Raw genomic sequence first — 47,988 nt, forward strand, 5'->3', positions numbered from 1 at the left:
CGTCACCATGACGACCAAACCCACCAATCCCATCGGCATCCAAGGCGACGCCGCCATCGTCAAATAACGCGACGGTCAACACCTCGGCGGCGACGAACGCGTGGGTACCGCACTCGGCCATCGCCACCACCCGCGCCTTGGGAAACGCCGACCGGTTCGCCCCGGACCCGGCATACCCGAACTCGGCCGCGTTGGCCGGCGTGTCGGGCACCTCCACCTCGAACCCGTCGATCGCCAACAGCCGCCACCGGCGCAGGAACGATCCCCGCGCCGCGCCCAAGGCCGCCAGCTCCGCGACCGGCGACGCGTCCCCGGCCACCGGCCCGCAGATGCGTTCGAACAGCTCGGGAAACACGTCTGGCCCCAGCCGTTTCCGGGCCTGCGTGATCGCGCTCGAGGTCGGCACGCTCCAGGTCGCGTCCCAGCAGCCGAACCGGTCCAGCGACCCGGTCACCTTCGCCGCGACCTCCTCGTAGTCGTCCTCGGCGAACAAGCACAACCCCAACGTCAGGTACGTGATCACATGCGCCGGCAGCTTGCCATCTGGAGCGTACCCGGTTTGGTGGACACGGTTGGGGTTGGTCCGGGTTCCCGACTGTAGGAGACTACTTTTATGGGTTCCACTCGCAGGAGCTTCACCGATGAGTACAAGCGCGACGCGGTGGCGTTGATTACCGACGGCGGTTATACCGTGGCGGCCGTTGCGAAGAAGCTTGAGATTAGCGAAACAACGATGAGGAAGTGGATGAAGAAGGTCCAACCGGATCCGGCCAAGACTCTTGAAAAGCCGTTGACCGAGTCCGAGAGGACGGAGCTGCAGCGTTTGCGCCAGGAAAACGCGAAACTTGCAATGCAGCTTGACTTTGCAAAAAAAGTATCGACCTGGTTCGCGAAAGGCCAGCAGTGATCTTTGCTGCCATCGCGGGCTGGGCTGATTCCGATGAGTACGACGTCTCCTTCATGTGCGCGGAGCTGGGCGTGTCGACCTCCGGCTACCATGCCTGGCGGGGCCGGGGGCCCAGTGCCCGCCAGGTCGAGGACGAGCAGATCCTCGCCGAGATCCGCACCGCGCACGAGGAGCTGGACGGCAACCCCGGGGTGCGGCGCACCTGGGCCCACCTGACGGCCGCCGGCCGGCGCATCTCGCCCAAGCGCGTGCACCGGCTGATGCGTGCCGCCGGGCTGGAGGGCCGGCACCCGAAGGCGTGGAAGGCCACCACGGTGGCCGGCGAGGACCCGGTGAACGCCCCGGACCTGATCGGGCGCCACTTCACCGCCGCCGAGCCCAACACGGCCTGGTGCGGGGACATCACCTACATCAAGACGTGGGAGGGGTGGGCCTACCTGGCCACCGTCATCGACCTGCACTCCCGGGCCCTGGTGGGCTGGGCCCTGGATACGCACATGCGCACCTCGCTGGTCACCGACGCCCTGGACCTGGCCCTGGCCCGGCGGGCGCCGACCGCGCCGGTCATCTTCCATTCCGACCGCGGCACGCAATACACCTCGGGAGAATTCGCCGACTATTGCGTGAACAACAAGATCATCCGCTCCCTCGGAAAGACGGGAATCTGTTACGACAACGCGGTGTCCGAGTCATTCTTCGCGACCTACAAGAAAGAACTCATCCACACCAAGCCCTGGCCCGACATGAAACGCCTCCGCCGAGAGACATTCCTCTGGATCGAAGGCTACTACAACACAAAACGACGTCATTCAACGCTCGGCTATTTGACACCCGCGGAATATGAGCTAGGCTATAAAACAATACACGAACTCGCGGCCTAACCCCGAGTCCACAAAAGCGGGAACACTCCAATCCGACCTGCGCTCCTTACGCCCACACACCGAGACGGCCTCATCCACTACGTCCCGCGGCACCGCGTCGACCAACACACCCAACGTCACCTGATCCGGACACACCACTGTTGAACCCATGACCGACCATCCCAGCACACCCGCCAGCCCCACCCCTCACGACACGCCGGACACCCCACCGATTACGCTACGTGGCATTGGGCCTGCGCCCAGCCCGGAACACGGCCGGCATGTCCTGCGCCCAGCGGGCGATCGCGGCTAGCGACCGTGCACCGGCGGCCATCGGAAGCCACCGCCACCGTCAGCACGGTCGCCAGCGGGTGCCGCGCACCCCGCCGATCCCGCGGATCCGAAAGCGTACGAGAGCACCTGCCAGAGATCGATCCGGCCCAGCAGGCCGGTCCCCAGGTCGGACGAGACGGATTGGCCATCGGGGGCAGAAATGACGGATGATACGGGTGCTGGCACGGCAGACTCCAGGACGCGTGAACAGCTTGGAACACCTCCCACGATCCGACCGGATGCCGTGCCCGTGCCGCTTTACACCCCCACCCGGAGTGTCGTCACCCCGCCACACCGACAGACCGATTTTGAACAGGCCTTGAAGCCCTGGCCCTGATGAAACCCCGCTTCATGAAAGATCGAGGTTAATACGTCAGCTCCTCGCCGAAGACTTTGCAGACGTCCCGGGGTCGGGTTGGCGACGGTCTCAACAAGTCGACCTACTTACGTAGTCCTTAGCACGTAATCCAAGTGGTTTTCAAATCAAATCGGCACTGTATTGAATAACACCGAAGGTTCAATTGAAGCACCACTAATCTGCACCAGAAGCGTCGAGGCCATCGGCACCATGCTCGTCCAGGCGGGAGACGTACCAGTGCCATTCCATCCAGTGTAATCTAGCGTGTAAGTCGCAATCAAATCGCAACAACCTTGGTTATTCGGCTTTATCTGATAGATTTTGAATACATACTCCAGAGCCCCAATATATCCATTTCCACCCCGATACCAGACTGCTTGACACGCCCGAGAGTATCGAACATCGCCGCCAGCATAGTATCCAATGGTAACGCCATCAGCAGAGCACCCTGACGCCTGAGGGTCCACCCCCCTGCAGGCATTCCCCGAGCACGTAGCTGCCTGCGCTGGAGATATTTGCATGGAGAGCGCCATCCACGCAACCACACCAATCGATAAAACAGCACGAATAAGCTTCCCAAAACGCAATCTATTCATTATTCGATTCCCTATTCTTTAATTTAGTGATTGAGGTTTATTCAAAAACCGTCGAAATCAATCAAGGCGACGAGCGCGTTCTAAGTGTCAAATGATGACTTTCTTGAAAGAATGGATTTAGCGGAACCTACCTCCAAGAAGTCCGCCACAAATGTATCATACAACAGAGTTCAGCAAGGCCGCCATCACCGAGATTTGCGCACGGGTCACGGAATTGTTTCCGGTAAAGGTAACGCGTGACCGGCCGGAAACCCGTCTTCGGTCTGTTCCGGTCCGTGACCGCCACCCTGAGGTACTTGCGCCGCAATCATGTGCAACAAGAACTGGCCAAATTCCACGACGCCTCGCAATCGAAGATCTCGCGCACCATTGCAGCCTTCGTGCCGATGCTCAAGGCCGTGTTCGCGGACTGGGTCCCGACCGCTGACGACCTCGGCCCGCAGGCGCAGTACATCATCGGCGGCACGCTCCTGCCCTGCTGGTCCTGGCATGGCCATGCCCGAGCTCCACTCGGACAAGCACCACACCACCGGCGTCAGCGTCCAACTCGCCTGCACCCTGGCCGGCCACCTAGCCCGGGTCTCGAATCCGCTGCCCGGCTCAGTCCACGATGTGAAGGCCCTCCGAGAGTCCGGACTGCTAGACGTGCCGCCGACGGAAACGCGCCACAGCACCTGGGCGATAAGGGCTATATCGGCGTGGGCATGATCACCCCGACACGCAAACCCGTCTACCGGTCGCTCGCGGACGAGGAAAAATACTTCAACCGCCAGGTCAATCAAGTTCTTTACCAGATAGAGCGGACGATCGCGAATCTCAAGACCTGGCGGATCCTCCACACCGGCTACCGCCGCCGTTACGAAACATTCACCGACACCATCGCCGCAATCATCGGCCTAGAATTCCATCGCCAGGCGTTTTGAATAAGCCTCATAGGGTCAGTGGTGTCCGAGTAGTCCGTCTGGCCTTGACCATTGTCGACTCGGATCGTATCCCAAGTCGACTATTTCCCATGAAGCCAAGGACCAGGGTCCATCGAGTCAACAGGCAATCCCTGTTTGCGACGCTTACGCTCTTCGCCAACAGCTCGGAAGAATGGAATCGCGAACAAAATGGCCAGGACCACAAAGCAGATCACCGATGCGCCGAGTACGCTAATCGGAATGATGAAGAAGAGACTGGAAGGTTGAGGCCTGGTCGTAAGGACGATTGATATGATAGCGACGGCTTCTATAATTCCAATGCCCCAACTAAGGAGCATGAAATTCTGGTAACGGTTGAAGTAGTACCGACTCTTATTCCCCAGTTTATTAGGTCCCAGGGGGCCCGCTGGTCTCATCTCTTACCGCACCCTTCGGAAGTCTCTTGCCCACCGCTCTGCCCCTCAGCAGAACGAGTTGTCGCCCCTGCACCCAATCCTCCACCGAAGACATCAATGCCAGGGCCCATGTCGTCTATAATTTTAGCCGCTGTGTCGAAGGTTTCTACAAATTTCGGAATCTTTGCGACAAATCCGATGCCTCCAGTTGCAACCCCGAGTCCGTCCAACGCCAGCGAGGTCGCATCCCATTGACCGGAAATGCTTTCTGCTGCGATGTCTGAGCCCAAAGTTACCAACGAGGCGGTCTCTGCCACACCCTCGGCAACGACAGCGCAGGCACCTCCGACCACTGTTTCGAAGGCGGCGGCACAACCGACCGCCACTAGCGACGCAGCCACAGCGACTATTCCAGCGCCGATGGCCACATTTGACCAAAAGTTCGAGTCGTTCCACCAGTCGAGTCCTGTGGGGTCGCTACGGTTGATCGGGTTGTTGCCGGTGTAGGCGTAGCGTTGGCCGGTTCGTTGGTAGGCGGGGTCGGTGCTGGTGAAGGCGGCGGTGGCGGGGTCGTAGTAGCGGGCGCGGAGGTAGTCGAATCCGGTGATGAGGTCGTGGTAGGCGCCGGTGAATCCGAGGGGTGTGGTGGTGGTTCCGGTGTGTCCGGTGAGGATGCCGTAGGCGTCGTAGGTGAAGGCGGCGACCAGGGCGCCGGTGGCGTTGGTGATGGCGCGGATGGTGTCCAGGGCGTCGGTGAGCAGGAAGTTCACCGTGCTGCCGGTGATTTGTTCGAGGGGTTTGCCGCCGGGTCCGTAGATCCATTGGTTGGTGCCGTCGCCGAGCAGGTTCGGGGTGGGGTTGTCGTCCCAGGTGAATTGGGTGGTGGTCCCGCTGGTCTCGGAGGTGCGGAGCCCGGTCGCGTCGTAGGTGTAGCTGGCGGTCCCGGTGCTGGTGGTAGCGGCGGTAAGTTCGTCGGCGCCGTTGTAGGTGTAGGTGGATGCGGTCCCGGTGGCGGGGGTGGTTTTGGTGCGGTTGCCGTCGGCGTCGTAGCCGTAGGTGGTCGCCCCGGAGGGTGTGCCGGCGCAGGTGGGGCTGCCGACGGTCGTGGTCGTGGACCAGCAGGGCTGGTTCGCGGGGTCGTAGGCCAGGGTTCCGCTGCGCAGGGTGGTCGCGTCGGCGGCCCCGTCGTAGGCGTAGGTGCTGGTTGCCCCGCCGGCGACGGAGGTCGCGAGTTGCTCATTGGCCGTGTACGCGTAGGCTTGCACGCCGCCGGGGAGCCCGGCCGGGGTTTGCGCGGTGACCTGGTTGGCGTTGTCCCGGGCGTAGGCCAGGGAGGCGAGGGTCGTGGTGGCGGTGGCGAGGGTTTGGGTGGTGAGGGTGTCGGCGGTGCTGAACGTGTTGGTCACGGTGGTGCCGTTGGGGTAGGTGATGGTGCCCAGTTGCCCGTCGGGGGTGTAGCCGAGGCTGGTTTTGTTGCCGGCGAAGTCGGTGACCGTGGCCAGCCGGCCGTCGGTGTCGAAGGTTTGTGCCACGGGGGTGGGTTGCCCCGGGTAGGTGATGGAGGTTTGGTGGCCGTCGGCGTCGTAGCCGTAGGCGACGGTTGCCCCGGCCCCGTTGGTGTGGGAGAGGATGTCGCCGAAGTCGTCATAGGTCATGGTGCTGGTGCCGGAGGCGTCGGTCATGGTCAGTTGGCGCCCGTCGGGATCGTAGCTGATGTTGCTGATCGCCGGGGTGGTGTCGGAGTAGGTGGCCGAGGTTTTCTGCCCGTCCGGGGTGTAGGTGAAGGTCGTGGTGACGCCCTTGGCGGTTTGCAGGCTGGTTTCCAGCCCGGCCGGATCGTAGGTGATGGTGGTGGTGCGGTTGTTCGGGTCGGTCGAGGTGATGCGGCGGCCCTGCCCGTCGTAGGTGGACGAAGTCGTGTGGCCGGTCCCGTCGATGGTGTCGGCCACGTGCCCGTCCGGGGTGTAGTCGGTTGTCGTGGTGGACCCGTCCGGGGCCTTGGCGGTGGTTGGCTGGTCGGCGGCGTTGTAACCGGTTGTCGTGGTGTTGTTGTTCGCGTCGGTGCTGCTGGTCTGGTTCCCGTCCGCGTCGAAGACGGCCCGGGTGGTGTGCCCGAGCGGGTCGGTGCTGGCGGTGACGTGGCCGTGAACATCGCGGGTGTAGCTGATGGTCCCGGGCGCCGGCGGGGTGAGGGTGTTGCGAATCGAGGAGCCTTGGGTCAGCCACAGGCTGCCGTCGCTGCGCACGTCAAGGATGTCGGGGACCTTGTCCCCGTCGAAGTCCCCGAGGCCGAGCAGGGTGTCCGTGGCCGTGTAGGCCAGGGCCGGGATCGCGACGGCGGTCTTGACCATCGGGGAGGTGCCCCCGTTCCCGGCGTAGAACAGGGTGGATCCGTCGGCCTTGACACCGATCAGGTCCGGGTGGCCGTCGCCGGTGATGTCGCCGGCGGCGATGATCTTACTGAAGATGTTCCAACCGGTCCCTACCTGGACCGGGGCGGAGAACGTGGGCGTGGCGCCGGAGTGGATGGGATACAGCCAGAGTTTGCCGGTTGAATCGACGGCCAGGAGGTCCGGGACGCCGTCGCCGTTCATGTCCCCGGCGGCGATGATCTTGGTGAAGCCTCCCCAGCCGGTCCCCACCTGGACCCGGGCGGAGAACGTGGGCGTGGCGCCGGCGTGGGCGGCGTAAAACCACAGCTTGCCCGTGGAGTCCAGGGCGAGCAGATCGGAAACCTTGTCGCCGTTGATGTCCCCGACGCCGAACACCTGCGGGTAGATGCTCCACCCGCCACCGACGGTGACCGGGGCCTTGAACGCCGATTGCGGGGTCAGTGTTCCGGTGCCGACGTTGAGCAGCAGGTTGCTGTTGGATGTCTTGTCCACCGTGAGCAGGTCCGGGTGGCCGCCGCCGGTGAGGTCCCCGGCGGCCAGGACCTGCGCATAGTTCTGCCACCCGGTGGCGCCCACTTGGACGGAGGTTGGGGTCAGCGGCCCTGTCGCCGCTGGTGAGGATGTGCAGGGCGGGGTGACGCCCTTGGCCGTGCTGGCCGGCGGGACCGTGCAGTTGAGCTGCCCGCGCCCGGTGTCGTACCCCATCAGGGTCTTGTCCCCGGTCGGGGTGGTGGTGGAGATTTTGTCACCGAAGGCGTCGTAGGTGTAGGTGGTCGTGTTCCCGTTCGGGTCCTTCACCGCGGTCAGCTCGCCCGGGTGGGCCGGATCCGCGTAACTGTAGGAGGTTTGGCGGACCACGGTCGCCGGCGGTGGGGTGCCGGCCTGGTTCCCGTCGGCGTTCTGGCTGACGTGGAACTGCTGCGTCACCGACGGCGTCCCGGCGCCCGTGTAGGTGGTGGTGGTTTCCAGCCCGGTCGGGGAGACGCTTTGAAGGAGGTGCCCGGCCGTGTCGTAGAGGGCGCTGGTCGTGTTCCCCTCCGGGTCCGAGGAGGCGATCTTGTTCCCGTACTGGTCGTAGGAGCTGGTGGAGGTGTTCCCGTCGGGATCGGTCACCGTGGCGATACCCAGGGTGACCGGGTCGTAGCTGTACGTCCAGGTGCCGGCCTGCGCCGTCCCGGCGCCCCGGGTTTCGGAGGTCAGCAGCGCATTCGCATCATAAGTGTCGATGGTCTTGTGCCCGGCCGGGTCGGTGGTCAGTGTTTGCCCGGCCGCCAAGCCCGCCGCGGCGTTGGGACCGTAGGTGAACGTGGTGGTTTGGCCTGTCGGGGTGGTCTGGGAGGTGACCCGGTCGGCGCTGTCATAGACCATGGACGTCACCGGCGCCGGCGTGAGCGTTTTGCCGTAGTTGTCCGGGCTGCGCATCGAGGACATCAAGTGCGCGGCGGTGTAGCCGTACTGGGTCCGGTCGCTGTTGTCCGGGCTGCCGGCGGTGCGGATGCTGCCAACCCCGTACACGTCGGTCAAGTTGCCGTTGCCGTCGTAGCCGTAATCGACCTCACGGCCGCTCTGGTCCTTCACACCGGTGATGTGGGTGCCCGTCCAGGCGAAGGTGTAGGTGCGTCCGCCCGGGTCGCTCACGGTGGTCAGGTGCCCGTTCGCATCGTAGGCAAGGGTCGTCCAGTACGGGGGTGACGCTTTGACCCCGGCCAGATCGGTTTCCGCGCTCAGCCGGCCCGTGCCCGTATCAAAGGTGAAGAATTGGGTGCCGCGACGCACATACGAATACGTCGACCCGGTCTTCGTCAGCGTCGCGTCGTAGCGTGGCGCCGACGGGGTGTACGTGGTTCCGGTGAGGGTGAAGGGCACCACGGAGCCGTCTTCTTGATGGATGGCCACGTTCCCGGCGCCGTCGGTGACCGCGGAGAGCGCATAATTATCCGTCCACCCCCACCCGAACGGCCCGTTGACCGCATTCGCCCCGTTGGGGCCGGCCGCGTCGGCCTGCGCGGAGGCGTAGGAACGGGTGACGGCCAACGGGTCGCCCAGGCCGGGGGTGGACAGGTCGGTGAAGGAATCACCGAAATAGCCGGTCGCGGTGTTCACCGGGTCTCCCGCGGTGCGTTGCACACAGCCACAGTTCACCCACGCGGGGTTGGACCCCTTCGGTTCGTCTTGGACACCGACGGGCCCGCCGATCGGTGCGCCGGGCGTGCCGCCCATGGGAATGAACGCGATCGCGTCATAGGCGACATCGTACCCGCCCGGCGTCATGTTGCTGGCATTGCTCAGCGTGACATTCCCGCCCGGGGACATCGCGATCGTCGCGATCGTCGCCCACTGCTCGGATCCCCAGTCCTGGTTCACCCGGAACTTCCACGGCGCCGCGCCGCCGCCCGGGTTGACCGTGTAGACGACGTCGGTCGCCGACGCACCGGTGGCCGGGAAGTGGATCTTGATCGTGTAGTACTGCAGGCTGGGCAGGTTCGGCGTCCACACGCCGGTGTCGATGACCTGCGGCTGGCTGGCCGGTTGGGTGTGCGTGAAGAGAATACGGCCGCCGAATCCGACCCCCAACTGGTGTGTGTCGATCTGGCCCACCGTGACCCCGGTGGGGTCCTTCCCATAGGTCATGGCGAAGGAGCCGTTGCTGGCCCAATTCCCGGACCCGCAGCCGGCAAGATTCAGCGGCGGGGAGGACTCGTCGTCCACGATGATCGGGGGCCCGCCCGGGCCGCTCGGGACGGTGGCATCAAGGGTGCACGTCGGCGGGTGCGGATCCGGGTAAGACGGCTCGGTGGATCCCGCCCCGTATTCGTACGCCGAGGTCGCACACGTGCTCGAACAGGTGCCAATCCAGGTCACGGGCTGGTGCCACCAGCACTCATAATCACCCAGGGCGCAGTACGCCCCGGACGAATCACTCGGATTGCAATGGTTCGTGCTGTCACACATCGAGTTCACGCCCGGGATTTGCGGCCAACTTGCCCCGTGGTAGTCCGGCGTCGCGTAGCCGTAGTAGCCGTAGCGGATGATCGGGCTCGCCATCCACCCGAGCACCCGTTCCTGGTACGGCCAATCACCCGGGTGCGCGGCGTCCGCGTACGTGCTCTGCAAGAACGGCGCCCGGTTCGGCGGATAGGACGGGTTGCGCGGGTTGTTCGACCAACCCAGCCCCCACGTCCCGTCCGGCCCCGTGCACGTGGGCCCCGGGGTGCACCCGGTCGTGTTCCCGAACGCCGCCGTCGGCTGGATGCCGCTGTTGTACGCCCACAGGGCGAAGTACCAGTTCTCCAACTTCGCCGGGTCCGCGTTGTTCGCCGTGACCCCGGCCTCGTAGAGCTGATTCCACGTCGCCTCAAGGATCTGCAACCCGGCGGCAATGTTCTCCTGGTAGTCGGCGGCGATCTTCATCTGCCCATGGGCGGAAATCGTGGTATCCCCGGCATGCATGCCACTGGTGACCTGGGCCAGGCCGTACCCGCAATCCGCGTTCGGGTAATCGATCCGGTCAATGCTGCCCGGGACGCCATAATAGTCGGCGATCAACGGGTCCGCCGCGATGCCCGGCAGGGCATGCCACGACGCCTGGTCGAAATTGGACTCCTGCGCCAGGACGCCCAGCATCACCGACCGCGGAACCGTGGACGCCGCTGTCGTGGAGGGATGCTCCAAAGGAATCGGTGCGAAGTCATCACTGGGCGAGTAACTCGCCAGGCCCATGTTCGCGAAATTGGCCGGCCGCGCATACGGGGCCCCGGACAGCAGACCCTGCTCGGCCATCTGCACCGCCCAATTGACCTGCGCGTTCGAAGGCTGCATGACCTGCATGGTCGGATCCAACCGCCCGACCGCACACGTCGGCGTATCAGTCGTACCGGCCAGACGAACCGACGAACCCTTCCCCAAAGCCCCCGACGTGGTCAGTTCCACCGATGTCTTGATGACCGGCTTCCCGCCCGAGCCCCCGGCCGCCTTCTCCCGGGGTGCGATCGTGTTGTGTTCACTGGCCGCACCGCCGGTCCCGGCGGCACCCGCCGGAACGAACGACGCCACCGCCGTGCTCACCGACCCGACCGTGGGATCGAAGGGCCGATCAACACGGGATCCCGTTGCCGTGGCAACCGCCTCACCCGCCGTGACGGCACCCGTCTGGCCGGTACCCGCCTTCTGCGCCGCCGTGGTGCTGGGTGGGGGCGCCTGCTGGGAACCGAAGATCGCATCCCCGTTCAACGACGCCCCGTCGGCCGCCCCACTCAACCCGGAGGAATCGACACTCTTCACCAAAGCGGATGAGGGAGCCGCGCCCAGGCCCGTGACCGTGTTCGTCCCGGCCCGGCCGCCGAAAAGCGCCACCTTGCCCACCGGGCCCTGGCCCAGAACGCCCAGATGCCGGCCGTCAAAATGCAACAGCTGGGAGGCGCCCCTGCCGGCCGTGACGCTGAGGAGATCAACGCCACCGTCACCGGAAGGCCGGAGATTGAACGGCGTCCCCGCCACCCGTGCCAGCGTTATCGGTTTGACCGGCCGAGAACCCGCTCCCCGTCCCGGGATCTTGACAAGGGCCGACCCCAGCACGCCCACCACACCATTATCGGTCGGCACCGCCGAGGTCACCTGACCGGCCACCACGGTCGAGGACGCGACCTTGCCCGCCGCCAGGTCAACGGAAACCAGCCCCGTCGTCTGCTCGTCAGCGCCCAGGCTCAACGAGAACACGGCCGTATCCGCCGCCCCGCACCCCGGGGAGTAGTATTTCAGCCCCACCCCGCTCACCACCGGCGTGACCTTGCCCGTGGCCAGCGCCACCACATAGCCGAACGCACCATGGTCACGCGCCGCCGATAGATTCACGGCCGGGGCCGCGAGAACCGCCACCGCCGCGTACTTCCCATCCCCCGACAGGCACTGATAGCCCGTCCACGACGACGCATCAACACCCTGAGGCTTGATGACCGCCAACGACCTCCACGCAAAACCCCCAGATTCCCGGCCGACCTGCACATGGTAGCCGGCCGAATCACCAAACCCCGAGACCGCCACGTCCGGGGACGACGCGGCCCCCGCACCGAAATCCCGGGCCACAACCGAGGCCGCCGCCACGGTCCCCTGACTCTGCCGGGCCGGGGACGGCTGGGTCGGCACCGCGGCCTGCACCATGGAGGCACTCAGCAAGGTGCTCAGAACCGAGCAACCAAGGACCAACGCAAGAACGGCAGTAACCCGTGGCATCCGGGACAGAAACCTGAACATGGCAGACTTTCGGTACGTGGTAAAGATAGGGAATGGCTACGTCCAGCCCCGAAGAACAAGCCAACGAAGGCGGATGTGTATAGCGCCTCCCACATGGGATCACGCCAACACCACGGATCCGCGCAACCGGACCCAAATAATTCAGCGTGTCCACGCCCGCGACGAATCACGTGAACGTTAAGACACCCGCCCCTGGCCCCTCCCAACTGGTGGACAGTAGATGCTCGTTTCGAGTGGATTTCGAGCATCTACTGTCCATCCCTTCGCCCTCCCAACGCTCGCAAGCTCGCGTCGGGACCCTCGGGCGAGTGGGCCCAAGTTGGGTGGTGGCGGGCACGCAACGGACCCCGAACGTGGAATAGTGTCGTGGGGTAACAAAGTGAGGCGGCATGGCGAATACTTCCAACACGACATTCCTTGACTCGATCCGCAGGGTGGCGCCACACGTGCGCCCCATTCTCCCCCGGCTGCTGCTGGGCATGTTCTCGGCACTCGCCGCCAGCATCGTGGCCCTGGCCATCCCGCAGGTGTACCGGATCCTGATCAACACGGCCCTGCAGCCGGGAACCGGCAGCGAGGGCCTGTGGGCGGCAGCCGCCGTCGTCCTTGTCCTGGGCATGCTGGAGGCGGCGTTCATCGCCATGCGCCGCCAGTTCGTCATCGTGCCGGCCACCACGGTCGAGAAGACCATGCGCACCGCGTTCTACCGGCACCTGCAGGACTTGGCCGTCGAATTCCACGACCGGTGGGCGTCCGGGCAACTGCTCAGCCGCGCCATGAGCGACCTGAACTTCATGCGCCGCTGGATGGCGTTCGGGGCGATCATGCTCGTGGCCACCACATTGACCGTCACGATCGGCGTGGTGCTGATGTTCACGCTGAGCTGGCAGCTGGGGCTGATCTTCCTGGCCGCGGCCGTGCCGATCATGGTCGTCGGGTTCCGCTTCCGCCGCACCTACGGGCTGGTCAGCCGGCGCAGCCAGGACCAGGCCGGCGACCTGGCCACGGCCGTCGAGGAGTCCGTGCACGGCATCCGCGTGCTCAAGGCGTTCGGGCGCGGCCGCGAGGCCCTGGACGCGTTCGCCGGGCAGGCCGCCGAACTGCGCGAGACCGAGATCCACAAGGCGAAGTCCCTCGCGGTCTTCTCCCTGGTCGTGACGCTGCTGCCGGAGCTGGCACTGGGCACCGGGCTGGTCGTGGGCGTCCTGCTCGTGGCGCACGACGGGCTGAGCGTCGGCGCGCTGGTCGCGTTCTTCGCCACGGCCGCCGTCGTCGCCGGTCCCGTGGAGGCGATGGGCCCGCTGATGGCCATGACCCTCACGGCCAAGACCGCCATCGACCGGCACTACGAGGTCATGGACGCGCCCAACACCATCACCGATCCGGCCGTTCCGCTTGAGCCCACGGGCGTGCGCGGGGAGCTGCGCTTCAACGGCGTGCGCTTCCGCTACCCGGGCACGCCGGCGGACCGGCCGGACGTGCTCGACGGCGTCGACCTGGCCCTGCGCGCGGGTGAGACGATGGCGCTGGTCGGGGTCACCGGCTGCGGCAAAACGACCCTGCTGTCCCTGGTGCCGCGCCTGTACGACGTCACCGCCGGCTCCATCACGCTGGACGGCACGGACCTGCGCGACCTCCCGCTGGACGCGCTGCGCACGCACGTGTCCGTCGCGTTCGAGGACACGACGCTGTTCTCCGACTCGGTGCGCGAGAATGTGCTGCTCGGCGCCGCCACGCAGCCCGGCATGTCCGACGACGACGTGCTGGCCCGGGCATTGGAGGTCGCCCAGGCGGGGTTCGCGTATACGCTGCCGGACGGGGTGGACACGCTGATCGGCGAGGAGGGACTGAGCCTGTCCGGTGGGCAGCGCCAGCGCATCGCCCTGGCCCGGGCCATCGCGGCCGCGCCGCGGGTGCTGGTGCTCGACGACCCGCTCTCGGCCCTGGACGTGAACACCGAGGAGCGCGTGGAGGCGCGGTTGCGCGCGGTGTTGGAGGGCACGACGACGTTGATCGTCGCCCACCGCCCGTCGACGGTGGCGCTGGCCGACCGGGTGGCGTTGCTGCGCGACGGCCGGATCGACGCCGTCGGCACGCACTCCGAGCTGCTCGCCTCCAACGCGCACTACCGGTATGTGCTGGCCAGCCTGAGCGAGGAGCCGCGCGACCTGGACACCGAGCTGGAGGACAAGGACGACGAGTTGATCCGGGACTGGGAAGCGGACGAGGAACAGGAGGCCCGCGCGTGAGCCCGGGTACAGCCGATGAGGACAACGTCCACCTGTCCAGGGAGGACAGCAAGGCCGTGCGGCGGCGCTCCGTGCAGTTGCTTGGCTCGCTGCTGCGCCCGGTCCGGGGCAGGTTCCTCGTCACGGTCGCCCTGGTGGTGCTGTCCCAGGCGGCGCGCGCGGCCGGGCCGCTGCTGATCGCGTACGGGATCGACCATGGCCTGCCGGCGCTGACGGGGTCCCGGGATCCGTGGCCCCTCGCCCTCACCGGCGGCGGCTACATCGTGGCGGCGATCGCGGCGGGCTGGCTGACGGCCGGCTACCTGACGGCCACGGCCCGGCTGAGCCAGGCCATGCTGTTGGACCTGCGCATCCGGGTGTTCCGGCACACGCAGCGGCTGAGCCTGGAGTTCCACGAGAACTACACGTCGGGGCGCATCATCTCCCGGCAGACCTCGGACCTGGAGGCGTTACGCGAGCTGCTGGACTCCGGCGTCTCGTCGCTGGCCTCCGGGGCCATGTTCATGCTGTTCACGGCCGTGAGCATCTTCACGCTTGACTGGCGCACCGGCATCATCGTGCTGTTGGCCGGGATCCCCATGTACTTCCTGGCCCGCTGGTACCAGATCCGCTCACAGATCGCCTACCGGGCCTCCCGGGTCGTCTCGGCGCGCCTGATCGTGCACTTCATCGAGACCATGACGGGCATCCGGGCCGTGAAGGCGTTCCGCCGCGAGCAGGCGAACGCGGCCACGTACGACGACCTGGCCGAGGACTACCGCAAGGTGACGGTTCGTTCGATCAACCTCAACGGCGTGTTCCAGCCCGGCCTGGTGCTGATCGGCAACCTGACGGTGACGGCCGTGCTGCTCGAGGGCGGGTTCCGCGTGCTCGGCGGCGGCATGGCCGTCGGCACGCTGCTGGCGCTGTTGCTGGCCACGAAGCGGTTCTTCCAGCCGGTGGCGGACATGGCCATGTTCTACAACTCGTTCCAGTCGGCGCAGGCGGCGCTGGAGAAGGTGTCCGGCCTGCTGGCCGAGACGCCCACGGTCCGCCCACCGAAGACACCGGTCCCGCTCCCCCACCCGCGCGGGGAAATCGACTTCACGGACGTCGAGTTCGGCTACGGCGACGGCCCCGTGATCCTGCCCCGAATGTCCCTGCACATCCCCGCGGGCCAGACGGTCGCCGTCGTCGGCCAAACCGGTGCGGGCAAGTCGACGCTGGCGAAGCTGATCGCCAGGTTCTACGACGTCAGCGCGGGCTCGCTCACGCTGGACGGGGTGGCGCTACGCGACCTGTCCCCGACGGACCTGCGCCGCGCCATCGTCATGGTCACGCAGGAGGCGTTCCTGTTCTCCGGCTCCGTGGCGGACAACATCGCCCTGGGCAACCCGCGGGCCGGCAGGGCGCAGATCGAGGCGGCGGCGCGGGCAGTCGGCGCGCACGAGTTCATCGCGTCGCTGCCGGAGGGGTACGACACCGATGTGAACAAGCGCGGCGGCCGTGTCTCCGCCGGGCAGCGGCAGCTGATCTCGTTCGCCCGGGCGTTCCTGGCGAACCCGGCCGTGCTGATCCTGGACGAGGCGACGTCATCGCTGGACATCCCATCGGAGCGCGCGGTGCAGCACGGTTTGCGGCAGCTGCTGGGAGCCGGGAATGGCGCCCCCTCCGCGGGCCGGACAGCGTTGATCATCGCGCACCGCTTGTCCACGGTCGAAATCGCGGACCGCGTCCTGGTGGTGCACGACGGCCGGATCGTGGAGGACGGCACCCCGGCGGAACTGATCTCCGGCGGTGGCCGGTTCGCGGCCCTGCACGGTGCCTGGCGGGATTCGCTGGTGTGAGGGCACCTGCAGTCGGCACGATTTCGCGTTCCGGGGGGTCGTCCGTTATCCTTGAGAGGTTGCTTTTGCGGTCCTTGACGGGACGGCGGAGTGGCGAATCGGGGTGTGGCGCAGCTTGGTAGCGCGCGTCGTTCGGGACGACGAGGCCGCAGGTTCAAATCCTGTCACCCCGACCCACACGGAAAAGGGTCCTCCTTCGGGAGGGCCCTTTTCCGTTGTTCGAGCCCCGACGGCGGAGCGGGTTTCGCCGTCGGGTCAGCGTGCGCGGGGAACGGGGTGGGGCGGAAGTGTCTCTCCTCGGTGACTTCGATAACCACGTCAAGTGCGTTGACTTCGATACTGTAGTCAAATAGCCTGAAGTCATTATTGACGTCGAAAGGGCGTGTGTGTCGTGATTGTCCGTGGCGAGGTCCGCAACGCGGAAGCGCTTGGCCGCATGCTTGCGCAAGGCCGGATGTTGGAGGGGCTCACACAGCGGCAACTGGCAGAGCAGCTTGGCATCACACAGAAGTATGTGTGGGAGGTAGAACAGGGGAAGCCCGGAATCTTCACTGACCGCCTGTTTCAGATCCTGCGTACAACCGGCGTAAAGCTGTACGCGGAGCTGGAGGCGGACCGCGCGCGGCAACCCGCCGAGAACGAGTCGGAAGAATCAGCCAATGGTTAGGTTGCGGGTCGAGCTCTACGGGCACTTGATCGGGTGGTTGACCGGCACGGGCTCGCGGACCTTTGACTTCGAAACGGACCGTGCGGCGTTTGAGCACTATGAACTGGGCAGTACCGTCCTGTCCGAATCCGTTCCCTTGGAATTGCGGCCGGTCAGGGCCAAGGCGGGCCGACGTCGCAACTACTTCGCTGAGCTCCTGCCGGAGGGTCGCAATCTGGCCAATCTGGCCCGGCAAGCCGGCACACGCGAGGGCGATGTATTGGGACTTCTCACCCACTACGGTCGTGACGTTGCCGGCGCGGTGCAGATCCATGACCCGGAACAGCCAGGCGAACCTCGAACACCGCGGGCAACTCCGATTTCGGATGCCGGAATCGCCGAGCTGTTACGCGATACGGCCGCGTCCCCGTTGGGCAATGAACGTTTGTTCGGAAAGACGTCCCTGGCCGGGGTCCAGGAAAAGATCGTCCTGGCCAGGATCGACGGCGCTTGGCACCGCGCCTTGGACGGCTTCCCCTCAACTCACATATTGAAGCCTGTTTCCCGGGATTATCCGACCATCATTTTCGACGAGGAATACGGGGCACGTGCTGCCCGGCGACTTGGCCTGGTCGAGACGCGGAGCTGGTTGGAGGATTTTTCCGGACGGCCGGCGCTGGTCATCGAACGGTACGACAGGTCCCCGGCCGCACCGCTCGGTCGGATCCACCAAGAGGACATGAGCCAAGCCTTGGGGGCAGGAGGGGATGAGAAGTACCAGGAGTATGGCGGCAAGGTCAGCTTTCAGCGGGTCGCCGGGCTACTCCGGAAGAACGGCATGGCGGAGTCCACAGATCGACTGTTCCGCCAAATGGTTTTGTCGGTCGCCCTGGGGAACCTCGACATGCATACCAAGAACCTGGGACTCCTGCATTTCCCCGACACGACGACCACGCTGGCGCCGGCCTATGACATGGTTCCCATGCGGCACTTCCGCAACGATGGCCGGATGGCGCTTGCGGTCAACAGCGTCTACGCACACCAGATGATAACTCGCGACGACCTCATCGCCGAAGGCCAATCGTGGGGGCTGAACCATGTGGCGGCGAAAGTCGACGAGGCGTTGAACCTCATTGCGATGGTCGTATCCGACGAGGCGCCCGACCCACGCGCTCACGACGGGCTACAAGCCGACATCCTTGGTTTCGCGCGGAATCTGCTGGCTGGAAAGCCGACCGGCGACCTGAGCTCCCAGTGATCGGATCGGCTCAGCGGCACGGCCAGCGGTCGAGCGGCCCCGTCGGGGTCCAAGATCTCGACAAGCTCGATCACCGGCGACAGCACAAGCTCGATCACCGACAGCCCGTCCACCCGAGCCGGTAGAGTTGGACAGACCCGCCCGCCCCCTCTCAGGACAAAAGTGTGACCTCTTGGCTTGACGCGCTGCCGGCATTCCTGGCGGCCCTGCTGATGCTCGGTGCGCCCGGCGCGGTGGTCCTGGCCGTGCTGCGCGTGCGGGGGCTGGTGGCGGTGTGCGCCGCCCCGGCCGTCTCGGTGTCCATCATCGGCGTCAGCGCCATCGTGGCGCCCTGGATCCACCTGCGGTGGGGTGCGCCCGTCGTCGTGCTTGGCACGGCGATCACGGCGGCAGCGGCGTTCACCGTGAAACGCCTCGTCCCGGCCCTGCGCCCCGCCCAGCCGCGCGACCGGCGCTGGACGGTGCCCACCGCCGTCGTCGGCACGCTGGTGGCGCTGGGAATCACGACGGCAGTGCTCGCCAATGTGACGACGTCGCCGGAGTCGTTCACGCAGGGCTATGACACCGTGTTCCACCTCAATGCGACGGAAAACGTGCTGCGCACCGGCAACGCGTCCTCGTTCGCGATCTCGTCGTTCATCCTGCCCAGCGGCAGCAGCGTGTTCTACCCGGCGGCGTGGCATGGGCTCGCCAGCCTGCTCATCATCCTGACCGGCATCAGCGTTCCGGCCGCCACGAACATCCTGTGGCTGGCGGTGGCCGGGGTGGTGTGGCCGCTGGCCTGCGTGTTCCTGGTGCGCGTGCTGGCCGGACCGAACCGGACCGTGCTGGCCGCAACGGCCGTGCTGGCGGCCGTCTTCCCGGCGTTCCCCTACCTCTTGCTGTTCTACGGCAGCGCGTACCCGAACGCACTGTCCAACGCCGTGCTGCCGGTCGGGATCGGGCTCGTGCTGCTGACCCTGCGCCCGGACAGGCACGCACCCATCTCCCCGGCCATGGCCATGACGCTCGTGGTGCTGTTCCTGCCCGGCGCCGGGCTGGCCCAGCCGAACGGCGTGTTCAGCATCCTATTGGTGCTCACCCCGCTGCTGGCGGCCATGCTCGTCGGCTGGCTGCGGCGCGGATTTGGCCTCTCGCGCCGGCTCGGCTGGCTGCGCCTGGGCATCGCCGTTGCCGTCGCCGGCGGCGGAATCGGCGGGCTTTTCCTGCTCCCCCAGTTCCGCGGCCTGTTCATCTACACGAGCCCGGCGTTCCTGCCGTTCCCGCTCGCCGCGCTGCGCAACCTGACCCAGGCGCCGGATCCCGTCTGGTTCCCGTCGATCGTCCTGACGCTGCTGGTGCTGCTCGGCCTGTGGGTGTGCGTGAAGACGCACAAGCGGCGCTGGCTGGTGGCCACGCTTGCGCTGTTGGTGCTCACGTACCCGCTGACCACCGCCACCAACCTGCCGCTGGCCAACATGCTCATGGCGCCCTGGTGGGACAACCCGGAACGGGTCGCCGCCGTCATGCCGTTGGTCGCGGTGCCGCTGGCCGGCATGGGCCTGGGCGCCGTGGTCGCCTGGCTGGGCGGCAAGGTGCGTGGACGACGACGGGCACTCGCGTTGCGCTTCGGTGAGCCGGCGACGGCGGCCGTGCTCGCCGTCGTGCTCGGATTGGCGAACCCCGGTCTCGGGCAGATGCGTGACGCCCTGGCCACCATGTTCGACGTGCCGCCGGGACCGAACAACCTGGCCCAGGTGGACGCCGACGAGTTGGCGCTCATCCACCGGCTGGACTCGTTGACGACGCCCGACGATGTGCTCGCGAACAACCCGTACAACGGATCGGCGCTGGCCATGGCGCTGGCCGGGCGCACCATGCTGTTCCCGTACAGCTCGCAGAACGACCTGGACCAGGACCTGTACAACCTGCGGTTCTGGCTGAACCTGGTGGGCACCGACCCGGCGATCTGCGCGGCCGCCAAGCGCAAGGGCGTCACGTATCTGCTGGATTTCGGCACCAGCTACATCCCGGCGTTCGACAATCCCCGTTCGCTGTACCCGGGGGTGACGCTGGCGCCGGATTCGGACGCGTTCACGCTGGTCGCCCGGGAAGGGCACGCGAAACTGTACAAGTTGACCAGGTGCGGCGGCGAACCGCTGCACTGACGGCCCTTAAGCACGACCAGCCGTTAAGCACGACGCTGCCCGGTCGCCTTGTTGCGACCGGGCAGCGTTGTGAGACCTGGCTGTGGTGCGACGGCACGTAAGCCGCCGCCCGCACTATAGAAGATTACGCATCGCGTCCGGCCAGATCCACACGGCAGCCTGCACGGAGTCGGGCCAAATCCAGACCTTGGCGAACATGCCAACGAGGAGTACGCCGGCCACGAGACCAAACAGACACAGGGACAGGGCGAGCTTTTTCATGCAACCACCTTAGATGAGTGAGGAGTCCACAAGCGCTTGTTGGCCTGTTGACAACAATTGTAAAGTTATACTTGGCGGAAGTGTCAAGGGGATCCGACCTTCGACCGATCATGACGGTGTTCGACAAAGGACGTGGCACAGTGGGAAACAGCTTCGGCGACAGGCTTCGGCACGAGCGGCTGGCCCGCAGCCTGACGCAGGCGGAACTGGGCGGCCAGCTGTACTCGGCCAGCTATATCTCGCTGCTCGAGAACGGCCGCAGGGAGCCGACCGTGGATGTCATCAAGCAGCTGGCCAAGCAGTTGCAGCTCGCCCCGCACTCGATCGAGGAATGGGCCCTGCCGATCTCGCCGGAGGAGACCCAATACCTGCTCGCGTCGCTCTACGCACGCCAGGCCTGGGACACGCGCGACTACCTGGCCGCCCAGCGGTACGCCGCCGACGCCGCCCGGAAGGCCTCCGACAACCGCGACCCGGTGTCCTGGTGGAACATGGTGTACCTGCAGGCCAATGCCCTGGTGAAGAGCGGCGCCTACGCCGAATGCATCGAGGTGCTCGGGGCCCTGCTGGCGCACCCCCTCTCCACCGAGAGCGCGGGCCTGTCGGTCCGGGCGCGCCAGGTCCTTTCCACGGCCTTGATGGGCGAGGGCCGGCTGCCCGACGCCATCCGCGAGGCCACAATCGCCGTCGAGATGGGCGCCGGGAACCCGGACGAGTTCGACGCGTACACGACGGCGCTGCGCACCCTGATCGGCGCCCTGGCCGAGTCGGGGAAACTGGAGGAGGCCTGGCAGCACTGCCTGCGGCTGGCCGACGCCGTGACAAAGTCGACGCCGGCGCAGCTGGCCGGTGAAATCCACTGGGTGATCGGCAACGTGGCGTTCATGCGCCACGACGTGGCCGCCGGGCTGACGCACCATGCCCAGGCCGGCAACCTGCTCTCGCCCGCCACCGACCTGGCCCAGTGGGCGCATTTCAACAAGGCGACGGCCTGGGTGCGGCTGACCGCCGGCATCGTCGAGCCGGCCACGCTCGAGGCCATCGAACGGTGCGAGCTGGCGCAATCCGTGATCGGCGCCACCATCGCCGACCAGCTGGAGGTGAAGCTGCTGCGCGCCCGCTGGTACTACCTCAACGGCGCCCTGGACGACGCCCTCGCGCTATTGGAGGAAATCGGCGGGCAGCAGGAGCACCTGGCCAGCAACATCGCCGGCGACGCGGCGCTGCTGCTGGGCAAGACGTACAAGGCCCGCGGCCGGCTGGAGGAGGCCATGGACGCGTTCACCGCGGCGAGGGAGCACTTCACGACGGCGGGCGCCACGGACCGTGTGGCACTGGCCCTGGACAACATCCTGGAACTGCGCGCCTCCGGCCTCTCGCGAAGCCACGGCAGCGCACCCGGCACGCCCGCCTAGGGCGTACCGGCTTCGGCGGACGGGCGTCAGCGCAGGGGCGTGGGGTGCGCCGGCGGGCTACACGAAGTGGCGCCCGGTCAACCGCTCGTACGCCTCGACATAGCGGGCCCGGGTCCGCGCGACGACATCCGCGGGCAGCGCCGGGGCCGGTGCGTTGGATGCCCGGTCCCACCCGGAGGCGGGACCGGCCAGCCAGTCCCGTACGTACTGCTTGTCGAAGCTGGCCTGGGCGTGCCCCGGCGCCCACAGCGTCGCGTCCCAGAACCGGGACGAATCGGGCGTGAGGACCTCGTCGCCGAGCGTGATCACGCCCTCGGGGTCCACGCCGAACTCCACCTTCGTGTCGGCCAGGATGATGCCGCGCTCACGGGCGATCTGCTCGGCCCGCGCGTACACCTCGAGCGTCAACGCGCGCAGCTGCTCCGCCGGCGTCTGGCCGATCGTGTCGGCCATCGCCGCGAACGTGATGTTCTCGTCATGCTCGCCCACCTCAGCCTTCGCCGACGGGGTGAAGATGGCCTCGCCGAGCCGGGAGCCGTCCTCCAGCCCGTCCGGCAACGGCAGGCCGCACACCGTCCTGGACTGCCGGTACTCGGCGAGCCCGGACCCGGTCAGGTAGCCGCGGGCGATGCACTCGATGGGGAACATGTCGAGCCGCCGGCACACCATGGCGCGGCCGGCGACGGCGGCCGGGACACCGTCCTCGACCGTCGTGGCGACCACGTGGTTGGCCACGTGCAGCTGGTCGAACCACCACAGGCTCAGCTGGGTCAGGATGCGGCCCTTGTCCGGGATCTCGCTGGCGAGGATCTGGTCGAAGGCGCTGATACGGTCGCTGGCCACGACCAGCACCACGTCCTCGCGCCCGGCGAACGGGGTCACCGAGGTCTCCGGGGTCTCGACAGGCTCGACCACCGAACCGCTGATCGAGCCCGTCGAGACCACCGAACCGCTGGTCGAGCCCGTCGAGACCACCGAACCGCTGGTCGAGACCACCGGAACATACAAATCCCGGACCTTGCCGGAGTAGACGTGCTGCCAGCCGGGCAGTTCCTGGGCGGTGGGGGCCACGGTCAGTTCCCCTTCGCCTCGGCGCGCACGCCCGGCACGGTGATCTCCCCGCGCGCGGCCTTCGCGGCAATGTCGGTGCGGTACTGCCCGCCGTCCAGCGCGATCTCCTCGATCCCGGCGTAGGCGCGCTCGCGCGCGTCCTCCAGGTCGTCGCCCAGGGCCACCACGGCGAGCACGCGACCACCGGCACTGACGACGTAGCCGTCGTCGTCCATGGCCGTGCCGGCGTGCAGGACGTGCACGCCGTCAAGCCGGTTGGCCTTCTTCAGCCCGCGGATGCGGTCGCCGGTGCGCGGGGTGCCGGGGTAGTTCTCGCTGGCAAGCACGACGGCGACGGCCGGCTCGGGTGCCCAGCGCAGCTCCTCGACGGTGTCGAGCTGGCCGCGCGCGGCGGCCAGCAGCACGCCGCCGAGCGGTGTCTTCAGCCGGGCGAGCACGGCCTGCGTCTCCGGGTCGCCGAAGCGGGCGTTGAACTCGATGACGCGGGTGCCACGGCTGGTCAGTGCCAGGCCGCAGTACAGGACGCCGACGAACGGGGTGCCGCGGCGGGCCATCTCGTCGATGGTCGGCTGGGCGACCCGGTCGATGACCTCCTGGACCAGGCCGGCCGGGGCCCAGTCGAGCGGCGAGTACGCGCCCATGCCGCCGGTGTTGGGGCCCTCATCGGCGTCGAAGATGCGCTTGAAGTCCTGGGCCGGGGCCAGCGGGACCACCGTGCGGCCGTCGGCCAGCACAAACAGGGAGACCTCGGGTCCGTCGAGGAATTCCTCGATGACCACGGAGCCGCCCGCGTCGAAGCAGGACTGCGCGTGGGCCAGGGCCTCGCCGCGGTCGGCCGTGACGACGACGCCCTTGCCGGCGGCCAGGCCGTCGTCCTTGACGACGTAGGGGGCGCCGAAGACGTCCAGGGCGTCGGCGGCCTCGGCGGCGTTGCCGGCCACCCGGGCCATGGCGGTGGGCACCTGGGCCTCCGCCATGACGGCCTTCGCGAACGCCTTGGACGCCTCGAGCCGCGCGGCCGCCTTGTCCGGGCCGAAGACCGGGATGCCGGCCGCGCGGACGGCGTCGGCCACCCCGGCGGCCAGCGGCGCCTCGGGCCCGACGACGACCAAGTCGGAATCGAGTTTCACGGCCAGCGCCGCCACGGCCGCCGGATCGTTGGCGTCGATCGGGTGCGTGGGGACGATCTCGGCGATCCCGGCATTGCCCGGTGCCGCATGCACCTCGGTCACGTTCGGGTCGCGAAGCAGGGATCGGACAAGGGCATGTTCGCGGCCGCCGGGGCCAATCACGAGTACCTTCACGCTTTAAAGGGTACTTGGCCCGGCCGAACGGCGCCGACGTGCCGGATCCGCCCCGCATAGAATGAGCGCATGCACCAGACCTTCCGGGCGGCCGACGCCGTCGAACTTGCCGTCGTCGAACGCAGCGGGTTCGTCGAATCACGCCACCTGGGCGCCGCAGTCGTGCTGGCCGCGGACGGTTCCGTGGTGACCCGGCTGGGCGCCGTCGACGCCCCCGTGTTCGCCCGCTCGGCACTCAAGCCCTTCCAGGCCATGGCCGCCATGGCCGCCGGCGTCCCACTGCGCGGCGTGCAGGTGGCACTGGCGGCCGGCAGCCACGGCGGGTCGCTCGAGCAGATGGACGGTGTGACCGGCATGCTGCGCGCCGCCGGGCTGGCCGAACAGGACCTGCGATGCCCGCCAGCCTGGCCGTCCGACCCGGAGGCGCCAGCCTGGCCGTCCGACCCGGAGGCCCGTGCCTGGCTGGTGCGCACCGACCGGGGCAAGAGCCGGCTGGCCATGAATTGCTCCGGCAAGCATGCCGCGTTCCTGTGGGCGTGCGTGGAGAACGGCTGGGACCGGGACAGCTACCTGGACCCGCAACACCCCATGCAGCGGGCCGTGCGCGCGGTCGTGGAGGAGTACACGGGGGCGCAGGTGTTCCACACGGGTGTGGACGGCTGCGGCGCCCCGGTGTTCGCCGTCACGCTCGAGGGCCTGGCCCGGGCGTACACGAGGCTGGCACTGGCGCCGTCGGACCGGAACGCGAACGCCCGCGCCGCCACGGTTGCCACGTCCATGCTCGACTACCCGACGGCCGTGGAAGGCCGCGGGCGGCCCAATACCGTGGTGATGGAGGACCTGGGCGTGATCGCCAAGCACGGCGCCGAGGGCGTGCTGGCCATGGCCACGGCGACCGGCGCCAGTGTGGCGTTGAAAATGCTCGACGGCAACGGCCGCGCCGGCACGCTCGTGGGGCTGACCATGCTGGCGGCCGCGGGCGCGTTGGACGTCCCCGCGGTGGCGGCGGTCCTGGCGAAGGTCGTCCCGGCCGTGAACGGCGGCGGGCGCAGCGCCGGCAGCCTGCGCCTGGGTGCCGCCGTGAGCGCCCTGCTGGACTGAGGGCAGGCCGGTGATGGAGCGGATGGGGAGCGAAATCACCGGGTCTTGACAAGCTCGACCACCGGTTCGGTGATTGAGCCCGTCGAAATCACCCCGGGTCTCGACAAGCTCGACCACCGGTTCGGTGATTGAGCCTGTCGAAATCACCCCGGGTCTCGACAAGCTCGACCACCGAATAGGTTCGACCACCGAATAGCGAGGACGGAACACATGGTTGCACGCCGCCGCGTCGACATCGAGGAGGGCCGGGCCGCGGTTGCCGCATGGGTGGCCGGCGAACGCGCCAGGCCGGTCGTGGCCACGGCCGTGCGGTACACGCTGGAGGAGGCCGCGGCCCGGGCGCCGGGCAATTCCGTGGAGGTCCGCGTGCCGCCGTTCGGCGTCGCCCAGTGCATCCCGGGCCCCCGGCACACGCGCGGGACGCCGCCCAACGTGGTCGAGTGCAACGCGGACACATGGCTGGAACTGGTGACGGGCGCGCTCGGCTGGGCCGACGCCGTCGGACAATCCCGCGTCGCCGCCTCCGGCCTGCGCGCCGACCTGTCCGCCATCCTGCCGCTGTAGGCGCCGAACCGGATCCTGCGCCGTGGGAACCCTCGGGGCGGTGGCGTCCGGAGCAGGCACTGCCTGGTCAAGTGTCCCTGGTCAAGGCTCTCTGGCCACGGGCAGCACCGGACTCCTACACTTTAAATACGTCGCCGCGGCCCACTGGGGTCCCCCGGCGGCGGGCGCGAACGGAAGTGCTGCGATGACCGTGGACTTGGATATGCCCGGCTTCTTCAAGGACGCGGACACGGCATCCTTGAATGGCCAGCGGTCGTACCTCAGGTTGAACCGCATCAGGCTGACCAGCGCGGTCGTGGGCACCGCCGGTGGCGTAGTCACGCTCTCCGACGGCCGGGTGGACTACTCGGCGATCGTGGCGCTTGCCGGATTTCTCGTGGCTTTGGTGGCGGAACTGGTTCTGTCCTACCTGCAGCCAGAGAGGGACTGGTACGCGGGGCGCGCCATGGCCGAGTCAATGAAGACCATGGCCTGGCGTTACGCCGTCCACGGCGAGCCCTTCACGGACGGGCTGAGCGAAACGGAGCTACGGGGGCTCCTGCGATCCCGGGTGCGACAGCTCACGATCAAGGGAGCCGATCGGGTGGCGATCGGCACCGACACCCCCCTCGTGACCGCGTCCATGCTGGCGCTCAGACGCAGCGACTTTGAGATGCGCCGGTCCAGCTACATCGAGCACAGGACCGCGGCCCAGCGCCACTGGTACGCGGGAAAGGCGGTATTCAACAAACGCCGCGCCCAGTTCTGGCGGATCGTGCTTGTGTCGGCGGAAATTCTTGCCGTGGCCCTGGCAACACTGCGGATCACCGGACGTCTTCAGGTGGATCTTGCCGGCGTCTGCGGGTCGGTGATTGCGGCCAGTGCGGCTTGGCTGGTGCTCAAACAGCACGCTCAGCTGGCCTCCGCATACAACACGACCAGCCGCGAGCTGGCGCTCCAGGAAGACATCCTGATTGGTACAGCCGAGGCGGACTGGCCCCGCGCTGTCGCTGATGCAGAAAAGGCCATCAGCCGGGAGCACACAATGTGGCTGGCCGGCCATGGAGGATGACGACATGCCCTCCGCGCGGGACCCGGGTACCTCCGGCGATTTACGCAACTTCGACCTCACAGGGACATGAAATGACCACGCCAACTGAATTTCCCCCGCCACCGACTGCCAACCGCAAGGTATTCATCTCCTATGCCCGCGAAGACAGGGGATCACTCGAGGAGATCCGGGAAGGCATCTCCGCGTTGCACCACGAGTCATGGATCGACAGCAACCTCGACGGCGGGCAGGCGTGGTGGGATGTCATCCTTGAGCAGATCCGGCGGTGCGACGCGATGGTATTGGTGGTGTCCCCAAGCCTGCTGGAGTCGGAGGCGGCTGCGCGGGAGCGGGACTACGCCCGCCAGTTGGGCAAGCCGCTCATTCCGCTGGTCGTGGCCGCCGTCCGAAGTGACCTCCTGCCACCAGACATCGCCACACTCCAGTTAATCGACTACACCCGACACACTCCCCTCACCGGCGTGCAGTTCGCCAATGCCCTCTCTTCCGTCCGGACGGGTGTCCCCCTTCCGGAACCGCTGCCCGAACCACCCGCGGTCCCCGTTTCGTATCTTGGCGAAGTGTCCAATGTAGTTTTGCTGAAGCGCACCTTGTCGGCCGATGAGCAGTTCTCCATAGCGGCCAAACTCGCCGCGTCGTTGGCTCGTCCCAGGGAACACGACGCCGCCGCCGAATTGTTGCGACGACTCGAGGACAGGCCTGATCTATTCCACCAGACCGCCAAGGAAATTGAGAGGATCTGGCAGGAGGAGGCACAGCGTAAGGGGGCACGGGCGCCATCGCCTGAAACAGCCCGCGAAGCTGTAGTTGGCAGGGCGCAGGGCACGCCCCGCCCGGAGCCGCCGCTCACTCCGCCGCGGAATACCGGCGCCGCGTCCGGGCACCAGCAGGAGCAGGCTCCGCAGTTGGTACAGAGTGGCCCGTACCCGGGGGTGCCGGCCCAGCACTGGGGTTTGTCAATTGTCGCCCTGCTCCTGTTCCTGCCCTTGGGTGCCGCTGCCCTGTACTTCGCCTCGCAGGTCGCCAAACGCTGGGGTGCCGGCAATCCCGCGGGCGCGCTGGACGCCTCGAAGAAGGCCCGACTATGGGGGTGGGTCGGCATAGTCATCGGTGCATTCTGGTACCTTGTGCTCTACGGCTCGACGCATACGACTCCGTATTGATAACCGTTTGGATCCCGCAACGACGGTGCGGCCAGGGCCCGGAAGGGACTCCCAGCAAAGCCCGGTACCCTTGATGGAATGAGTGAGACGCCCCAAGTCCAGCCCGCCGGAGCCGATTCCGGAACCCCGGAAGTGCGCCAGATCAGCGTCCGGCGCGCGCCGAAGTTCGTCCCGTTCATGGTCGCCGGCGCCGTGCTGGGCATTCTGGCGGCCACCGTCGCGGCGGTTGCCGCACCGGGCAGCGAGGACTACAGCCGGGGCGCCGCGTTCGGCCTGTTCGCCGTCATGTTCGGGATCATCGGGCTCGGTCTGGGCTCCGCCGTGGCGCTGGTCATCGACCGGGTCAGCCTGCGCCGCAGCCAGCGCGCCATCGTCGAGCCGGTGCCGGATGCGGTGCCTGATTCCGGGCCGGAATCGGACGACGACGGACGGTAGCGACTGCTTTCAACGCGCCCCTGCGGGCATGAGACAATTGTCGGGTGGCACGCGGAGACGGAAAACTATCCCATGACCTTCTACCCGGCGAAAAAGGACCCCAGGATGCCTGCGGCGTCCTCGGCGTCTGGGCCCCCGGTGAAGAGGTCGCAAAACTAACCTATTACGGGCTGTACGCGCTGCAGCACCGCGGACAGGAATCGGCCGGCATCGCCACGAGCGACGGCAAGCGGATCAACGTCTACAAGGACATGGGCCTGGTGTCCCAGGTCTTTGACGAACCCACCCTGAACGCGATGACCGGGCACATCGCCATCGGGCACTGCCGGTACTCGACCACGGGGTCTTCCAACTGGGCCAACGCCCAGCCGACACTCGGCGCCACGTCCGCCGGCACGGTCGCGCTGGCGCACAACGGCAACCTGACGAACACGGCCGAGCTGCTGGAGATGGTGCTGTCCGACGGCGGCATGCCCACCGCGGGTGAGATGGCGCAGGGCAACACGTCGGACACGGCGCTCGTCACCACGCTGTTGAAGGGCGACGACGGGCGTTCGCTGGAAGAAACGGCCATGACGCTGCTGCCAAAGATCCACGGCGCGTTCTCCTTCGTGTTCATGGACGAGGGCACGCTGTACGCCGCCCGCGACCCGCACGGCGTCCGCCCGCTGGTCCTGGGCCGGTTGCAGCGCGGCTGGGTCGTCGCCTCCGAGGGCGCCGCGCTGGCAACCGTCGGGGCCAGCTTCATCCGCGAGATCGAACCGGGCGAGTTCATCGCCATCGACGAGGACGGGGTGCGCACCCAGCGCTTCGCCGCGGCCACACCCGCGGGCTGTGTGTTCGAGTACGTGTACCTGGCCCGCCCCGACGCGACCATTGCCGGCCGCTCCGTGTACGAGTCCCGCGTCGAGATGGGCCGCCAGCTGGCCCGCGAGAACCAGGCCGAGGCCGACCTGGTCATCCCGGTGCCCGAGTCCGGCACGCCGGCCGCCATCGGCTACGCCGAGGAATCCGGCATCCCGTTCGCGCACGGCTTCGTCAAGAACGCCTACGTTGGCCGCACCTTCATCCAGCCCAGCGAAACCCTGCGCAAGCTCGGCATCCGGCTCAAACTCAACGCGCTGGAATCCGTCATCCGGGGCAAGCGGATCGTCGTGGTGGACGACTCGATCGTGCGCGGCAACACGCAGCGCGCCGTGGTGCGCATGCTGCGCGAGGCCGGGGCGGCCGCGGTGCACGTGAAGATCTCCTCGCCGCCGGTGCGCTGGCCATGCTTCTACGGCATCGACTTCGCCTCCCGCGCCGAGCTGATCGCCAACGGGGCGGCCATCGACGAGATCGCCGCGTCGATCGGCGCCGATTCGCTCGCGTACATCACCGAGGACGGCATGATCGACGCCACGAGGCAGCCGCGTGAACGCCTGTGCACGGCCTGCTTCACCGGCGTGTACCCCATCGAATTGCCGTCCAGCGACCGGCTGGGCAAGAACCTGCTCGAACGCACGCAGCCGGGCAACGCCACAACCTCCACGGGCTGCGACCCGGGTCCGGACGCCGAATTGGAAACGATGCTCACCGACGAGGACCGGGCGGCCGTTTCCGGCGCCCAGACGAAGGAGACCCCATGACCGCCACCGGTGCCCCGGAGCCGGCCGCAGGAATCACGTACGCCAGCGCCGGTGTTGACACCGAGGCCGGCGACCGCGCCGTCGAGCTGATGAAGGAGGCCGTCAAGGCCACCCACGGCCCATCGGTGATCGGCGGGTTCGGCGGGTTCGCCGGGCTGTATGACGTCTCCCGGCTGCTCACCTACAAGAGGCCGCTGCTGGCCACGTCCACGGACGGCGTCGGCACGAAGGTCGCCATCGCCCAGGCCATGGACATCCACGACACGATCGGCTTCGACCTGGTCGGCATGGTGGTCGATGACATCGTCGTGGTCGGCGCCGAGCCGCTGTTCATGACGGACTACATCGCCACGGGCAAGGTTGTCCCGCAGCGGGTGGCGGACATCGTGCGCGGCATCGCGGCGGCCTGCAAAGTTGCCGGGACCGCCTTGGTGGGCGGCGAAACCGCCGAGCATCCCGGTCTGCTGGCCGCCGACGAGTACGACGTCGCCGGCGCCTGCACCGGCGTCGTCGAGGCCGAGGCGCTGCTGGGCCCGGAGCGCGTGCGTGCCGGCGACGTGGTCATCGCCATGGCGTCCTCCGGCCTGCACTCCAACGGCTACTCGCTGGTGCGCCGCGTCGTCAACCACGCCGGCTGGGCCCTCGACCGGCAGGTGTCCGAGCTGGGCCGCACGCTCGGCGAGGAGCTGCTGGAACCGACACGCGTGTACGCGGCCGACTGCCTGGACTTGGCCCGCTTCCTGCCCGTCACGGCCGACGCCGCCGTGCACGGCTTCAGCCACGTGACCGGCGGCGGCCTGGCCGCGAACCTGGCCCGCGTGCTGCCGCAGGGCCTGGTCGCCACCGTGGACCGTTCCACGTGGAGCCTGCCCGCCATCTTCAACCTCGTCGCCCAGCTGGGCAACGTGCCGCTGGCAGACCTGGAACGCACCCTGAACCTGGGCGTCGGCATGGTCGCGGTCGTGTCCGCAGACGCCGCCGACGCCGCCCTGGAGCGCCTGAACGGCCGTGGCCTGCCGGCCTGGGTCATGGGCACCGTCACCTCCGACGACGGCACGTTCGACAAGTCCGGACCGGACTACGTGCAGGGCGCCAAGGGTGTTGACGGCGGTGCCGTCCGCCTGGTCGGGAATTACGCCGCATAGCGCCGGTGGTCGAGCCTGTCCTCGGTGGTTGAGCCTGTCGAAACCACCGGTGGTTGAGCTTGTCGAAACCACCGGATCTCGACAAGCTCGATCACCGGCCCCCGACTCCGGGTTTCGACAGGCTCAACCACCGCCGGGGAACAACAAAATCCCCGCGCGTCGCGCAGGGTGATTTCGTTGCGTTTGGAACGACGGGCGGACCTAGCCTATGCGGCGGTTGTCCACTTCGTCGTCGTCGTCAAACTGATCGCCATACTTGTCTTCGTAGGCCGAGTAGTCCGGCTCCGCCGGAATCTCGGTGTGATGGCTCGGCGCACGCCTCGATGATGCACCGAGCTCGCGCTGCAGTGCTGAATAGTCAGTGTTCGGGGAGTAGTACTTGATATCCCGAGCCTGCTTGGTTGCCTTCGCCTTTTGACGGCCGCGCCCCATGGCGTGACCCCCTTTTACACTTGGACCGGAGGTGGTCGCCCAGGCTGTGGGCGAGGCTCCGGAATATTCGGTCAATTTGTCGTACCTACAGGTTACATGGTTTCGGTCCGATTCGCCCGTTGGGCGCCGTAGATGGGCTGCAGGCCGGGACGCCGATTCCGGTGCCCCCGTCCCGGATATTCGGTAGAGTCAATTGGGTGGGGACGCGGACTTTCCGCGACCGCCAATCCCGGGCCCACGCGGCTTGCAGGAAAGGACGTCCGGCATGAGCGACAATGAGAGCGCCCGGGACGCAGAACCCGGCCGGGACGCCGCCGGCCCGCCCCCTGATGAGTCCCTGCCGGACGCTGAGCCGGAGTTCAAGGAGCCGACCCTGGGCGCGGCGGAAATCAGCGGCGACGTTGCCGAGGCCGTCGAGCTTGACGCTGTGGAGGCGGAAGCGGCACGGGTCGCACGAGAGGCGGAATCGTCCGCCGAAATGCCCGGGGTCGTGGCCGCCCAGCAAGAGCCGACCCCGGCGGAACCCGCCGCCGCACCCTCGGCGCCCGGCACGCATGTCAGCAAGGACGGCATCGGCTGGCACCGGCCCGAAACACCGTGGCAGCAGTCGGCCAGCGCGTGGCAGCCACGACCCACGACGTGGCAGTCGCCCGGCGAGAAGGCATCGGCGCCGCGCGCGGACCAACAGCCACCGGAGGGTGTGCCGCCGGCCGAGGGTCGTCCGGCGGCGGATCGCCCGGCAGCCGGGGCGCCGTCACCGGTGACACAGCAGCAGCCCGCGGGCAACCGGACGGCCATCATCGCGATCAGCGTCGTGGTCGGCGCCGTCGTCGTCCTTGGGCTGCTCGTGTGGCTGCTGATCACCGTCGTAGGGGGTCTGCTGTCGGGTGGCGGCGCGGCGGCCGGCGACGCCCCCGCGAAAACGTCCGCCGCCTACGTCTTCCAGGACGACGCTCCCCGCTGAAATGGCAAGCCGGCGACTGCCTGCGCGGCGAGAACATCACGACGTCCCTGCTGAACTAGCTACTTCCGGCCGACAGTCAGCCCGTCGAGGTCCTCTGCGGTGTCAACGACGACGGTGTCGCCGTCGCTGACCTGGCCGGCCAGCAACTCGCGGGCCAGCCGGTCCCCGATCTGCCGCTGTACCAGCCGGCGCAGCGGGCGGGCGCCGTAGGCCGGATCGTATCCGGCCATGGCCAGCCAGGCGCGGGCCCCGTCGCTGACGTCCAGCACGAGCCGGCGATCCTGCAGGCGACGCGCCAGTCCCTGGACCTGCAGGTCCACGATGCGGGACAGCTCGTCCACGCTCAGCGCGTCGAACATGACGATCTCGTCCAGCCGGTTCAGGAACTCCGGCTTGAACGAGGCGTTCACCACATCCATGACGGCCCGGTGCTTCGCCTCGTCGGTCAGCGTGGGATCCACCAGGAACTGCGAACCCAGGTTCGAGGTCAGCACCAGGATGGTGTTGCGGAAGTCGACGGTGCGGCCCTGCCCGTCGGTGAGGCGGCCGTCGTCGAACACCTGCAACAGTATGTCGAACACCTCGGGGTGGGCCTTCTCCACCTCGTCGAGCAGCACCACCGAGTAGGGGCGGCGGCGGACGGCCTCCGTCAGCTGCCCGCCCTCGTCGTAGCCGACATAGCCTGGAGGGGCGCCGACCAGTCGGGCCACGGAGTGTTTCTCCGAGTATTCGCTCATGTCGATGCGCACCATGGCGCGCTCGTCGTCGAACAGGAAGTCCGCCAACGCCTTCGCCAGCTCCGTCTTGCCGACGCCGGTCGGGCCGAGGAACAGGAACGAGCCGGTGGGCCGGTCCGGGTCGCTGATGCCGGCCCGGGCCCGGCGAACGGCGTCGGACACTACCGAGACGGCCTTGGCCTGGCCGATCAGCCGGGACCCGAGCACCTGCTCCATCTGCAGCAGCTTCTGGCTTTCGGCCTGCAGCATGCGCCCGGCCGGGATGCCAGTCCAGGCGGAGATGACCTCGGCAATGTCATCCGCGGTGACCTCCTCGGCCACCATCAGGTCCTTCTTTTCCGACTCCTCCTCCGCGGCGGCCGCGTCCAGTTCGTGCTGCAGCGCCGGGATTTCCCCGTACAGGATGCGCGAGGCCTGCTCCAGGTCGCCGTCGCGCTGGGCCTTGTCGGCCACGGAGCGCAGCTCGTCCAGCTTGGCCTTGAGCTCGCCGACCCGGTTCAGGCCGGCCTTCTCGGCCTCCCACCGGGCGTTGAGTGCGGCCAGTTCCTCCTTCTTGTCCGCCATGTCGGCCCGCAGCGCCTCGAGGCGCTCCACCGACGCCTCGTCCGTTTCGCCCTCGAGCGCCAGTTCCTCCATGGTCAGGCGGTCGACGGCGCGGCGCAGCTGGTCGATCTCCTCCGGCGCGGAATCGATCTCCATGCGCAGCCGCGAGGCGGCCTCGTCGACCAGGTCGATGGCCTTGTCGGGCAGCTGGCGGCCGCTGATGTAGCGGTTGGACAGCGACGCGGCGGCCACCAGCGCCGAGTCGGCGATGGCGACCTTGTGGTGCGCCTCGTAGCGTTCCTTCAGCCCGCGCAGGATGCCGATCGTGTCATCCACGCTGGGTTCGCCGACGTAGACCTGGGCGAAGCGGCGCTCCAGGGCCGGATCCTTTTCAATGTTTTCGCGGTATTCGTCCAAGGTGGTGGCGCCGATGAGCCGCAGCTCGCCACGGGCCAGCATGGGCTTGAGCATGTTGCCGGCATCCATGGAACCCTCGGAGGCGCCGGCGCCGACCACCGTGTGGATCTCGTCGATGAACGTCACGATCTGCCCGTCGGAGGCCTTGATCTCCTCCAGCACGGCCTTGAGCCGTTCCTCGAACTCGCCACGGTACTTGGCCCCGGCCACCATGGCCCCGAGGTCCAGGCTGATCAGCGACTTGCCGCGCAGGGATTCCGGCACGTCGCCGGCGACCATGCGCTGGGCCAGGCCTTCGACGACGGCGGTCTTGCCGACGCCGGGCTCGCCGATGAGCACCGGGTTGTTCTTCGTGCGGCGGGAAAGCACCTGGATGACCCGGCGGATCTCCGCGTCGCGCCCGATCACGGGGTCCAGCTTGCCGGAGCGGGCGATGGCGGTCATGTCGGTGCCGAACTTCTCCAACGCCTGGAACGTGTTCTCCGGGTCGGGTGTGGTGACCTTGCCGTCGCCGCGCACCGCGGGAAGCGAGGCCTCCAGGGCCTGCCGGGTGGCACCCGCGCCGCGCAGGGCACGTCCCGTCGCACCGGCGTCGTCCGCCAGCCCCAGCAGCAGGTGCTCGGTGGAGACGTAGCTGTCCCCCATGCGCTCGGCCGCCTGCTGGGCCGACTGGACCACGAGCAGGGTGTTGCGGCCCAGCTGGGCCTGCGCCACCGACGTCCCGGACGACGACGGCAGGTCGCGGATGGCGGTGCTGGCCGCGACGGAGACGACGTCGGGGTCGATTCCGGCCGCCTTGAGCAGCGCGACGGCGACGCCCTCGCGATGGTCCATGAGGGCCTTGAGCAGGTGGGCCGGCTCGACGGTCGGGTTGCCGGCGGTCGAGGCGTTCATGGCTGCCGCGGAGAGAGCCTCCTGGCTCTTCGTGGTGAATTTGGTGTCCATGAGCGCTCCTTTCCGAGCATTCGGGTCGTGCATGCATAGATGACGAAGTTGAGTCTACTACGCTCAACTTTAGTTTCCGCCGTCACCCCGGCGTGTTTTTGCCGACGGCGAAAGCCGCCGGTGCGGTGGTCTTGACCGGGCCCTTGACCTTGACGCAGCGTCAACCTTTAACGTGGATGGCATGGAGACGAAAACCGGAGCGGACTGGCCGATCCACGAGATCGCGCGGCTGGCAGGCACCACGAGCCGGACGCTGCGCCACTACGACGACGTCGGCCTGCTGGCGCCGAGCCGGATCGGCCACAACGGATACCGGTACTACGACCGGGGCTCCCTGGTGCGGTTGCAGCGCATCCTGCTGCTGCGCGACCTGGGCCTCGGCCTGCCGGCCATCGGCGAGGTGCTGGCCAACGAACGTGACGTCGCCGCCGCACTCCGGGCCCATGTGGCCTGGTTGCGGCAGGAGCGGGACCGGCTGGCACGGCAGATCGCGTCGGTCGAACGAACCATTGAATCGGTGAACGAAGGAGGAGATCCCATGGCGGAAAACATGTTTGACGGGTTCGACCACACCCAATACAAGGATGAGGTCGAGGAACGGTGGGGTAAGGACGCCTACACCCGCTCGGACGCCTGGTGGCGCGGGCTCGGGCCGGCCGGGCAGGCGGAGTGGAAGGAGCGCTCCGCGGCCCTGATCCGCGACTGGAACAAGGCCTTCGAGGCGGGCGAAACCGCGGACGGCGAGGCCGCGCAGGAACTGGCCCGGCGACAGGTCGAGTGGCTCACGACCGTGCCGGGCACCCCGGCCGCCACCCCGGGGCAGGACGTGAAGGCGTACGTCACGGGACTGGGCGAGATGTATGTGGCGGACGCGCGGTTCGGCGCCAACTACGGCGGGCCCGGGGGCGCCGCGTTCGTCCGGGACGCACTGGCCGTGTACGCGCAGCGGAACCTCGGTGGTTGAGCCCGCCGAAACCGTCGGTGGTTGAGCCCGTCGAAACCCGGATCTCGACAGGCTCGATCACCGACAGGCTCGATCACCGCCTCGACCACCGGCGGCCACTAGGCTTGGCCGCATGATCTACATCGATCCGCCGTTCTGGCCGGCGCACGGGACGGTGTTCTCGCATCTGGTCTCGGACGCCTCGATCGATGAATTGCACGCCTTCGCGGACGCGGCCGGGATCACGCGGCGGGCGTTCGACCTGGACCACTACGACGTGCCGGAGCGCCGCTACCGGGATCTGGTCGCGGCCGGCGCAATCCCGGTCCCGGGCAAGGATCTGGTACGCATCCTGGCCGCCTCGGGGTTGCGCGTGAAGGCCCGGCATCGCGGCGGGTCGTTGCAGACCGGGCTGCAATACCGGTGGGACACACTGCTGCCGGGCACCGAGGACCTGGGCGCCGCGCTGATCGGCCGCTGGAACGAGCCGCACCGGCACTACCACTCGGCCACCCACCTGCTGGCTGTGCTCGAGGCCCTGGATGTGCTTGCGGACGGGGCGCCGCCACGCGCGGTGGGCCTGGCAGCGTGGTTCCATGACGCGGTGTACAACGGCGTCCCGGGAGCCGACGAGGAGGCCTCGGCGGCGCTCGCCGAGACGTCGCTGGCCGGGTTGGTGCCGGCCGCGGAGGTTGCCGAGGCGGCGCGGCTGGTGCGGCTCACCGTCACGCATGCGCCGGCAGGGACGGACGACGGCGGCGCCCTCCTGTGCGATGCTGACCTCGCCATCCTCGGTGGCCAGACCCCGGACTATGCGCGATATGTGGAAGGTGTCCGTGCCGACTACGCGCACATACCGGCGGCCGACTTCGCCAGGGGACGGGCCGCCGTCGTCCGTCAACTGCTGACGCTGGACCCGCTGTTCCACACCGCGCGGGGCGCCGAGCTGTGGGCGGCTGCCGCACAACGCAACCTGCGGCAGGAATTGGCACGGCTGGGCCAAAACGTGACGGGGTAGACTCCGCGCATGGCCGATTCCAGTTCCCTCCCCGTGGCCGAATTCGCGTTTCCGGGCCCGTTGCGCGACCAACTGGTTGCCGCCATCCTGGCCGGGACGAAGACGTCCACCACCAGCACGCTGGTCGAGTACGCGGTGGAAAACGAGCCGCTTCCCGAGGTCGGGGCACGGCAGGTGGTCGTCGACTCGGCTGGCGAGCCGGTGGCCGTCATCGAGATCACCGAGGTACGGCAGGCCCGGTTGGCCGACGTCGACCTGCACCATGCGGTCGATGAGGGCGAGGGGTACACGACCGTGGCCCAGTGGCGGCGCGGCCACGAGGAGTTCTGGCACTCGGCCGAGATGCGCCAGGCCGTGGGCGACCCCGCCTTCACCGTCGGCGACGACACGATGCTGGTGCTGGAGCGGTTCCGGTTGGTGGAGGTGCTGGCGTGACGGGCCGGGGAATCGTCCGCGATTGGGACGACGGGGAGGGCTGGGGCGTGATCGAGTCCGGCCAAACGCCTACCGGAGCATGCTGACGATCGCCCTCGATGATCCGCCCACGTCTTGACCACCGCCGGCGATTAGCGTGGACCGCGCGATCTTGATCGAGTATTTATCCGCCCCCCACGCTCAGTCGGCCCATGTTGCAGCCCGCACTACGGTGCGGGCCAGCTTGCCTGCCTGTTGAATTGGGACGGCTCGTCCGGATATCGTCGAGTGCGCAGGATGCATCTAATGTCTCCCGCCCATCCGAAGCCCCGCACGGCGGGGCTTCGCGTTTTAATATCACTGGTGTACGGACGCCACACATACTTGAACCGGATTGCTGCGCCCAGCCGTCCCACAATGTATGCCATCGCTTTCACAGCTGCGGGATGCGTCTCCGCGCGTTATTCGTCACCGTGGCCGTTTTAAATCCGTTCTGGCTATACCATGTGTCAATCAGCAGCCTGAAGCTGCGTCGCAGGTTCGCCTCGGTCGCAACAGGCATCTTCTGCTCCTGGTCGGCGTCTTTGACCTGCATTGCCCTATCGTCCAAAGTCTCGGTTGGTGGACGGCTTTGTCCGGCCCTGCCTGGATTCCAGCTCAGGAGCTGATTCGTTGCCCTTGACCCGATATACAACGTACTCACTGACGCATCCGAAGTCTTTCGCCACGGCGGCCGCGTTGACTGCGCATACGGATTCCTTGGCCTCCGGGGTGATGAACAACGCGGCGGGATAAGACGGGAGCACCCAGCGCCCACCCATTTCAGCGTCAAGACTGGCCGCAGTTCCGTTCACAGCGGCCAGGTAGCCGCGTTCCCAGCGCCCCATGGTGCGGGCCTCGCTAACGGCCTGGGTTGTTTCGACGTCGACCACCATGACGTCATAGCCGGCCCCTTGCAAGGCGTCCAGCTGCATGCGCGCGTTCTTCTCACCAGACAACGTGCCGTCGATAACGATATTGTCCCCACGCTGGAGCGCGTCCTTGATGGCCTTCCTGGCCAGGATCGCTGATTCGCCGTGAACCAAGGTTGCCAGCTCACGCGGATAGAATCTCTCCCCGCAGCTTCGCGCGGACTTCATCAGGCATGAGATAGCTGTCATAGCTGCCGTCCAGGCGTGCCTGCTGCAGAAGCGCGTCCTTGAAGTCGTCCGGATCAATTGTCAGCCAGTGTTCTGGACGGGACTTGGAGTCCGCAATGAGCGAGTCCACCACAGTGGACTTGCCGGCCCCCGGCGGACCGGCAAGGACAATCGCCTTGCGGTCACTCCTCACGGCTGCATGTGCGGCTACGAAACTCGAGAGCATTTCATTATGCAGCGCCCTGCGTGCCGGACGCGGTTGCTGGCGCTTGACGTTGAACCACTCAGGATTTTGGGTCGTCGCGTGCCTCGACTGGGCGGTCAACGAGCCACCCTCGGCACAGAGCCGCTCCAGATGCACACGGTGGCCCGCTGCCCGATCTTCGGTAGCCACGCCTTACAGCGCAGTCATGGAGCATCCAGAACGTCGTCCGACGCATCCAAAATACGGTCATAAGCCTCCGCGTCGATCAGACCCTTATCGAACGCCTCCCCGACTTCCTCAAACGTCCCTGGCGGATCGGGCGGAAGTATGGCCTTCCATTCCGTTGCCAGCTGTTCCGTGGGGTCTTGCCTCTTGACGTAGGGCCATACCGAAAGCTGCCGGATCATCTCATTGCGGTCGATGTCGCCGGCGGCGTACCGTTCGGCAATTTCATAGGGGCTGGCGCCGCTGAATCCCGCGGGGATCGCACCCACTCCCTTGGACGCCGCCTTCTTCAACGCCTGGCTGATAGCAGACTGGGTGACGTTAAGGGCCCGGGCAATGTCTCGCTGCGGGAGCCCGTCGCGGACAGCCGCTTGAAGTGCCCTGAAGTAGTCAAGGCGGCCCAGGTCCGCGCGCGCCAAAGCGGAACGGGCCCGGTCAAGTACATGGTCGGGACTGGAAGTGACCGTCATCTCCAAACCTCCCTTTATTAGTAAGCTTATAAGGGAGACTTTGACCTGTCACCACTCCGTTCCAGGACAGGCGGCACGGGCGCCCATGGATGGCTGATCCTGCTGAAGAACACGGCCTGAACGGGCGTTCCTGCATTCACAAGGCCCCGCCCTTGGATCTATCGTCCTCGGTCCGCGGCATCTCTCGCGGCCTGCTTCATTGTCGGTCGCGCCGTCGCTTGGCTTTCCGGTTGTATGGACGCCGCTCCCCTGCCCTTGGTTCCGGGGCATGGGGGAAGCCGGACGCCCTTTGGGCCTTGAATGCTTCCAGTTCCGGGTCCAGCGACGTATCCGGGACGCCCGGAGTGACGTTGGTGTTTGTCTCCTCTGCGGATTCGATCTTTGGTGGAACCATGAGGCTGATTCGTCCAAGAATGCGAGCATCATGGCAAGACCGTATACACGGCGCCTGACACCCGGGACGCATCCGCCGTCGTCCCGCCCCGATAGGCTGGAGGCATGCCCGCCCGCCCCACGCCCCGCCCCCCACGGCTGACCCCGGTCCGGCCCGCCAATCTGGCGGAGAACGAGGACCGGTTCTTCAGCGCCGGCCGCACCTACGACGGGCAGCGCTTCACGCGCACGGATTTCGGCGCCACGGACCTGTCCTCGACCGACTTCCTTGAATGCGAACTGTTGGCCCCGACGCTGCACGAGACGGAGCTGCGCGGCACCCGATTCCGCGACTCCATCGTGGCGGACAGCTTCGCTCCGGTGCTCAAAGCGGCGCGCACGAGCTGGCGCCACGTGGAGATCAAGTCCCCGCGGTGGGGGTCGGCGGAACTGTTCGACAGCCGGTGGCAGTCGGTGCGGATCGACGGCGGCAAGCTCGACTTCGTCAACCTGCGCGCCGCGAAGATCACCGACATGCTCATCAGCGACTGCATCATCGACGAACTCGACCTGTCCGGCGCCACGGTGACCCGGCTGGCGCTGGCGAACTGCCGGATCGGCACGCTGGACCTCCGGCAGGCCACGCTGGCCGACGTCGACCTGCGCACCACGGCATTCCGGACCTTGAACGGCATTGGCTCGATTTCCGGCGTCATCATCGACGACTACCAGCTGGGCCTGTTGGCGCCGTTGCTGGCCGGGCACCTGGGCATCACGGTCGCGTAGTCGGCGTGGGAGCGTCCCAGACGGGATTCAGCAACCGTTCGATCGAAATCGGGAGGTCACGGACCCGGATGCCGGTGGCGTGGAAGACCGCATTGGCGATGGCCGCCGACACCCCGACGGCGCCGAGTTCGCCGATGCCCTTGGCCCCCAGCGGGCTGGCATCCGTGTCGGGATCCTCGATGAACGACACATCGATGTCGCCGATGTCGGCGCAGACCGGCACCAGGTACCCGGCCATGTTCTTCGACAGGAACCGGCCCAATTGCGGTTCGAGAATCGACTCCTCCAACATCGCCTGGCCGTAGCCCCACGCGATGCCGCCGATCATCTGGCTGCGCGCGGTGAGCGGGTTGATGATCCGGCCCGCGGCGTAGGTGGCGGTGCAGCGCGGCATCCGGACCAACCCGAGGTCGGGGTCCACACGCACCTCGACGAATATAGCGCCGTAGGTGTGGATCGAGCGGCCCTCGCCCCGCTCGGCCGGATCCCAGCGGGCCTCGGCGTCGAGCGAATCGAGCCCGGCGTCGGCCAGCCGGCGCGGGTATGCGCCCGTGCCGGCGAGCGCGTCGAGCTTGTCGCGCAGCTCGGTTGCGGCGGCGGCCACCGCGGAGCCCACCCCCATGGTCGCCGAGGACCCGAACGTGCCGGAGGTCTCCGGCAGGTCTGTGTCGCCGTGGTGCACCTCGACCGAGCCGGGGTCCACGCCGAGGGTCTGGGCGGCGATCGTCGTCAGGACCCCGGGCAGGCCGGTGCCGATCTCCTGCGTTCCGGCCTCCACGATCGTCCGGCCGTCGGCCTGCAGCCGGACCCGAGCCGACGACGGCAGCCGGAAGGTGTCCATCGTGACCGAGGCCATCCCCCAGCCGACGAGCTCGTCGCCGTCACGCATAGAACGCGGTTCGGCCGGGCGGCCGGACCAGCCGAACCGTTGCGCGGCCGCCCGCAAGCAGTCCGGCAGCGGCCGGGACGAGAACGGCTGCCCGGTCATCGGGTCCACCGCCGGTTCATTGCGCAGCCGCAGCTCGACCGGGTCCATGCGGAGAGCGTAGGCGAGTTCGTCCATGGCCGACTCGAGTGCGAACATGCCCAACCCCTCGGCGGGGGCGCGCATCGGGGTCGGCGTCTGCCTGCTGGTGTGTTCAACCAGGACGGCGACGTCGATCGCCGGGCTGGCGTACATCCACCGGGTCCCGCCGGTGGCATTTTCGGCATAGTCGTCGAAGGTCGAGGTCGGGTTGACGCTGTGGTGGCGGACGGCGGTGAGCCGGCCGTCGTCGTCGGTCCCCAAGGTGAGGGTCTGTGTGGTCGCCGGCTGGTGTCCGCAGGAGGTGAACATCTGGGCCCGGGTCAGCACCAGCTTCACTGGGCGGCCGGTCACGCGCGCCGCCGCCGCGGCGAGGAGCGTGTGCGGCCAGACGAAGCCCTTGCAGCCGAAGCCGCCGCCGATGAAGGGGCAGACCACCCGCACGTGGTCGGCCGGCAGGTCGAAGGCCGCCGCCAGGGCCATCTGCGTTCCGAAGACCCATTGGGTGCTCTCGTGCACGGTGAGCTGGTCGCCGTGCCAGGAGGCCACGGTGGCCGAGGGCTCCATCGGGCTGTGGTGACGGTTCGGGGTGGTGTAGGTGGCGGTGACCACGGTGGTCGCCGCGGCCAGCCCGGCCTCGACGTCACCGACCCGCCCCGCGGGGTTGCCGGAGATCAGACCAGGCCTGGGCGTCACCGATTCACCGTCGCCGAACGCGCGGGGAACGGCGACGTCCGCATAGGTTGCCCGGACGAGTTCGGCGCCGCGGCGGGCCTGCTCGAAGGTTTCCGCCAGTACCATCGCCACCGGCTGGCCCTCGTAGCGCACCGTGTCGTCCTGGAGCGGGAGCACCGACTGGCCCAGCGGCGGCGACCCGATCGTTTTCAGCCGGGGCATGTCGGTGTGGGTGAGCACGGCCAGCACGCCGGGCGCCCGGACGGCCGCGGCGGTGTCGATGTGGGCGATCCGGCCGGTCGCCACGGTGGCCGGCACGAGCGCCGCGTGGGTGACGCCGTCCACCGGGGTGTCCGCGGCATAGTCGGCGGCGCCGGTGAGCTTGGCCGCCCCATCCGGTCGGCGCAGCCCCCCGATCGCGGCGATCACGACGCCACCATTCCTCTCGACCCGGCCGTGGTCAGGGCCCGTAGCGTCGCCCGCTGCGCGAGCTTGACCTTGAACGCGTTGCCGGCCAGCGGACGGGCCTCGGCGAACGAGGCCGCCACCGCGGCGCGCAGCGCTTCGGTGTCGTCCAGCGAAACGCCCCGGAGCGCGGCTTCGGTCCGGTCGAGCCGCCACGGCCTGGCCGCCACCCCGCCCAGCGCCAGACGCGCATCGGTGACCACCCCGCCGTCGTGGGCAAGCGCGGCGGCGACGGCGACCATCGCGAACTCATACGAGGCACGTTCGCGCACCTTCAAGTAATGCGACGCCCGGGTGTGCGGGCCGGCCGGAACGTCGATCGCGGTGACCAGCTCATCGGGGGCGAGCACCGTCTCGACCGTTGGATCATCGCCCGGCAGCCGATAGAACCCGGTCACCGGCACTGTCCGCTCGCCCCGAGGGCCGACGATTATCACCGTGGCGTCCAACGCGGCCAGCGCGACCGCGAAGTCGGACGGGTGGGTCGCCACACAGGCATCGCTCCATCCGAAGATCGCCTGGGTGCGGGTCTCGCCGTGGCGCGCCGCGCAGCCCGATCCCGGAGCGCGCTTGTTGCACGGCAGCAGAACCTCGGCACGGAAGTACGGGCATCGCGTGCGCTGCAACAGGTTGCCACCGAGACTGGCCATGTTCCGCAGCTGCGGCGAGGCGGCACACAGCAGCGACTCGGCCAGCACCGGATACTCGGCCGCCACCACCGGGGCCGCGTCGCTCATCCGGGCCAGCGCGCCCAGCCGCAGCCCTTCCGGACGGGCGTCAATGCCGTCCAGCGGCAGGCCATTGATGTCGACCAGCCGTTCCGGCGTCGCGATGCCCTCCTTGAGCCAGTTGACCATCTCGGTGCCGCCGGCGATCACGCTGGTACCGGGGTCCTCGATCGCGGCCAGCGCGGCGGCCAGGTCCGGTGCCTTCGCGTAGGCGAACGCCTTCATGGGGCCGGCTCCGTGACGTTGACGGTCCGGCCCAATGCCCCGGCCGCCTCCGCCACGGCGGCCACAATCTGGGGGTAGGCGGCGCAGCGGCAGATGTTGCCGCTCATCCACTCCCTGATCTCCCGGGCGGACCCGGCGTGCCCCTCGGCGATGAGAGCCGCGGCGGACATCACCTGACCGGGCGTGCAGTAGCCGCATTGAAACGCGTCATTGTCCAGGAAGGCGCGCTGGATCGGGCCCAAACCACCATCGACGGCCATTCCCTCGATCGTGGCGATGTCCGCGTCGGCCAGCGACACGGCAAGTGTCATGCACGCCAGAACGCGCCGGCCGCCCACATGGACCGTGCAGGCGCCGCACTCGCCTCCATCACAGCCCTTCTTTGTCCCGGTCAGCCCGAGCCGGTCCCGCAGCGCGTCCAGAAGGGTCATCCGTGATTCGAGGTGGATGACGTGGTCCTCGCCGTTTACCCGCAACGTGACCTCGGATTCCTCGTCGAATCTCATGCGTGGAGTCTAACCCCGGGCTCATGGTCGCTGACAAGGGTGCGCCCCTGACGGCGATCGCCTAGGCTGGTCAAGTGACCCCACGTCCTACCTCATTCGAGCGGGTGCTGGCCCGCCGCGGTGTCGGCGGCTACCGCCAGTACCGCATCCCCGCCCTGGCCGTCTCCACGCGCGGTACGGTGCTGGCGGCCTACGACGGCCGGCCCAACCTGGACGACCTGCCGAATCCGATCGACCTGCTGCTGCGCCGCAGCACCGACAACGGCCGCACCTGGGGGCCGCAGCAGGTGGTCCGCACCGGCACCGGCCTGGCCGGGTACGGCGACCCGAGCCTGCTGGTGGACACGGACACCGGCCGGATCACCATGTTCCACGCGGCCGGCACGCATGCCGGGTTCTTTGAGGCCGCCGAAGGCCTGGAACCCGAGGACGCCGTGCAGCACACCGACCTGAGCTTCTCCGACGACGACGGCGTCACCTGGCGGCACCGCCGGCTCACCGGGATGCTCAAACGGCCCGGCATCACGGGGATCTTCGCCGCGGCCGGTGCGGGCATCCGCATCCACACCGGCCCCTACGAAGGCCGCCTGGTACAGCAGTTCGTGGTCCTGTTCCGCGGCGACATCATGGCCGCCAGCGCGTACAGCGACGACCACGGCGAGACGTGGACCCTGGGCGAACTGGTCCCTGGCGGCAATGAAAACAAGGTGGCATGCCGCGCCGATGGCAGCCTGCTGTTGCATTCGCGCGCCACCCCGCATCGGCTGACGGCCGTCTCCACCGACGGCGGGCACAGCTACTCCGCCGCCGAACCGCACCAGGACCTGCCCGATCCCGGTGACAACGGCTCGCTGGCCCGGTTTGACGGCCTGCCGAACGTGACCACGCTGGCCGTCCCGGAAACGGTTGAGTGGCTCATCGCCACGCACAACCACGACACCGCGCTGCGCCGCAACACCGTCCTGAAACTCTCCCGCGACAACGGCGCCACCTGGCCGCAGGCCCTCGTGCTGTGCCCGGGAAGCTCCGAATACTCCACGGCCGCCCGCCTCCCCGACGGCCGCATCGGCGTCCTCCATGAACGCCAGGGCTACCAGGAAATCGTGTTCACCGCCGTTGACCCGCAGGCCCTGATCGACTCCCCCGCCGATGCATTGACGCATGACGGCGGCACCTGCTTTGCCGGCGACCTCGCCTTCGACGTGGTGCTGCGGTCCATCACGCCCGGCCGGCCCGCCCGCTGGCGGAGCGTGGGCGAGACCGTCACGCTCGCCCAGGCCGACGGCGGTTGGAGCCCCTCGGTCTGGAAGGAGGTGGGCCAGGGCTACACGCCGGACGCCCCGCAGGTGCTGTCCAACCGTGAGTCGCAGGACCTGAACTACGGCCCCGTCACCGCAGGCTACAAGGCGGGCGACGTCCTCGCCTTCGGCGCCCGGGTGGTGAACCGCGGTGCCCACGCGGCCCACGACGTCGTCGTCCGCAACGGCGTCGAAAACGGCACCGGCACCGCCCTGTTGGCACCCGGCGAGGACCTGCTGTTCAATCCGACGTACGTGATCACCGAGTCGGACGTCGCGGCGGGCCGGGCCGTGGTGCGGTTTGCCCTCGCCGCGGCGGTCGACGGGGCCGTGAGGGTCGAGAAGACGTTCGTCTTCGACATCACGACCGGCGACGTCGCCGAATCCCAGCGCTGAGGGCAGGTCAGTCGGGGCCGTCGGCGAGGTCCCGCAGGGACTCCCCGATCCGCCGGTGGGCGTCGGCCGCCTGCCGGCGGGCCGCCAGCGTCTGGGCGGTCACACCGAACCCGTCGACCCGCGTCTGGAGCTGGGCCAGCTCGGCCTTCAGCATCGTTTCCTGGTCCACCAGGGCGTCGCGCTGGGCGGTGATGTCGGCCAGCTGGTCCGTCATGACGGCGGCCCGCGATCGCGCCGCGCGAGCCAGGCCGTCGTCCTCTGCCGCGGTGGCTGCCTGGTCCTTGAGTTCAGCGATCAGCCGTTCGAGTTCGGTCGCCTGCAGGTCCAGGCGCTGCCGGCTGGTCGCCACGTCGGCCACACCCCGGCGCATCTTCGCCAGGGCCGCCAGCTGCTTGTCGAGCGACTCCGCCACGCCCAGCCCTTCCGGCTCCTTTTTAGCACGCTTGCGCCAGATGCTCATGCCGGCGGGCCGTCGTTCCCCAGTTCGGTGTAGGTCTGCGACCAGTTCCGCAACATCTGCGCCTCGATGTCCAGCTTGCGGGTCACGGCGGCGAGGTCGACGTCGGTGAGCGGGCGCGCGGTCGCGGCCAGTGCGTTGCGCACGCCGGCCGCCGTCGTCATGATCTGCTTGACGTGGGCGCCGAGCGTCTGTGCGTACATCGTCTGGATGGCGGGGTCCGGGTCCTTCTGCGCCACGACGAGTTGCTGCTCAATCGCGGCCCCGGCCTGCTGCAGCGTGCGCACGATCGGTTCGAGGTTGCCGGTGTACTGTTGCGCGGAATTGGCCACGTCGAGGCTGCGCGCGGTGGCCTCCAACGCCTCGCGCAGGTGGATGCGCAGTCCCATCAGCGCGCTTGACGGGCCCGTGCCGGATTGGGCCCGCACCTTCAGGGCCTCGAACTTGGCCCGTTCCAGGCCCGGCTTGGACCATCGCACCAACCCCACCACGCCGCGGGACACCAGGACGGCCACGGTGACGATGCCACCCACCACGAGGGCGATGATGACCAGCGCGATGACCAGGATGACTGTTCCGGAATCCATGCGTTCGCCGCCTCCGATCGGGCCTATTCCTGGCTCATCAGCGTAGCACCGCACCCTTGGCGGCGAATGGGGCCCGTGAATCAGGGTCCGCTCCGGGACGTCCCCGATGGCCGGCGCCGGCGCGGCGGGACAGAATGGGACCATGAAGACGATTCTCAACATCATCTGGCTCGTGTTCGGCGGCATCTGGCTGGCCCTGGGCTACTTCCTGGCCGGCATCGTCTGCTGCCTGCTGATCATCACGATCCCGTGGGGCATCGCCGCTTTCCGCATCGCCGGCTACGCGCTGTGGCCGTTCGGCCGCACGGTGGTCGACAAGCCGGGCGGACCGTCCGTCGCCAGCACCATCGGCAACGTCATCTGGCTGCTCGTCGCCGGGATCTGGATCGTCATCGGCCACCTCACGACCGCCGTTGCCATGGCCATCACCATCATCGGCATCCCGCTGGCCATCGCCAACCTGAAGATGATCCCCATCTCCCTCATGCCGCTGGGCAAGGAAATCGTCCCCACGAACAGCCCGTTCGTGGGCCAATACCGGTAACCAATCCTCGCAGCGGCCTTGCGTGGGGCGTACGCTGGCCCCATGCCCGCAACCACACCGCCCGAAACCACACCGCCCAAAGCCATACTGCTCGGTGACAACCTGGAAGTCAGGGCTCGCATAGAAATTAGGTCTGTTTTGCCGTGAATTTTCGGTAGTCTCGTGCTATGGAAGAGATTTCGGAACCGGTGGTG

The 47,988-nt window shown here is 67.8% G+C and carries 39 protein-coding genes and 1 tRNA gene; 24 read left to right on the plus strand and 16 right to left on the minus strand.

The genetic code is table 11. The features are described 5' to 3' along the window. Window positions 1-493 (minus strand): transposase domain-containing protein (locus tag EJC77_RS14145; RefSeq protein ID WP_240630264.1); only part of this gene is annotated, 493 nt, incomplete at its 3' end. A gap of 120 nt (window positions 494-613) precedes the next feature. Here EJC77_RS14145 and EJC77_RS14150 point away from each other — a divergent pair. The 3 genes from EJC77_RS14150 to EJC77_RS21700 all read left to right on the plus strand — a co-directional run bounded on the left by EJC77_RS14150 (window position 614) and on the right by EJC77_RS21700 (window position 3,977). Continuing rightward, window positions 614-907: a transposase gene (locus tag EJC77_RS14150; protein ID WP_125613855.1), complete on the plus strand. Its 294-nt coding sequence runs from the start codon at window positions 614-616 to the stop codon at window positions 905-907. Beyond that, complete coding sequence (locus tag EJC77_RS14155) at window positions 904-1,788, plus strand: IS3 family transposase (RefSeq protein WP_164520432.1); 885 nt, start codon at window positions 904-906, stop codon at window positions 1,786-1,788. Before EJC77_RS14150 ends, EJC77_RS14155 begins: the two co-directional genes overlap by 4 nt. 1,541 nt (window positions 1,789-3,329) lie before the next feature. Further along, window positions 3,330-3,977 carry a transposase family protein gene (locus tag EJC77_RS21700; protein ID WP_240630265.1) on the plus strand — a complete coding sequence of 216 codons (648 nt, stop codon included), beginning with the start codon at window positions 3,330-3,332 and terminating at the stop codon, window positions 3,975-3,977. A 412-nt stretch (window positions 3,978-4,389) separates the two neighbouring features. Here EJC77_RS21700 and EJC77_RS14170 read toward each other — a convergent pair whose 3' ends face one another. Further along, window positions 4,390-11,640, minus strand: coding sequence for an FG-GAP-like repeat-containing protein (locus EJC77_RS14170; protein ID WP_240630266.1), 7,251 nt, complete (start codon window positions 11,638-11,640; stop codon window positions 4,390-4,392). Window positions 11,641-12,404: 764 nt separating this feature from the next. On the opposite strand from EJC77_RS14170, the gene EJC77_RS14175 reads away from it, so the two are divergent. From EJC77_RS14175 to EJC77_RS14200, 6 genes are all read left to right on the plus strand, one after another. Then, window positions 12,405-14,264 carry an ABC transporter ATP-binding protein gene (locus tag EJC77_RS14175; protein WP_125613867.1) on the plus strand — a complete coding sequence of 620 codons (1,860 nt, stop codon included), beginning with the start codon at window positions 12,405-12,407 and terminating at the stop codon, window positions 14,262-14,264. After that, window positions 14,261-16,090, plus strand: coding sequence for an ABC transporter ATP-binding protein (locus tag EJC77_RS14180; RefSeq protein WP_125613870.1), 1,830 nt, complete (start codon window positions 14,261-14,263; stop codon window positions 16,088-16,090). Before EJC77_RS14175 ends, EJC77_RS14180 begins: the two co-directional genes overlap by 4 nt. Window positions 16,091-16,189: 99 nt before the next feature. Further along, window positions 16,190-16,263, plus strand: a tRNA-Pro gene (locus tag EJC77_RS14185). 218 nt (window positions 16,264-16,481) lie between these two features. Next, window positions 16,482-16,757, plus strand: coding sequence for a helix-turn-helix domain-containing protein (locus EJC77_RS14190; protein ID WP_125613874.1), 276 nt, complete (start codon window positions 16,482-16,484; stop codon window positions 16,755-16,757). Beyond that, window positions 16,750-17,994, plus strand: coding sequence for a type II toxin-antitoxin system HipA family toxin (locus tag EJC77_RS14195; RefSeq protein WP_125613877.1), 1,245 nt, complete (start codon window positions 16,750-16,752; stop codon window positions 17,992-17,994). The genes EJC77_RS14190 and EJC77_RS14195 overlap by 8 nt, the downstream gene beginning before the upstream one ends. A 212-nt stretch (window positions 17,995-18,206) precedes the next feature. Further along, the gene (locus tag EJC77_RS14200) at window positions 18,207-20,141 is read left to right on the plus strand and encodes a DUF6541 family protein (RefSeq protein ID WP_420820321.1); all 1,935 of its coding nucleotides are present in this window, start codon (window positions 18,207-18,209) and stop codon (window positions 20,139-20,141) included. A 114-nt stretch (window positions 20,142-20,255) separates the two neighbouring features. On the opposite strand, the gene EJC77_RS20435 is transcribed toward EJC77_RS14200, so the two are convergent. Continuing rightward, window positions 20,256-20,402, minus strand: a complete 147-nt coding sequence (locus tag EJC77_RS20435) for a hypothetical protein (protein WP_164520434.1) — start codon at window positions 20,400-20,402, stop codon at window positions 20,256-20,258. 140 nt (window positions 20,403-20,542) lie between these two features. Here EJC77_RS20435 and EJC77_RS14205 point away from each other — a divergent pair, with 140 nt between their 5' ends. Next, window positions 20,543-21,817, plus strand: a complete 1,275-nt coding sequence (locus EJC77_RS14205; RefSeq protein ID WP_125613883.1) for a helix-turn-helix domain-containing protein — start codon at window positions 20,543-20,545, stop codon at window positions 21,815-21,817. Window positions 21,818-21,874: 57 nt separating this feature from the next. On the opposite strand, the gene EJC77_RS14210 is transcribed toward EJC77_RS14205, so the two are convergent. Both EJC77_RS14210 and purD read right to left on the minus strand, forming a co-directional pair. Continuing rightward, complete coding sequence (locus EJC77_RS14210; RefSeq protein ID WP_240630267.1) at window positions 21,875-22,732, minus strand: phosphoribosylaminoimidazolesuccinocarboxamide synthase; 858 nt, start codon at window positions 22,730-22,732, stop codon at window positions 21,875-21,877. 158 nt (window positions 22,733-22,890) lie between these two features. After that, window positions 22,891-24,192: a phosphoribosylamine--glycine ligase gene (purD, locus tag EJC77_RS14215; protein WP_125613886.1), complete on the minus strand. Its 1,302-nt coding sequence runs from the start codon at window positions 24,190-24,192 to the stop codon at window positions 22,891-22,893. Between the two features lie 69 nt (window positions 24,193-24,261). Between purD and EJC77_RS14220 the strand changes: the two genes are divergently transcribed. The 7 genes from EJC77_RS14220 to purM all read left to right on the plus strand — a co-directional run bounded on the left by EJC77_RS14220 (window position 24,262) and on the right by purM (window position 31,279). Beyond that, a complete protein-coding gene (locus EJC77_RS14220) occupies window positions 24,262-25,293 on the plus strand; it encodes an asparaginase (protein WP_125613890.1) in 1,032 nt (343 codons plus the stop codon). Window positions 25,294-25,503: 210 nt separating this feature from the next. Further along, window positions 25,504-25,857, plus strand: a complete 354-nt coding sequence (locus EJC77_RS14225) for a sterol carrier family protein (RefSeq protein WP_125613892.1) — start codon at window positions 25,504-25,506, stop codon at window positions 25,855-25,857. A 184-nt stretch (window positions 25,858-26,041) separates the two neighbouring features. Beyond that, window positions 26,042-26,908, plus strand: coding sequence for a DUF4231 domain-containing protein (locus tag EJC77_RS14230; protein WP_125613895.1), 867 nt, complete (start codon window positions 26,042-26,044; stop codon window positions 26,906-26,908). 71 nt (window positions 26,909-26,979) lie between these two features. Then, a complete protein-coding gene (locus EJC77_RS14235) occupies window positions 26,980-28,071 on the plus strand; it encodes a TIR domain-containing protein (RefSeq protein ID WP_164520435.1) in 1,092 nt (363 codons plus the stop codon). A gap of 78 nt (window positions 28,072-28,149) precedes the next feature. Further along, entirely contained in the window at window positions 28,150-28,506 is a 357-nt protein-coding gene (locus EJC77_RS14240; RefSeq protein WP_125613901.1) for a hypothetical protein, read from the plus strand. Window positions 28,507-28,550: 44 nt separating this feature from the next. Further along, the gene (gene purF, locus EJC77_RS14245; RefSeq protein ID WP_125613906.1) at window positions 28,551-30,134 is read left to right on the plus strand and encodes an amidophosphoribosyltransferase; all 1,584 of its coding nucleotides are present in this window, start codon (window positions 28,551-28,553) and stop codon (window positions 30,132-30,134) included. After that, the gene (gene purM / locus EJC77_RS14250; protein WP_125613909.1) at window positions 30,131-31,279 is read left to right on the plus strand and encodes a phosphoribosylformylglycinamidine cyclo-ligase; all 1,149 of its coding nucleotides are present in this window, start codon (window positions 30,131-30,133) and stop codon (window positions 31,277-31,279) included. The genes purF and purM overlap by 4 nt, the downstream gene beginning before the upstream one ends. 201 nt (window positions 31,280-31,480) lie before the next feature. On the opposite strand, the gene EJC77_RS14255 is transcribed toward purM, so the two are convergent. Further along, window positions 31,481-31,711: a DUF3073 domain-containing protein gene (locus EJC77_RS14255; RefSeq protein ID WP_125613961.1), complete on the minus strand. Its 231-nt coding sequence runs from the start codon at window positions 31,709-31,711 to the stop codon at window positions 31,481-31,483. Window positions 31,712-31,976: 265 nt separating this feature from the next. Here EJC77_RS14255 and EJC77_RS14260 point away from each other — a divergent pair, with 265 nt between their 5' ends. Further along, complete coding sequence (locus EJC77_RS14260; RefSeq protein WP_125613912.1) at window positions 31,977-32,675, plus strand: hypothetical protein; 699 nt, start codon at window positions 31,977-31,979, stop codon at window positions 32,673-32,675. Window positions 32,676-32,734: 59 nt separating this feature from the next. Here EJC77_RS14260 and clpB read toward each other — a convergent pair whose 3' ends face one another. Beyond that, window positions 32,735-35,317, minus strand: coding sequence for an ATP-dependent chaperone ClpB (gene clpB, locus EJC77_RS14265; protein ID WP_125613915.1), 2,583 nt, complete (start codon window positions 35,315-35,317; stop codon window positions 32,735-32,737). A 181-nt stretch (window positions 35,318-35,498) separates the two neighbouring features. On the opposite strand from clpB, the gene EJC77_RS14270 reads away from it, so the two are divergent. The 3 genes from EJC77_RS14270 (at window position 35,499) to EJC77_RS14280 (ending at window position 37,713) form a co-directional block, all read left to right on the plus strand. Further along, window positions 35,499-36,281 carry a MerR family transcriptional regulator gene (locus EJC77_RS14270; RefSeq protein ID WP_125613918.1) on the plus strand — a complete coding sequence of 261 codons (783 nt, stop codon included), beginning with the start codon at window positions 35,499-35,501 and terminating at the stop codon, window positions 36,279-36,281. 112 nt (window positions 36,282-36,393) lie between these two features. Beyond that, window positions 36,394-37,278 carry a DUF4031 domain-containing protein gene (locus EJC77_RS14275; RefSeq protein WP_125613922.1) on the plus strand — a complete coding sequence of 295 codons (885 nt, stop codon included), beginning with the start codon at window positions 36,394-36,396 and terminating at the stop codon, window positions 37,276-37,278. Between the two features lie 9 nt (window positions 37,279-37,287). Beyond that, window positions 37,288-37,713 (plus strand): ASCH domain-containing protein, encoded by a 426-nt coding sequence (locus EJC77_RS14280; RefSeq protein WP_125613925.1) that lies wholly within the window; start codon window positions 37,288-37,290, stop codon window positions 37,711-37,713. 412 nt (window positions 37,714-38,125) lie between these two features. Here the strand turns inward: EJC77_RS14280 and EJC77_RS20440 are convergent, their stop codons facing one another. From EJC77_RS20440 to EJC77_RS14295, 4 genes are read right to left on the minus strand one after another with little or no spacing between them, the layout of a single operon-like run. Then, complete coding sequence (locus EJC77_RS20440; protein WP_164520436.1) at window positions 38,126-38,287, minus strand: hypothetical protein; 162 nt, start codon at window positions 38,285-38,287, stop codon at window positions 38,126-38,128. Between the two features lie 4 nt (window positions 38,288-38,291). Beyond that, window positions 38,292-38,831 carry a zeta toxin family protein gene (locus EJC77_RS14285; protein WP_205787364.1) on the minus strand — a complete coding sequence of 180 codons (540 nt, stop codon included), beginning with the start codon at window positions 38,829-38,831 and terminating at the stop codon, window positions 38,292-38,294. Continuing rightward, complete coding sequence (locus EJC77_RS21375; RefSeq protein ID WP_125613931.1) at window positions 38,788-39,225, minus strand: zeta toxin family protein; 438 nt, start codon at window positions 39,223-39,225, stop codon at window positions 38,788-38,790. Before EJC77_RS21375 ends, EJC77_RS14285 begins: the two co-directional genes overlap by 44 nt. Before the next feature lie 14 nt (window positions 39,226-39,239). Next, entirely contained in the window at window positions 39,240-39,731 is a 492-nt protein-coding gene (locus tag EJC77_RS14295; RefSeq protein WP_125613934.1) for a helix-turn-helix domain-containing protein, read from the minus strand. Window positions 39,732-40,229: 498 nt separating this feature from the next. Here EJC77_RS14295 and EJC77_RS14300 point away from each other — a divergent pair, with 498 nt between their 5' ends. Continuing rightward, entirely contained in the window at window positions 40,230-40,889 is a 660-nt protein-coding gene (locus EJC77_RS14300; protein ID WP_125613937.1) for a pentapeptide repeat-containing protein, read from the plus strand. Here EJC77_RS14300 and EJC77_RS14305 read toward each other — a convergent pair. Genes EJC77_RS14305 through EJC77_RS14315 form a run of 3 tightly spaced genes read right to left on the minus strand, consistent with a single transcriptional unit; the run spans window position 40,876 to window position 44,512 of the window. After that, window positions 40,876-43,017, minus strand: coding sequence for a xanthine dehydrogenase family protein molybdopterin-binding subunit (locus EJC77_RS14305; RefSeq protein ID WP_205787365.1), 2,142 nt, complete (start codon window positions 43,015-43,017; stop codon window positions 40,876-40,878). The two genes, EJC77_RS14300 and EJC77_RS14305, sit on opposite strands and share 14 nt — an antisense overlap. Continuing rightward, complete coding sequence (locus EJC77_RS14310; RefSeq protein WP_125613940.1) at window positions 43,014-44,006, minus strand: FAD binding domain-containing protein; 993 nt, start codon at window positions 44,004-44,006, stop codon at window positions 43,014-43,016. Before EJC77_RS14310 ends, EJC77_RS14305 begins: the two co-directional genes overlap by 4 nt. Beyond that, window positions 44,003-44,512 (minus strand): (2Fe-2S)-binding protein, encoded by a 510-nt coding sequence (locus EJC77_RS14315; RefSeq protein ID WP_125613943.1) that lies wholly within the window; start codon window positions 44,510-44,512, stop codon window positions 44,003-44,005. Before EJC77_RS14315 ends, EJC77_RS14310 begins: the two co-directional genes overlap by 4 nt. 74 nt (window positions 44,513-44,586) lie before the next feature. Between EJC77_RS14315 and EJC77_RS14320 the strand changes: the two genes are divergently transcribed. Further along, a complete protein-coding gene (locus EJC77_RS14320; protein ID WP_125613946.1) occupies window positions 44,587-46,206 on the plus strand; it encodes a sialidase family protein in 1,620 nt (539 codons plus the stop codon). A 7-nt stretch (window positions 46,207-46,213) separates the two neighbouring features. Here the strand turns inward: EJC77_RS14320 and EJC77_RS14325 are convergent, their stop codons facing one another. Then, a complete protein-coding gene (locus EJC77_RS14325; protein ID WP_125613949.1) occupies window positions 46,214-46,666 on the minus strand; it encodes a PspA/IM30 family protein in 453 nt (150 codons plus the stop codon). Continuing rightward, window positions 46,663-47,250 carry a hypothetical protein gene (locus EJC77_RS14330; protein WP_125613952.1) on the minus strand — a complete coding sequence of 196 codons (588 nt, stop codon included), beginning with the start codon at window positions 47,248-47,250 and terminating at the stop codon, window positions 46,663-46,665. The genes EJC77_RS14325 and EJC77_RS14330 overlap by 4 nt, the downstream gene beginning before the upstream one ends. Window positions 47,251-47,392: 142 nt before the next feature. Between EJC77_RS14330 and EJC77_RS14335 the strand changes: the two genes are divergently transcribed. Beyond that, window positions 47,393-47,794 carry a YccF domain-containing protein gene (locus EJC77_RS14335; protein ID WP_125613955.1) on the plus strand — a complete coding sequence of 134 codons (402 nt, stop codon included), beginning with the start codon at window positions 47,393-47,395 and terminating at the stop codon, window positions 47,792-47,794. The last annotated feature ends 194 nt before the right edge of the window (window positions 47,795-47,988 follow it).

Source organism: Specibacter cremeus (genome assembly GCF_003946885.1).
Classification (GTDB): Bacteria; Actinomycetota; Actinomycetes; order Actinomycetales; family Micrococcaceae; genus Specibacter; species Specibacter cremeus.

Excerpts from the sequence above, each read along its gene's own strand:
- EJC77_RS14150 (WP_125613855.1), top strand. The coding sequence starts at position 614 with ATGGGTTCCACTCGCAGGAGCTTCACCGATGAGTACAAGCGCGACGCG.
- EJC77_RS14175 (WP_125613867.1), top strand. The coding sequence starts at position 12,405 with ATGGCGAATACTTCCAACACGACATTCCTTGACTCGATCCGCAGGGTG.
- EJC77_RS14195 (WP_125613877.1), top strand. The coding sequence starts at position 16,750 with ATGGTTAGGTTGCGGGTCGAGCTCTACGGGCACTTGATCGGGTGGTTG.
- EJC77_RS14200 (WP_420820321.1), top strand. The coding sequence starts at position 18,207 with ATGCTCGGTGCGCCCGGCGCGGTGGTCCTGGCCGTGCTGCGCGTGCGG.
- EJC77_RS20435 (WP_164520434.1), bottom strand. The coding sequence starts at position 20,402 with ATGAAAAAGCTCGCCCTGTCCCTGTGTCTGTTTGGTCTCGTGGCCGGC.
- EJC77_RS14220 (WP_125613890.1), top strand. The coding sequence starts at position 24,262 with ATGCACCAGACCTTCCGGGCGGCCGACGCCGTCGAACTTGCCGTCGTC.
- EJC77_RS14225 (WP_125613892.1), top strand. The coding sequence starts at position 25,504 with ATGGTTGCACGCCGCCGCGTCGACATCGAGGAGGGCCGGGCCGCGGTT.
- EJC77_RS14230 (WP_125613895.1), top strand. The coding sequence starts at position 26,042 with ATGACCGTGGACTTGGATATGCCCGGCTTCTTCAAGGACGCGGACACG.
- EJC77_RS14235 (WP_164520435.1), top strand. The coding sequence starts at position 26,980 with ATGACCACGCCAACTGAATTTCCCCCGCCACCGACTGCCAACCGCAAG.
- EJC77_RS14240 (WP_125613901.1), top strand. The coding sequence starts at position 28,150 with ATGAGTGAGACGCCCCAAGTCCAGCCCGCCGGAGCCGATTCCGGAACC.
- purM (WP_125613909.1), top strand. The coding sequence starts at position 30,131 with ATGACCGCCACCGGTGCCCCGGAGCCGGCCGCAGGAATCACGTACGCC.
- EJC77_RS14255 (WP_125613961.1), bottom strand. The coding sequence starts at position 31,711 with ATGGGGCGCGGCCGTCAAAAGGCGAAGGCAACCAAGCAGGCTCGGGAT.
- EJC77_RS14260 (WP_125613912.1), top strand. The coding sequence starts at position 31,977 with ATGAGCGACAATGAGAGCGCCCGGGACGCAGAACCCGGCCGGGACGCC.
- clpB (WP_125613915.1), bottom strand. The coding sequence starts at position 35,317 with ATGGACACCAAATTCACCACGAAGAGCCAGGAGGCTCTCTCCGCGGCA.
- EJC77_RS14270 (WP_125613918.1), top strand. The coding sequence starts at position 35,499 with ATGGAGACGAAAACCGGAGCGGACTGGCCGATCCACGAGATCGCGCGG.
- EJC77_RS14275 (WP_125613922.1), top strand. The coding sequence starts at position 36,394 with ATGATCTACATCGATCCGCCGTTCTGGCCGGCGCACGGGACGGTGTTC.
- EJC77_RS14280 (WP_125613925.1), top strand. The coding sequence starts at position 37,288 with ATGGCCGATTCCAGTTCCCTCCCCGTGGCCGAATTCGCGTTTCCGGGC.
- EJC77_RS20440 (WP_164520436.1), bottom strand. The coding sequence starts at position 38,287 with ATGCAGGTCAAAGACGCCGACCAGGAGCAGAAGATGCCTGTTGCGACC.
- EJC77_RS14285 (WP_205787364.1), bottom strand. The coding sequence starts at position 38,831 with ATGAAGTCCGCGCGAAGCTGCGGGGAGAGATTCTATCCGCGTGAGCTG.
- EJC77_RS14295 (WP_125613934.1), bottom strand. The coding sequence starts at position 39,731 with ATGACGGTCACTTCCAGTCCCGACCATGTACTTGACCGGGCCCGTTCC.
- EJC77_RS14300 (WP_125613937.1), top strand. The coding sequence starts at position 40,230 with ATGCCCGCCCGCCCCACGCCCCGCCCCCCACGGCTGACCCCGGTCCGG.
- EJC77_RS14310 (WP_125613940.1), bottom strand. The coding sequence starts at position 44,006 with ATGAAGGCGTTCGCCTACGCGAAGGCACCGGACCTGGCCGCCGCGCTG.
- EJC77_RS14315 (WP_125613943.1), bottom strand. The coding sequence starts at position 44,512 with ATGAGATTCGACGAGGAATCCGAGGTCACGTTGCGGGTAAACGGCGAG.
- EJC77_RS14325 (WP_125613949.1), bottom strand. The coding sequence starts at position 46,666 with ATGAGCATCTGGCGCAAGCGTGCTAAAAAGGAGCCGGAAGGGCTGGGC.
- EJC77_RS14330 (WP_125613952.1), bottom strand. The coding sequence starts at position 47,250 with ATGGATTCCGGAACAGTCATCCTGGTCATCGCGCTGGTCATCATCGCC.
- EJC77_RS14335 (WP_125613955.1), top strand. The coding sequence starts at position 47,393 with ATGAAGACGATTCTCAACATCATCTGGCTCGTGTTCGGCGGCATCTGG.